At 37.1% G+C, this 56075-nt stretch carries 50 protein-coding genes, 1 tRNA gene and 1 pseudogene (1 of these 52 only partly in view); 26 read left to right on the forward strand and 26 right to left on the reverse strand.

The window, feature by feature from the left end; translation table 11 throughout:
* Nucleotides 1-602, forward strand: partial view of a M56 family metallopeptidase gene (locus B5440_RS07500; RefSeq protein WP_070052827.1) — the 3' end only. Its footprint begins 1525 nt before the window's first position; only the last 602 of its 2127 coding nucleotides appear in the window; the start codon falls outside the window, past its left edge; the stop codon is at nucleotides 600-602.
* Between the two features lie 189 nt (nucleotides 603-791).
* Nucleotides 792-944, forward strand: a complete 153-nt coding sequence (locus B5440_RS07505; protein WP_070052825.1) for an SsrA-binding protein — start codon at nucleotides 792-794, stop codon at nucleotides 942-944.
* A 107-nt stretch (nucleotides 945-1051) separates the two neighbouring features.
* Here B5440_RS07505 and B5440_RS07510 read toward each other — a convergent pair whose 3' ends face one another.
* The gene (locus tag B5440_RS07510; RefSeq protein ID WP_070052823.1) at nucleotides 1052-1702 is read right to left on the reverse strand and encodes a flavodoxin family protein; all 651 of its coding nucleotides are present in this window, start codon (nucleotides 1700-1702) and stop codon (nucleotides 1052-1054) included.
* Nucleotides 1703-1823: 121 nt separating this feature from the next.
* Between B5440_RS07510 and B5440_RS07515 the strand changes: the two genes are divergently transcribed.
* The 15 genes from B5440_RS07515 to B5440_RS07585 all read left to right on the forward strand — a co-directional run bounded on the left by B5440_RS07515 (nucleotide 1824) and on the right by B5440_RS07585 (nucleotide 17914).
* Nucleotides 1824-3101, forward strand: a complete 1278-nt coding sequence (locus tag B5440_RS07515) for a Kelch repeat-containing protein (RefSeq protein WP_070052821.1) — start codon at nucleotides 1824-1826, stop codon at nucleotides 3099-3101.
* Between the two features lie 204 nt (nucleotides 3102-3305).
* The gene (locus tag B5440_RS07520) at nucleotides 3306-4970 is read left to right on the forward strand and encodes a peptidase domain-containing ABC transporter (protein WP_070052819.1); all 1665 of its coding nucleotides are present in this window, start codon (nucleotides 3306-3308) and stop codon (nucleotides 4968-4970) included.
* A 2-nt stretch (nucleotides 4971-4972) separates the two neighbouring features.
* Complete coding sequence (locus tag B5440_RS07525) at nucleotides 4973-6337, forward strand: HlyD family secretion protein (RefSeq protein WP_070052817.1); 1365 nt, start codon at nucleotides 4973-4975, stop codon at nucleotides 6335-6337.
* Nucleotides 6338-6442: 105 nt separating this feature from the next.
* Nucleotides 6443-7819: a TolC family protein gene (locus B5440_RS07530; protein ID WP_070052815.1), complete on the forward strand. Its 1377-nt coding sequence runs from the start codon at nucleotides 6443-6445 to the stop codon at nucleotides 7817-7819.
* Between the two features lie 115 nt (nucleotides 7820-7934).
* A complete protein-coding gene (locus B5440_RS07535; RefSeq protein WP_070052813.1) occupies nucleotides 7935-8252 on the forward strand; it encodes a hypothetical protein in 318 nt (105 codons plus the stop codon).
* A 1-nt stretch (nucleotide 8253) separates the two neighbouring features.
* The gene (locus tag B5440_RS07540; protein WP_070052812.1) at nucleotides 8254-8748 is read left to right on the forward strand and encodes a DUF2231 domain-containing protein; all 495 of its coding nucleotides are present in this window, start codon (nucleotides 8254-8256) and stop codon (nucleotides 8746-8748) included.
* Nucleotides 8749-9318: 570 nt separating this feature from the next.
* The gene (locus tag B5440_RS07545; protein ID WP_070052811.1) at nucleotides 9319-10470 is read left to right on the forward strand and encodes an NAD(P)/FAD-dependent oxidoreductase; all 1152 of its coding nucleotides are present in this window, start codon (nucleotides 9319-9321) and stop codon (nucleotides 10468-10470) included.
* A gap of 19 nt (nucleotides 10471-10489) precedes the next feature.
* Nucleotides 10490-11800 carry a TolC family protein gene (locus B5440_RS07550; protein ID WP_070052914.1) on the forward strand — a complete coding sequence of 437 codons (1311 nt, stop codon included), beginning with the start codon at nucleotides 10490-10492 and terminating at the stop codon, nucleotides 11798-11800.
* An 11-nt stretch (nucleotides 11801-11811) separates the two neighbouring features.
* Entirely contained in the window at nucleotides 11812-12888 is a 1077-nt protein-coding gene (locus B5440_RS07555) for an efflux RND transporter periplasmic adaptor subunit (protein WP_070052810.1), read from the forward strand.
* Between the two features lie 110 nt (nucleotides 12889-12998).
* A complete protein-coding gene (locus tag B5440_RS07560; RefSeq protein ID WP_070052809.1) occupies nucleotides 12999-16196 on the forward strand; it encodes an efflux RND transporter permease subunit in 3198 nt (1065 codons plus the stop codon).
* A 179-nt stretch (nucleotides 16197-16375) separates the two neighbouring features.
* The gene (locus tag B5440_RS07565; protein WP_070052808.1) at nucleotides 16376-16681 is read left to right on the forward strand and encodes a hypothetical protein; all 306 of its coding nucleotides are present in this window, start codon (nucleotides 16376-16378) and stop codon (nucleotides 16679-16681) included.
* A gap of 18 nt (nucleotides 16682-16699) precedes the next feature.
* Nucleotides 16700-16909: a YgaP family membrane protein gene (locus tag B5440_RS07570; RefSeq protein ID WP_070052807.1), complete on the forward strand. Its 210-nt coding sequence runs from the start codon at nucleotides 16700-16702 to the stop codon at nucleotides 16907-16909.
* 173 nt (nucleotides 16910-17082) lie between these two features.
* On the forward strand, nucleotides 17083-17367 hold the full coding sequence (locus B5440_RS07575; protein ID WP_070052806.1) for a rhodanese-like domain-containing protein: 285 nt from the start codon (nucleotides 17083-17085) through the stop codon (nucleotides 17365-17367).
* Nucleotides 17368-17369: 2 nt separating this feature from the next.
* The gene (locus B5440_RS07580; RefSeq protein WP_070052804.1) at nucleotides 17370-17687 is read left to right on the forward strand and encodes a rhodanese-like domain-containing protein; all 318 of its coding nucleotides are present in this window, start codon (nucleotides 17370-17372) and stop codon (nucleotides 17685-17687) included.
* Between the two features lie 5 nt (nucleotides 17688-17692).
* Nucleotides 17693-17914 (forward strand): hypothetical protein, encoded by a 222-nt coding sequence (locus B5440_RS07585; protein ID WP_070052802.1) that lies wholly within the window; start codon nucleotides 17693-17695, stop codon nucleotides 17912-17914.
* A 104-nt stretch (nucleotides 17915-18018) separates the two neighbouring features.
* Here B5440_RS07585 and B5440_RS07590 read toward each other — a convergent pair whose 3' ends face one another.
* The 3 genes from B5440_RS07590 to B5440_RS15455 all read right to left on the reverse strand — a co-directional run bounded on the left by B5440_RS07590 (nucleotide 18019) and on the right by B5440_RS15455 (nucleotide 22125).
* The gene (locus tag B5440_RS07590) at nucleotides 18019-20688 is read right to left on the reverse strand and encodes a cation-translocating P-type ATPase (protein WP_070052800.1); all 2670 of its coding nucleotides are present in this window, start codon (nucleotides 20686-20688) and stop codon (nucleotides 18019-18021) included.
* 515 nt (nucleotides 20689-21203) lie between these two features.
* Nucleotides 21204-21662 carry a DUF302 domain-containing protein gene (locus tag B5440_RS15450; protein ID WP_141728102.1) on the reverse strand — a complete coding sequence of 153 codons (459 nt, stop codon included), beginning with the start codon at nucleotides 21660-21662 and terminating at the stop codon, nucleotides 21204-21206.
* Between the two features lie 142 nt (nucleotides 21663-21804).
* A complete protein-coding gene (locus B5440_RS15455) occupies nucleotides 21805-22125 on the reverse strand; it encodes a DUF302 domain-containing protein (RefSeq protein WP_232755973.1) in 321 nt (106 codons plus the stop codon).
* 906 nt (nucleotides 22126-23031) lie between these two features.
* On the opposite strand from B5440_RS15455, the gene B5440_RS07600 reads away from it, so the two are divergent.
* On the forward strand, nucleotides 23032-24609 hold the full coding sequence (locus B5440_RS07600) for a SulP family inorganic anion transporter (RefSeq protein WP_070052798.1): 1578 nt from the start codon (nucleotides 23032-23034) through the stop codon (nucleotides 24607-24609).
* Between the two features lie 101 nt (nucleotides 24610-24710).
* Here the strand turns inward: B5440_RS07600 and B5440_RS07605 are convergent, their stop codons facing one another.
* The 9 genes and pseudogenes from B5440_RS07605 to B5440_RS07645 all read right to left on the reverse strand — a co-directional run bounded on the left by B5440_RS07605 (nucleotide 24711) and on the right by B5440_RS07645 (nucleotide 34679).
* On the reverse strand, nucleotides 24711-26135 hold the full coding sequence (locus tag B5440_RS07605) for a nicotinate-nucleotide adenylyltransferase (RefSeq protein ID WP_070052796.1): 1425 nt from the start codon (nucleotides 26133-26135) through the stop codon (nucleotides 24711-24713).
* A 16-nt stretch (nucleotides 26136-26151) separates the two neighbouring features.
* Nucleotides 26152-27737: pseudogene (locus B5440_RS07610) on the reverse strand (peptide chain release factor 3).
* A 21-nt stretch (nucleotides 27738-27758) separates the two neighbouring features.
* Entirely contained in the window at nucleotides 27759-28373 is a 615-nt protein-coding gene (locus B5440_RS07615) for a class I SAM-dependent methyltransferase (RefSeq protein WP_070052794.1), read from the reverse strand.
* Nucleotides 28374-28376: 3 nt separating this feature from the next.
* Nucleotides 28377-30425 (reverse strand): HelD family protein, encoded by a 2049-nt coding sequence (locus B5440_RS07620; RefSeq protein WP_070052792.1) that lies wholly within the window; start codon nucleotides 30423-30425, stop codon nucleotides 28377-28379.
* Nucleotides 30426-30431: 6 nt separating this feature from the next.
* A complete protein-coding gene (locus tag B5440_RS07625) occupies nucleotides 30432-30749 on the reverse strand; it encodes a hypothetical protein (protein WP_070052790.1) in 318 nt (105 codons plus the stop codon).
* A 124-nt stretch (nucleotides 30750-30873) separates the two neighbouring features.
* Nucleotides 30874-32415 (reverse strand): SulP family inorganic anion transporter, encoded by a 1542-nt coding sequence (locus B5440_RS07630; protein ID WP_070052788.1) that lies wholly within the window; start codon nucleotides 32413-32415, stop codon nucleotides 30874-30876.
* Nucleotides 32416-32506: 91 nt separating this feature from the next.
* Nucleotides 32507-32794, reverse strand: a complete 288-nt coding sequence (locus B5440_RS07635) for a hypothetical protein (RefSeq protein ID WP_070052786.1) — start codon at nucleotides 32792-32794, stop codon at nucleotides 32507-32509.
* The gene (locus tag B5440_RS07640; protein ID WP_070052784.1) at nucleotides 32784-33905 is read right to left on the reverse strand and encodes a class I SAM-dependent methyltransferase; all 1122 of its coding nucleotides are present in this window, start codon (nucleotides 33903-33905) and stop codon (nucleotides 32784-32786) included. The genes B5440_RS07635 and B5440_RS07640 overlap by 11 nt, the downstream gene beginning before the upstream one ends.
* 692 nt (nucleotides 33906-34597) lie before the next feature.
* A tRNA-Leu gene (locus B5440_RS07645) sits at nucleotides 34598-34679 on the reverse strand.
* A 111-nt stretch (nucleotides 34680-34790) separates the two neighbouring features.
* On the opposite strand from B5440_RS07645, the gene B5440_RS07650 reads away from it, so the two are divergent.
* The 3 genes from B5440_RS07650 (at nucleotide 34791) to B5440_RS07660 (ending at nucleotide 38444) form a co-directional block, all read left to right on the forward strand.
* Entirely contained in the window at nucleotides 34791-36182 is a 1392-nt protein-coding gene (locus B5440_RS07650) for a dipeptidase (RefSeq protein WP_070052782.1), read from the forward strand.
* Nucleotides 36183-36474: 292 nt separating this feature from the next.
* Nucleotides 36475-37320 carry a universal stress protein gene (locus tag B5440_RS07655; protein WP_070052780.1) on the forward strand — a complete coding sequence of 282 codons (846 nt, stop codon included), beginning with the start codon at nucleotides 36475-36477 and terminating at the stop codon, nucleotides 37318-37320.
* Nucleotides 37321-37439: 119 nt separating this feature from the next.
* Nucleotides 37440-38444, forward strand: coding sequence for a potassium channel family protein (locus B5440_RS07660; protein ID WP_070052779.1), 1005 nt, complete (start codon nucleotides 37440-37442; stop codon nucleotides 38442-38444).
* A gap of 60 nt (nucleotides 38445-38504) precedes the next feature.
* On the opposite strand, the gene B5440_RS07665 is transcribed toward B5440_RS07660, so the two are convergent.
* The 5 genes from B5440_RS07665 to B5440_RS07685 form a co-directional block, all read right to left on the reverse strand.
* Nucleotides 38505-39020, reverse strand: coding sequence for a hypothetical protein (locus tag B5440_RS07665; protein WP_070052777.1), 516 nt, complete (start codon nucleotides 39018-39020; stop codon nucleotides 38505-38507).
* A gap of 39 nt (nucleotides 39021-39059) precedes the next feature.
* Entirely contained in the window at nucleotides 39060-40160 is a 1101-nt protein-coding gene (locus B5440_RS07670) for a DGQHR domain-containing protein (protein WP_070052775.1), read from the reverse strand.
* Nucleotides 40161-40165: 5 nt separating this feature from the next.
* Nucleotides 40166-40663, reverse strand: coding sequence for a hypothetical protein (locus B5440_RS07675; RefSeq protein WP_157823635.1), 498 nt, complete (start codon nucleotides 40661-40663; stop codon nucleotides 40166-40168).
* 1 nt (nucleotide 40664) lies between these two features.
* Nucleotides 40665-41492 (reverse strand): DNA adenine methylase, encoded by an 828-nt coding sequence (locus tag B5440_RS07680; protein WP_070052773.1) that lies wholly within the window; start codon nucleotides 41490-41492, stop codon nucleotides 40665-40667.
* 262 nt (nucleotides 41493-41754) lie between these two features.
* Nucleotides 41755-42279, reverse strand: a complete 525-nt coding sequence (locus tag B5440_RS07685; protein ID WP_070052772.1) for a hypothetical protein — start codon at nucleotides 42277-42279, stop codon at nucleotides 41755-41757.
* 671 nt (nucleotides 42280-42950) lie between these two features.
* Between B5440_RS07685 and B5440_RS07690 the strand changes: the two genes are divergently transcribed.
* The 4 genes from B5440_RS07690 to B5440_RS07705 all read left to right on the forward strand — a co-directional run bounded on the left by B5440_RS07690 (nucleotide 42951) and on the right by B5440_RS07705 (nucleotide 47739).
* On the forward strand, nucleotides 42951-44375 hold the full coding sequence (locus tag B5440_RS07690; RefSeq protein ID WP_070052771.1) for an exonuclease domain-containing protein: 1425 nt from the start codon (nucleotides 42951-42953) through the stop codon (nucleotides 44373-44375).
* A gap of 215 nt (nucleotides 44376-44590) precedes the next feature.
* Nucleotides 44591-45313, forward strand: coding sequence for an iron-sulfur cluster repair di-iron protein (gene ric / locus B5440_RS07695; protein WP_070052769.1), 723 nt, complete (start codon nucleotides 44591-44593; stop codon nucleotides 45311-45313).
* Between the two features lie 419 nt (nucleotides 45314-45732).
* Nucleotides 45733-46944 carry a hypothetical protein gene (locus B5440_RS07700; protein WP_070052768.1) on the forward strand — a complete coding sequence of 404 codons (1212 nt, stop codon included), beginning with the start codon at nucleotides 45733-45735 and terminating at the stop codon, nucleotides 46942-46944.
* A 198-nt stretch (nucleotides 46945-47142) separates the two neighbouring features.
* Nucleotides 47143-47739 carry a Crp/Fnr family transcriptional regulator gene (locus B5440_RS07705; RefSeq protein WP_070052766.1) on the forward strand — a complete coding sequence of 199 codons (597 nt, stop codon included), beginning with the start codon at nucleotides 47143-47145 and terminating at the stop codon, nucleotides 47737-47739.
* Between the two features lie 331 nt (nucleotides 47740-48070).
* Here B5440_RS07705 and B5440_RS07710 read toward each other — a convergent pair whose 3' ends face one another.
* From B5440_RS07710 to B5440_RS07745, 8 genes are all read right to left on the reverse strand, one after another.
* On the reverse strand, nucleotides 48071-48853 hold the full coding sequence (locus tag B5440_RS07710; RefSeq protein ID WP_070052764.1) for an ABC transporter permease: 783 nt from the start codon (nucleotides 48851-48853) through the stop codon (nucleotides 48071-48073).
* A complete protein-coding gene (locus B5440_RS07715; protein WP_070052762.1) occupies nucleotides 48846-49553 on the reverse strand; it encodes an ABC transporter ATP-binding protein in 708 nt (235 codons plus the stop codon). Before B5440_RS07715 ends, B5440_RS07710 begins: the two co-directional genes overlap by 8 nt.
* Nucleotides 49547-50698 (reverse strand): nitrous oxide reductase family maturation protein NosD, encoded by a 1152-nt coding sequence (locus tag B5440_RS07720; RefSeq protein ID WP_232755972.1) that lies wholly within the window; start codon nucleotides 50696-50698, stop codon nucleotides 49547-49549. Before B5440_RS07720 ends, B5440_RS07715 begins: the two co-directional genes overlap by 7 nt.
* Before the next feature lie 94 nt (nucleotides 50699-50792).
* Complete coding sequence (locus B5440_RS07725; protein ID WP_070052759.1) at nucleotides 50793-51233, reverse strand: nitrous oxide reductase accessory protein NosL; 441 nt, start codon at nucleotides 51231-51233, stop codon at nucleotides 50793-50795.
* 11 nt (nucleotides 51234-51244) lie between these two features.
* Entirely contained in the window at nucleotides 51245-51862 is a 618-nt protein-coding gene (locus B5440_RS07730; RefSeq protein ID WP_070052757.1) for a hypothetical protein, read from the reverse strand.
* A 90-nt stretch (nucleotides 51863-51952) separates the two neighbouring features.
* Complete coding sequence (gene nosZ, locus B5440_RS07735) at nucleotides 51953-53920, reverse strand: Sec-dependent nitrous-oxide reductase (protein ID WP_070052756.1); 1968 nt, start codon at nucleotides 53918-53920, stop codon at nucleotides 51953-51955.
* A 38-nt stretch (nucleotides 53921-53958) separates the two neighbouring features.
* A complete protein-coding gene (locus tag B5440_RS07740) occupies nucleotides 53959-54552 on the reverse strand; it encodes a fasciclin domain-containing protein (protein WP_070052913.1) in 594 nt (197 codons plus the stop codon).
* A gap of 88 nt (nucleotides 54553-54640) precedes the next feature.
* Entirely contained in the window at nucleotides 54641-55156 is a 516-nt protein-coding gene (locus B5440_RS07745) for a c-type cytochrome (RefSeq protein ID WP_070052754.1), read from the reverse strand.
* 230 nt (nucleotides 55157-55386) lie between these two features.
* Between B5440_RS07745 and B5440_RS07750 the strand changes: the two genes are divergently transcribed.
* A complete protein-coding gene (locus B5440_RS07750) occupies nucleotides 55387-55911 on the forward strand; it encodes a hypothetical protein (protein WP_070052752.1) in 525 nt (174 codons plus the stop codon).
* The last annotated feature ends 164 nt before the right edge of the window (nucleotides 55912-56075 follow it).

The following is a 56075-nucleotide window of genomic DNA, read 5'->3' on the forward strand; positions in this document are numbered from 1 at the left end:
CCCAGAAACGAAAAAATGCAAAAGCTAAAAGTGCTTCGCAAGACACTAAAGAAATTCCAGGCGACCCAATTTATATTTTAAACGGCGAAAAAAGCAAAAAGGAAATTATAGAACTTATAGATAACAAATTAATACAAGGCGTAACCGTGCTAAAAGGCGAGAGTGCTGTTTCCCTGTATGGCGAAGAAGCGAAGGACGGTGCGGTGATCATTACTACTAAAGTTTTGGATAAATCCAAAAAAGAAGAATCTAAAAAAGAAAAAGGGCATTCATTCGGAATTCAAAGATTTGAGAGGAAAACCGATTATGAAATAATTAAGCGAGAGGGCATTAGTTTTCGCACAGGAGAAGATATCAATGCTTTTCAGTGGAATAAAGAACCTGCCGAAAAAATTAATTTTTACATTAATGATGAAGAAAAAACTGGCCCAATAATAATTATTGATGGTAAAAAGAAAAACGGAGCCGCTTTAAAAGAACTTGAGCCTAAGAATATTGAAAAAATAAATGTGCTTAAAGGCGATGTTGCAATAGAGAAATATGGCAAAAAAGCCGATTACGGAGCTATAGAAGTTACTACTAAGAAAGAAGTCAAAGAATAATTTCGTTTTTTATTTTAATTTGAATTTAAAGGCAGGCTCATCACCTGCCTTTTTCTTTTAACTGATTTTCAATATCTTTGAAGTAAATGACTTCGAAGGAGGCTTTCACGTGTAAGATAGGAAATAATCTAATTTACGAATCAGGCCTCCAGGCAGTTAAATCTCGATTATCGAGTAAACCAACCAACTATGAAAAAGAAATTTTTTAAAGCGCTATCTAAGCTCAATAAAACAATCCTCCCCAATTATACCGAAAAAGAACTGGACCTAAGAAAAGCCAGTAAAATTCAAATGGCAATTATTGGTTGGAAATCCTGGGTAACCCGAAATTCTCTAGATTGATTCAATAGAATTTTAGTAAACTTCGGACAAAGTTCCCGAAATATAATTTGATATCCCAGTAAAACTCGGAGCATTTAATCTCGATTATCGACTAAAACAATTCGCTTCTACTTACTCATTTCTTTAGCTTTCTCACCAAGCTTTTTTACATTGGTTGGATATGGATTATCTTTTAAGGTTCTAGCCAAATGCACCAGGTTGTTCGCCATTAATAACAGCATATTATTGGTGAATTCGTGCTTATTGCCTTCAGCTTCAATATAACTTGGGCCGGGACCCGCTTCACCAACGTAATAAGAGAATCCGTTAACCGGAACACTAAACCCGTATTCAGAAAGGTCAAAAACCATACTCGAAATCGCCTTTTTAGCACCGTCTTCATTCCCGTTTACCATTACCCCTGCTACTTTGTTATAAGTTGGGAATTGCCCGTTTTCTTCATTTCCTTCTTCCATAATACCATCAAAACGCTCGGCTACCATTTTGGCTACTGCACCTCGATCGCCTCTCCAAATTGGTGTGGCAAGAATTACAATATCGGCTGCTTTAACCTTTTTTAAAATCTTAGGCCATTCATCTCCATTCCCTTCATCAGAGGTTACTCCAAATTTCACATCGTGGTCCACTACCCGAACAACTTCAGTAGAAACATCCAGATCCTGAAAAACTTTTTCGGCCTCCTCAATAAAGGCTTCGGTATTAGAAGTTTTAGGAGATTTTTTAAGCGTACAATTCAAAAATAAAGCTTTCAGTTTCATAATTTAGAATTTTTGGTTAGTCTGCTAACTTATTAAAAAGCCTAGCTTAAAGCAGTTAAGTCTTGGTTAAACATACCTTAGTGTTTTGTTAGAAGCCTTATATTTATAGCAAAGTATAATTATGATAAAAAAATACCTACTGCTTAGCCTTTTCTGTTTTTCTGCCATAAATCTTAATTCACAATCCTGGAAAAAACTTCCCGCCAATGGCGCATCCCAGGAAAGACACGAAAATGCTTTTGTACAGGCCGGGAAACGCTTTATTTTAATTGGGGGGCGCGGCAATAAACCTATAGATATTTATAATACCGAAAATCAAACCTGGAAAAAGGGCGCACAACCTCCATTGGAAATGCATCATACCCAGGCTGTAAGCATTGACGGACTAGTGTATGTTCTGGGAGCATTTACCGGTGGCTGGCCCGAAGAAGATCCTATTCCTAATATTTATATTTACGATCCTTTAGAAGATCTTTGGATAAAAGGCCCCGAAATTCCTGAAGATCGAAGACGAGGAGCAGCTGGTGTGGCCGTAAAAGATAAAAAGATCTATTTGGTAAACGGAATTACTAATGGGCATACTTCTGGTTGGGTAAACTGGTTCGATGAATATGATCTCTATAAAAACAAGTGGAACATCCTGCCAGACTCCCCAAATAAGAGAGATCATTTTCAGGCCGCAATTATTGGAAATATTCTTTTTGTTGCCGGCGGAAGAAAATCGGGAAGTGTGGAAGGCAACGGCTTTGCTGGAACCGTAAAACCAACCGATATTTATAATTTTGATACTGAAAAATGGACTTCTACCGCTAACATACCTACCCCAAGAGCTGGAACCGCAATTGGAATTATAGATGAGAAGCCGGTTATTATAGGAGGAGAAAGTGATGCACAGGAAGCAGCACATAATGAAGCTGAAGTTTTTAACTTTGCTGAAGAGAAATGGGATAGTTTACCGCCTCTAAATCAGGGAAGGCACGGTACACAGGCTATAAGTCTTAACAAACAAATTATTATTGGAGCCGGCAGCGGAAATCGTGGGGGCGGCCCTGAATTGAATACTTTTGAAATTTTTGCTCAAGACAATACACTAAATTTTAGTACCGAAGCAATTCTGGCTGGAGCTTTAAAAGCTTCCGAAACTAATCTGGATTTTTCTAAAAAGACCACCAGAAGCGTACGCATATCGCACAAAGGAGGAAACCAGGCTATTGTAATTACAGATATTAATGTGAGCGATAATTTTAAAATTCTGAATAAAAAAAGTTTACCATTTGTTTTAGCTCCACGCTCAGAATTTGAATTAAAAATAGAAGGAGACCAAAATCCAGGCAAACTTTCAATAAAAAGAACAGGCAAAAAAGAAGCTATTATTGTGAATTTAAATAATAAAGATTAGAGAATAAAAGAATACTGCATAGCTTTTGTGTAGCAAATAATTCCAGGTCTAGCTTGACTCATTCAATCTCTTTTTTTAAATTTTCTTCTTATATTTCAAGGCTTGGAACAATCGTTAAAATTTAACTAAATCTTGAACAAACATATTTTTGTAAATTATTTTTGCCCCGCATATTAAATTATTAAACGTCCTTAGTATAACTTGATGAAGAAACCCGAACCAGGCAAGACCGTAAAACGACTTTGGAACTTACTGGAATTAGATAATCGTGATGTAAAACATATACTTTTTTATGCACTTTTTGCCGGTTTAATTAACCTGGCCGTGCCTTTAGGCATACAGGCTATTGTTAACCTTATTCAGGGAGGTAGAGTAAGCACAAGCTGGATTATTCTTGTTATTCTAGTAACCCTTGCCGTAGGGATGGTTGGCGTTTTTGAACTGCTACAACTTAGACTGGCCGAGAATATTCAGCAAAAGATCTTTACACGCTCTAGCTTTGAATTCGCTTATCGGTTTCCAAAAATTAAGAGTGAAGCTCTGCAAAATATCTATCCGCCAGAATTAGCAAACCGTTTTTTTGACACCATTACCGTTCAAAAAGGTGTAAGTAAAATTCTACTTGATTTACCCTCTGCCGCAGTTCAAATTATTCTTGGGGTAATCCTGCTATCGCTTTACCATCCGTTTTTTATCCTGTATGGCTTATTACTTGTTTTACTACTCTACCTCGTTTTTAAATTTACGGCAGCAAAAGGTTTAAAAACTAGCTTAGATGAATCTAAAAATAAATATCAGGTAGCTTATTGGATACAGGAGATTGCACGGAATTTAAATAGTTTTAAAATTTCCGGTCGTAGTAAATTAGCAATTCGAAAGAATGATCGTTTAACTGCAGCCTATTTAAAGGAAAGAGAAGATCACTTTGGCGTACTTAAAATTCAATATATTAAATTAATTGTTTTTAAGGTGCTTGTAGCCGGGGGGCTATTAGCTATCGGGGGAATATTAGTTTTAAATCAACAAATGAATATTGGTCAGTTTGTTGCTGCCGAAATCATTATTTTATTGATAATTTCTTCCGTAGAAAAATTAATTCGTGGCCTGGAAGATGTCTACGATACTTTAACTTCACTGGAAAAACTTGGGCAGGTAGTTGACAAGCCTTTAGAAGCTTTTGAAAATCAGAATTCTGTTGATGCCTCAAACGGAATTAAGTTAGAATTAAAAGAAGTAGCCTTTGAGCCCGAAGGCCATACGGTTCTAAAAGGAATTAATTTTACATTAGCACCGGGAAAAAGCTTACTGATTTCGGGACCTGCCGGAAATGGCAGAACCAGTCTTCTAAAGCTTATTTCGGGTATTTTCACTCCTACCAAAGGAAAAATTTATATTAACGATACCGCAAGGCACACCTTAGTTTTAAATGAATACAGGCAGCATCTGGGCACTATGTTACCAGAAGAAATCCCATTTGAGGGCAGCCTTTGGGAAAATATCACTTTTGGAGATGAATCTATTTCAGATCAGAATATAGATTGGGCCCTGGAGCATTCTGGCTTAAAAGAATTCGTAAAAGATCAACCCGACGGGATATTTTCACAAATTCATCCAGAAGGCAGGTACCTGTCTACCTTAATAGCAAAAAGGATCATCTTAGCACGAGCTATTGTAAGAAAACCTTCAGTATTAATCTTAAAAGAACCGCTTGAAAAATTTGAACTTCAGGAAAAGAAAAGAATATTAAAATTTTTAACCGATCCTAAAAACAATTGGAGCTTAGTAGTGGCCAGCAATGATGAATTATGGAAAAATGCTAGTGATCAACGCCTGGAATTGCAGGATGGTAGAATCGTTAAATCCCTGTAGTTATGCTGAATATTTCTGAAGAAAAATTAAACGAGCGCATAGATATAACGGATTCCGTATCGGGTAAATTCGTGTTTTTTAGAACACATTACGCCATCTTTAATAAAGTACTTATTGGGCTTTTTGTTTTATTCTTAATCATTCTCTTTTTACCCTGGACACAAAATATTAGGGCTACCGGGAATGTAACCACCCTAAGCCCGGAACATAGACCACAAACCATTCAATCTCCAATTCCCGGCCGTATTGAACAATGGTATATCAACGAAGGGGATTTTGTAAATAAAGGAGATACAATTTTAAGGATTTCTGAAGTAAGCAGTGATTATTTTGATCCGCAGCTAATTAGCAGAACTTCAAGCCAGATCGATGCCAAAAACCAATCGGCGCTCACTTACGATGAAAAAATTAATGCTCTAAGACAGCAGTTGGAGGCCCAGGAAAACGAAAGAGAATTAAAGCTAAGCCAGGCAATCAATAAAATAGAACAGGCACGTCTAAAAGTAAGAAGCGACAGCATAAAGCTTGAAGCCGCGGAAACCCAGGTAGAGATTGCGAAGACACAATTTGAAAGACTGCAAACGTTGCAGGAAGAAGGTTTATATTCCCAAACCGATTTGGAGGCCAGGCGCTTAAAATTACAGGAAGCACAAGCAAAATTAATTGCCCAGCAAAATGATCTATTATCAAGCAGAAACGAGGTAATTAATGCTGAGATCGAGATCAATAGAATTGGCGCTGAATATGCTGATAAAATTTCGAAAACAAGACAGGAAATTTTTACTTCGCAAGGCAGTCAATTTAGCACACAGGCTGAAGTAGATAAACTGGAAATTGAACTTTCTAATTACGAACAACGCAGTCAATTATACTATATTCTTGCGCCACAGGATGGCTATGTAAATAAGGCATTACGTGCCGGTTTAGGCGAAACGTTTTCACAGGGAGAACAATTGGTAGGTATAATGCCTTCTAATTACCAAATGGCAGTAGAAACCTATGTTAGACCATTAGATCTACCTTTAATTCACGTGGGTGAAGAAGTACAGATACAATTTGACGGTTGGCCTGCTATAATATTTAGCGGTTGGCCTAATCTTTCCTACGGTACTTATGGCGCCAAGGTGGTAGCGGTAGAAAATTATATTTCTCCCAATGGTAAATACCGGGTATTATTAGCGCCCGATCCAGATGATAATCCCTGGCCAAAACAAATTGGTATTGGAAGTGGAGCTCAAACTATTGCGTTGCTGGAAAATGTTCCGATTTGGTATGAACTATGGCGAAATCTAAACGGTTTCCCACCTAATTATTATGCGCCAGAGAATGGCACACAAGAAAAACCGGCAAAAAGTAAAAGTAAATAACTTCGGAGCAAGCTCACGAAGCATTATTATTGGAAAATATGATTTGATTTCGGGGCAAGCCTCGGAGCATTAAATCTCGATATCGAGTAAAAAGTAAACCGAAAAATGCGCTTAGCACACTATTTCTTAATGCTATTTTTTGTTTGTTCTTCTGCATTGGCACAAACAGACAGTTTAAGTTATACCGAATTTCTTGATAAGGTAATAAGTGAACATCCCGTGGTACGGCAGGCAGCACTGGTAAGAAATATAGGTGATGCCGAAGTTCAGTCGGCCAGAGGTGCTTTTGATCCGCGCTTTGTGGTAGATTATAAAGAAAAGGAATATAAAGGCACAGAATACTACGATCTTCTGGATGCTCAATTGCAAGTACCTTTGTGGTATGGCTTAAAATTGAAAGGCGGATTTCAACAAAGCCAGGGTGCTTATGTGAATCCTCAAAACCAGGTGCCTGAAGCAGGTCTTTATCAGGCCGGGATAATTTTATCCCTTGGCGAAGGCTTATGGATAAATAAACGAATGGCCGGCTTGCGAAAGGCCCAGGCTTATAGAGAACAAAGCAAAGCCGAACGGCAACTTTTAGTAAACGATATTCTTCTGGAAGCTTCCTTCACTTATTTTGAATGGTTAAGAGCACACGAGAAACTGGATATTTTTGAAGATTTTCTAACAAATGCAAACGAGCGTTACCGTGGGATTAAAAGAGGTGCCGAAACAGGAGAAGTAGCAGGAATAGATACGGTTGAAGCCCGACTTAACATCCAGCAGCGTAAATTGCAAGCCAACCAGGCCGCAGTAGATCTTAGAAAAGCCAGGTTAAAACTCTCTACCTATTTGTGGAGCCAGGATCAACCCTTGCTTTTACAGGAAGACGTGGCCCCGGTAGAAACCGATATAATCTTGGGAAACCTGCTTTCTGAAATACCAGAAACAAATTTTGAAACTCATCCGCAATTGGTTTTTTACCGTCAGAAGATACAAGCGCTGCAGATAGAAAAACGCTATCGTTTCAATAAATTATTGCCGAAAATAGATCTGGAATATAATTTTTTATCAGAAGAAACTGATAATTTCGAAACCTTTAATTCAGGCGCCTATAAAGCAGGACTAAAATTTTCTATGCCTTTATTTCTAAGAAAAGAGCGCGGAGATCTTAAGGTTGCAGAATATGAACTACAGGATGCTAAACTGGAACTCAACCTAAAAGACAACCAGTTGCAGGCGCGTATTAATGCTATTCAACAACAGCTTCAGGCGTTTTTGGAACAAATTGAAATGACCCAACAAATGGTAACCGATTCTAATACGTTGCTAGATGCTGAAGTACGAAAGTTTAATTTTGGCGAAAGCTCAATCTTTCTTATAAACACTCGCGAAAGCAAATTTATTGAAGCCAGGCTTAAACAATTAGATCTTCAGATTAAATTTCTCAAAACCCAGGCTGAATACTTACAAGCCCTTGGTAGCAATGCAGTGCAATAATATGGAGCTACTTTTAAAAGGAAAATGATTTCTAAATTTCAGTATTTCTTTTAAGCATTTAAACCCATTAATTTGTAAGTTAGCTTAAATATAAATAACTCTTAAAATCAAAATTATGCTGACTAAAACTTTAAAATCAGTTACTTTTTTAGGCATTTTTCTTTTCATGGTTTCCTGCGGGGAAAGTACTGATACTGTAGAATCTGGAACTTACCAGGGAACAATAGAAGAAGTTGAAGCTTCTAAAGATGAGATTTACGTAAAAACAGACGACAACAAGACTTTAGAGCTTTATTTCAAAGAAAATACCGAGTTAACCAGAAATGGTAGCACTGTAGATTTTTCAGAATTGAAAGAAGGTCAAAAAGTAGAAGTTGAAGTAGAAAAAGTAGGAAAACGTTTAGATCCTATTTCTGTAAAAATTATGGAATAACATGGATCAGTTATCTGATTTTTGGCGGACAGAGGTTTTTCATCCTTTGTCCGTTCATTTTCCTATCGCCATTCTATTAGTTGCATTTTTGTTTAAGCTAATAGCACTGGGCTCGGCAAAAGACCTCTGGAAACAAGGAGGAACTTTTTTACTTTTGTTAGGCACGATAGGGGTTTGGATTGCAATTTACACCGGTGATCTTGCCGATGGAATTGTCTCAAGAAAAATTTGCGATCCCACCGTTCTTAAAGAACATCAAAACCTGGCCTATGTAACCGCCTGGCTTTTCACCGCCTCCCTCCTTCTGGATCTATTAAAATTCTCAAGAATTCAATTTCTTAGCCAAAAGAAGAGTTTATTATCTATTCTTTGTATTATCACTTTGTCAATAGGCTCCGGTTATCTTATGTATGTTGGGCACTTAGGCGCTACTCTGGTTTACCAGCAGGGAGCAGGTGTATATAATCCTTCGGAAGATTGCGCTGAATTTAATTAAATAAGTTTCAGCTTCAGAACAACTATTTTTTAGTTTTCAATTTCTCAATCCGAATTTAAACTTTTTTATTTCCTCATTTCGCCTCAGCTTTACTAAAGCCTGGGAACTATTTTTTGCATCCACTACTACAACTTTCTATGCTGAATTATTTTCCAGCAATTTGTTAGATAGATATTTGAACATATTCCTACTGAATATCTTTATTTCACAATATTTCCATTTCAAAATCTCCCTATTTAACCTGCTTAGGTGCTATCCTTTCCAGCTTACTAATATTTATTAGGAAGTTTCATTAAATCAAATTCAGGCAAGCCCAGGATATTCAAATCTGGGTTATCGAGTAAAAGCTGAATTCTTATAGCAAAACCTGATATTCATCATAGCATAGTATTAATTATTCCACTATAGCCTTCTATGCCTCAGGCCCTTGTGTAACAAATGTAGCTGTAAAGGGTCGACTTAGCTTCTAATTTTGTGCTGTAATTCAGAAATAAAATTGCCTTAGCTATTGGCAAAACCTCAACTGCTCAGGTGAAAAATTAATAAGAAAACAACCTTAAAAAATTATTTATGAAAACTGTTTTAGTTTTAGGAGCCGGCACAGGCGGAATCGTAACCGCCAGGGAATTAAGTAAACACAGTGGCAACGAAGAAGATATCAACCTGGTAAAGATCCAGGTTTTTGAGAAAGGAGAAACCAGTCTTTTTTCGCCTTCGTTACCCTGGGTAATGGTTGGCAACCGAAAACAAGAAGAGGTAACAAAAAATATTAATAAACTGCAAGCCTCCGGACTTGAAGTTATCCAGGGAGATATTGAAAATATAGATCCTAAAAATAAAAGCATTACTGTAAAAGGAAAGCAGTATATGGGAGACCATATGGTAATTTCCCTGGGCGTTGAACAAACAGATATTTATAACCTTGATCAATTCGGCCATAACTTCTTTACGCTAAAAGGCGCTGAGAATTTCCATGCAGAACTTAAGAATTTTGACGGAGGCGAGATTGCCATCCTGGTTTCTTCCCTTCCCTTTAAAAGTCCGGCGGCACCTTATGAAGCAGCTATGCTTATAGAAGATTTTGTAAGAAACAGCAACCTCAATAATAAAACTACAGTATCACTTTTTACTCCTGAAGCCGGCCCTATGGAATTTGCAAGTGCTGAAGCTTCTGAAGAATTAAAAGACTTGTTGAAAAAGAAAGGGATAAGGTATTATCCAAATCATCAGCTTACTAAGGTTTCTGCTAATACATTAGAATTCAATAACGGCAAAAGTTACTCCTATAATCTGCTGGCCTATACTCCAAAGCATCAATTGCCCGAGGTCATTAGGAACAGCGACTTAGCTGGAAATTCTGGTTGGGTTGAAGTAGATAACCAAAGTCTGGAAACCAAATTTCAAAATGTATACGCTATTGGAGATATCACTCACCTAAAAACTGAAACCGGCACCGTACTTCCAAAAATAGGAGTTTTTGCCAGGCAACAGGGAGAAGTGATAGCTCATAATATTAGTCGAAAAATGGACAATCGAGAACCGGATAAAATTTTTGAACCACATGGGAAATACTTTATCGAAGCAGGTGAAGGAAAAGCCAGTGAAAGCGGCGGAAAATTTTCAGGGGAAGAAAATAAAGAGGTAAAGATGAAAGATCCGGCCCAATGGAGCCATTTCTCTAAATGGTGGGATGAAAAATTCTGGTTCTTCAAAAACTTTTAATCCGAAATATAAAAGCGAAATGATGAAAATCAAATATATAATTATGCTGGTAAGTTTACTTCCGGGAATGTGGCTACAAGCCCAGGAAGTACGGCCAATTTCCAAAAGTGAAGCCATAGAATTGGTGAAACAAAATAACAGGGAGATCAAAATATCTCAACAGGAATTCCTGGAATCCCGGGGAGATTTTAGACAAACCAATTCCATCTTTTTACCCAATGTAGCAGTATCACATTCGGGAATGACTACCACCAATCCTTTAATGGCATTTGGATCTAAACTCAACCAGGGAATAGTTACGCAAAGCGATTTCAACCCGGAATTGTTAAACAATCCGGATAGGATCAACAATTTCGCCACTAAGATCGAAGTAGAACAACCGCTTATCAATGTGGATGGAATCTTTCAACGTAAAGCTGCGAAAACTAAGATGGCTGCAACGGCTTTAAAAACAGACCGCACCATAGATCATATGGTTCTTGAGGTTGAAAAAGCTTATATGGAGTTGCAATTGGCCCAAAAGGCTGTAGCTGTTCTGGAAAGTGCTCAAAAAGCAGCTCTCGCCAATAAAAAACTGGCGGATGATAATTACGAGCAGGGTTACCTGCAAAAATCTGATTTATTATCTGTGGAGATAAGGGTTTCTGAAGTTAATAATCAGCTGCAATACGCCAAAAGTAACGTCATAAACGCATCCGATTATCTTGCCTATTTACTGAACGAACCCGTTAATACCATTTTTGAACCTACAGATTCCCTGGAAGTTTCTCTTCCCGTACAGGAGAATGCTGAATCGGTTTTTTTAGAACGTGCAGATATTCGTGCTATGAAACTGGCAACAGATGCCCGTGAAGAAATGTTACAGGCAGATAAAATGTCTTTCCTGCCTAACCTAAATGCCTTTGGCAGTTATGAACTCTATGATGATGAGCTCTTTGCTGGCGATGCCAGTGGATATATTGCCGGAATACAATTAAAATGGGATCTCTTTGAAGGTTATAAACGCTTCGGAAAACTTCAAAAAAGCCAGGCAACTTACGAGAAAGCCAGGCTTGAATATGAATCTTATGTTTCAAGAAGCGAAATGGAAAGAAACAGGGCCAGCCGCGCAGTAAAAGATGCTGAAAATAAGCTTGAACTTACCCGTTTAGCTCTGGAACAGGCCGAAGAATCTTTGAGAATACGCGCTAATAGATTTGAGCAGGGACTTGAAAAAACGAGTGACTTATTAGCCGCAGAAGCTCAATTATCCCAAAAACAACTAGAATACGCACAAACAATTTATGAATACAATTATGCTCAGGCACAATTGGAATTTCTAATAAACTAAACTATCAACTTATGAATACTAAATTATATATAATAGGTCTCCTGGGTGCAACAAGCCTCTTTTTTAGTTGCGGAGATTCTCCGGAAAAAAATACTACCGAAAATACAGCGCCTGTAGAAGTAACCGTAAACACTCCTACAGAATCAGATCAATCTTTTATCACTTTCAGCGGAAAAGTAGAAGCGGTTGAAAATGCCACTTTAAGCACTAGAAATATGGGTTATGTTACCCAGATAAATGCCAAAGTTGGAGATAAAGTAAAAAAAGGCCAATTGCTGATTGCGATCAATAATGCCGACTTACAGGCGAAACGTGCCCAGGTAAATGCGGGCATCACTGAAGCCCAGGCGGCTTTTAACAATGCCCAGAAGGATTATGAACGTTACCAGGCCTTATTTTCTGAGAACAGTGCTACCCAAAAGGAAATGGATGACATTAACGCCAGGTATGAAATGGCCAAAGCCCGACTTGAAGCAGCCAGGCAACAAAAGAATGAGATCAATGCTCAATTTGCCTATTCAAATATCACAGCTCCCTTTAGTGGTGTAGTTACCGATAAAAATGTGGAAGTTGGTGATATGGCGAATCCGGGAATGCCATTGCTTAGACTGCAAGTGCCGGGCAATTTTGAAGTGCGGGCAAGTGTACCTGAATCTGAAATAGCTTCAGTAGAGCAAGGAAAAAAAGTAGATGTACTCATTAAATCTTCGGGAGAAACCCTGGAAGGAGTGGTTTCAGAAATAAGCACTTCAGCCAGTAATTCCGGAGGGCAGTATACTGTAAAAATAGCTTTAGATCAAAACGATGCCGAAATCTATTCAGGAATGTATGCCAGTGTTCAATTTCCTACCACCGCCGGGGATAAAAGAGAAATGATATTAGTACCTGAATCCGCAATAATAAACCACGGCGATCTGCAGGGCATTTATACGCCAAGCGAGCAGAACACCGCTATTCTAAGATGGGTAAGACTTGGCAAAAAGGTAGGTGATAAAGTCGAAGTATTATCAGGTCTTAGTGCCGGGGAATCTTATATCACTTCTGCCGAAGGAAAACTCTATAACGGGGCCAGCCTCAATATTCAGTAATAAGTCTCCGCGGGTAAAACCTCGAAGTATCAATGGGTAGCAGCATTTTAATTTCAAGACAAATCTTGAACATTTAAATCTCGATTATCGAGTAAAAAAATTACTACAAAATGAAAGAAGGATTAGCAGGCAAAATTGCCAAAGGCTTTATGGATTCAAAACTTACGGTGCTTCTTATGATCGTTTTTATGGTCATTGGAGTATACAGTTCGTTCCTGATTCCCCGGGAAGAAGAGCCACAAATAGATGTACCAATGGCCGACATTTTTGTTGGTTATCCTGGTGCAAGCCCAACAGAACTTGAATCGCGGGTAATAAAACCCCTGGAAAAAATGGTTTCCAATATTCCGGGAGTAGATTATATCTATTCTACTTCTATGAAAGAACAGGGCATGGTAACCGTTCAGTTCCTGGTGGGAGAAGATATTGAACGCTCCTATGTAAAGCTTTATAATGAACTTATGAAGCATATGGACCAGATGCCAAAGGGCACCACAATGCCTTTGGTGAAGACAAGGTCAATTGACGATGTTCCGGTGCTGGGGCTTACACTTTGGAGTGAAAATTATGACGATTACCAGCTTAGGCAGATAGCCAATGAACTAACTCACGAGATAGAAAAAGTACCCGATGTTTCGGTGACCAATGCCATTGGCGGCCGTAGCAAGCAGGTGCGCGTAGTTCTGGATAAAGAAAAGATGGCTGCCAGCGGTGTGGATTTCCTTGGTGTTTCTGAAAAAATACAGGCGAACAACCAACAACTTTCATCTGGTAGTTTTGACAGGAATGACACCGAATTTTTGGTAAGCACCGGGAGTTTTCTTGAATCTGCTGAAGATGTGGAGAATCTTATTATTGGAATCCAGCAGCAACAGCCTGTTTATTTGTATCAGATTGCAGAAGTAATTGAAGGCCCTGAATTACCTAAGGAATATGTTTCTTTCGGTTACGGTCAGGGCTCTAAAGCAGGAAATAATTTCTCTTCTGAATATCCTGCAGTGACTATTTCAGTAGCCAAGATCAAGGGAGCTGATGCGATGCAAATTGCGGATGTGATCATCGCTAAAGTAGACAAACTAAAAAGCAATCTAATTCCAGATGATGTACACGTGGAAATTACCAGGAATTACGGGGAAACAGCTTCTCATAAAGTAGGAGAATTGCTACTGCATTTAATTGGAGCTATAGTTGCGGTTACCCTGGTGGTGATGCTGGCTATGGGCTGGCGTGGCGGTTTGGTGGTTTTCTTATCGGTGCCGGTAACCTTTGCCCTCACCCTGCTTAGCTACTATCTTTTAGATTACACGCTTAACCGGATAACCCTTTTTGCTCTAGTATTTGTAACAGGGATCGTGGTAGATGATTCTATTATCATTGCTGAAAATATGCACCGGCATTTTAAGATGAAAAGGCTGCCCTTTAAGCAGGCGGCTTTATATGCCATAAATGAAGTTGGAAACCCAACCATTCTTGCAACCTTTACAGTAATTGCTTCGGTATTGCCCATGGCTTTTGTAAGCGGATTAATGGGACCATATATGAGTCCTATGCCCATTGGAGCTTCTATTGCAATGATTTTGTCCCTCTTTGTGGCACTTACCATTACTCCTTACCTGGGACTTATTTTCCTCAGGGAGAAAAGCAGTGGAAAAGAGAAAAAAGAAGAACCTGCAGAAAATATAGAGGATACACGTATTTATAAACTCTATAACAAATTAGAAAGACCGCTTATTACGAATAAGAGTACGCGATGGATCTTTTTAGGTACTACTATAGTATTGTTATTAGGCTCTGTTGCCTTGTTCTTTACAAAATCTGTGGCTGTAAAAATGCTGCCGTTTGACAATAAAAATGAATTTCAGGTGGTGATAGATATGCCAGAGGGTACAACTTTAGAACGTACCGCTACGGTTACCAGGGAAATTGGCCAGTACCTTTCACAAAGGCCGGAAGTGGTAAATTACCAGAGTTATGTTGGTACCTCGGCTCCAATCACCTTCAATGGTCTGGTAAGACATTATGATCTTAGGGGCGCAAGCAACACGGCCGATATACAGGTGAACCTAAAGGATAAAACCGAAAGGAGTGCCCAGAGTCACGATATAGCAAAATTGCTAAGACCTACCATTCAAAAGATCGCCAAGAAATTTGATGCCAATGTGAAGATCGTGGAAGTGCCACCGGGACCTCCGGTAATGTCCACCATCGTGGCCGAGGTTTACGGTCCTGATTATGAAAAGCAAATTCAAATTGCCGACGAAATTCAGGGTATCCTAAACCAAACCTCAGATGTAGTAGATGTAGATTGGATGGTAGAAGCAGATCAAAAGGAATTTTATTTCGAGATAGACAAGGAAAAAGCAATGCGATACGGAGTTGCTCCGCAACAAATTGTTCATACTATGAATGCTGCTTTAGGAGATAGGGCCGTGACGCACCTGTATGATGAAAATGCTACGCAAAGAGTAGCCATTGTTTTATCCTTAGCCGAACAGGAAAAATCAACTCCTTTGGATATTTCTCAAATCAAGATCGCTTCGCAAACAGGAGAAATGGTAAGTATAGCAGATCTTGTTCAGATAGATAAAAAAGTTAAAGAGAACAGCATTTTTAGAAAGAACCAGAAACGAGTAGTTTACGTACTGGCCGATATGGCTGGAGAGTTAGAAAGCCCGGTTTATGCAATTTTAGGAATGGAAGAAAAATTAAAAGAAATAGATCTTCCCCCAGGTTATGAGCTTAACGAGCTTTATATAGAACAACCACAAATGGAAGATGATTATACCGTTAAATGGGATGGCGAATGGCAAATTACTTTGGAGGTTTTCAGAGACCTAGGAATCGCCTTTCTTGGAGTGATATTTATTATCTACATCTTAATTGTAGGCTGGTTCCAGAATTATCGAGCACCAATCGTAATGATGGTAGCAATCCCGCTATCGCTTATCGGGATTGTGCTGGGGCACTGGATTATGGGAGCTTTCTTTACCGCAACCTCTTTTATTGGTATGATCGCCCTGGCAGGGATCATGGTGAGAAACTCGGTATTACTTATCGATTTTGTGAACCTGAGGCTGGAAGACGGAATTCCATTAAAACAGGCAGTGATAGAAGCAGGTGCAGTACGTACCACTCCTATTCTTTTAACCGCGGGAACGGTAGTAATAGGAGCTTTCGTTATCCTCTTTGATCCAATTTTCCAGGGACTGGCAATTTCATTAATGGGCGGAACCATTGTTTCAACAATACTTACTTTGCTTGTTGTGCCACTGGTTTATTATATGATAGAAAAGAAAAACCACGAGTAAACAACTTCGTAGCAAGCTTACGAAGCATTATTATTGGAAAATATAATTTGATTTCGAGGCATCCGATGCTTCGGAACGCAGCATTTAATCTCGATTATGGAGTAAAACTAAGTCTGAAGAAAGCTGAAAAGGGAACAAAAACCTCATCAGCTTTCTCTTGACAACTAAATATTCAGCAAATGAAATTATTAATTGTAACAAGTGTGTCGGAATTTCAGAAGGAAATTCTCAACATATTTAAAATGGCAAAGATCGAAGCCTTTAGCCGTAGTGAGATAGATGGTTATAAAAATCCCAACAAGGTAATCGCTACGCTAAGTTGGTTCCCGGGAGAGAAAGGCGGGAATGAATCTCTTATGTTTTTCTCTTTCGCTGAAAAGGAAAAAATAGACCGGTTGTTTGAACTTGTTTCAGAATTCAACGAAAAACTGGAAACCAATAATCCTATAAGAGCGGCCGTGGTAAACATCGAGAATTTTATCTAACCTAAAAACTATATCAAAATGAAAAATAGAATTGTACGTGGTGTGGCAGGAAGTTTTGTGCTTATAAGCCTTCTTTTGGCCGTATATGTAAATATTAACTGGTTGTGGTTTACCGCATTTGTGGGAGCTAATCTCCTTCAATCCTCACTTACCCACTGGTGTCTTATGGATAAGATTCTTGAAAAACTGGGAGTTTCAGATGAAGTAAAATCGGCGCAAAAATGCTAATTTCCGCAGAGATCAATCTGAACGAATTGGCGCTGAAGACGCCTCACCCCTGTTTTAAAACCATTGTACTTCAATAGATTATGTAACAAAAGTAACTGTGCGCAGCGGACTTTAGGTTTATTTTTGCGACTGGAAATCAGTCAGTTATTTATACTGAATTAAAAAATAATACAATGAATAGAGAAGAAATAATTAAAAATAACGAAGGTACAATCGTAGATGTACGTACACATAGCGAATTTATGGGAGGAAGTGTTTTCGGAGCAGTTAACATTCCCCTTAATGAGGTTCCACACCGAATAGACGAACTTAAAGAAATGAAAGCACCATTGATCTTATGCTGTGCTTCCGGTAACCGAAGCGGACAGGCAGAGAATTTTTTAAGTCGGCAGGGCATAAACTGTCTTAATGGAGGCTCGTGGCTTGAAGTTAATTATCTAACCTCAAAAACAGCATAAGTATGATCGCAAAACTTAAAGAGCTTTTAGGAATAAAACCAGCTCCCAATTATAGAGAACTTCTTCAAGAAGGTGGAATTATTGTAGATGTGAGAACTAAAGCAGAATTCTCGGGTGGTCACATTAAAGGATCTAAAAATATTCCTTTACAAACGCTACCGGCAAATCTTAGTAAACTAAAAGATAAAGATAAGCCAGTAATAACCTGTTGCGCCTCGGGTATGCGGAGCGCTTCGGCAAAAAGTGTATTAAAGTCTAATGGGTTTTCGAATGTTTACAACGGCGGAAGCTGGTCCAGGCTAAATAGCCAAATTTCGTAATAATTATGATAGAAAGAATTTTTACAGGTTGGACGTGGATACGGGCAGCCTACTTTTTAATTGGTAGCTGGGTTATTGTACAAAGTGCCCTGGAAGGCGAATGGATTGGCATTGCCCTCGGCGCCTGGCCGGCTGCTATGGGACTATTCGGACTTGCCTGTGCAGGGGGAAATTGTGCAAATGGAGCTTGTGAAGTAAAATCAGATCCAGCAGATACGAACCAGTGATCTTACTGTTTTAAAAACTGATTGCAATTAGGGAGTTACCGATCCATACTGGAAGAACTTCTCTTAAATACTTATTACCACTAATTCCTAATACTCTCCCTTTTTCATTTTCTAACACCGGGAATATTTTTATGAAATAATTTAAAAACCTCCATCACAACCACTATTATAGAAGCGGTAAAGAATAGTTTGAGCCATGTATCCCAGGCTACCGGCTCAAGAGAAAGTATTTCCTGCATAAAGGGAAGATGTAATGACAATATATGAAGGCCCTGAGCAGCAAGTATCCCCAGCATTAAAACATAATTATTACTGATTGGAATTTTAAAAATTGACCGGGTTTCAGACCGGCAGTTCATTGAGTGAAAATTTTGCAATAATACCATTAATAAAAGTACAGTATTTCGAGCTGTGCTTTCTTCCCATTTTAAATGATTGAGCAAATGATACCACAAACCAAAAGCCAGTAAACTAATAACTCCAGCCGAAATTAAAGTTTGGCTTATCATTAAGCGGTTAAAAATACTTTCGTCTGGTTTTCTTGGGGGCTGTTGCATAAACTTCTTTTCTCCGGTTTCAAAAGCAAGTGCAACATCCTGGATGCCATTAGTGACCAAATTGAGCCATAACAATTGTACCGGTAAAAAGATTAATGGGAGCTTAAAAGCTAGTGAAAGTGCAATAGCTATTAATTCGGCAGCTCCCGTAGAAATCAATAAGTAAATAATCTTTCTAAGATTGCCGTAGGTAAAACGTCCTTCCTCGATTCCGGCTACCAGAGAAGCGAAGTTGTTATCGCTTATAATTATGGAAGAGGTGTCTTTGGCAACATCGGTACCATAACCCATAGCCACACCAATATTTGCGGTTTTTAGGGCTGGGGCATCATTTACCCCGTCGCCGGTTACAGCAATAAAATGACCCGATTCCCTTAGGGCCTGCACAATAAGTTGCTTTTGTTGTGGTGAAACCCTGGAAAAAACCCTTTTGGTTTTGAGTATCTCCGTCAAAGCACCGGGATTTTCTTTTGTTAATCCAGCCAGGTCCATACCGGTAATTAACTCATCTTGATGACTCGCGATTCCAACTTCCTTCGCAATGGCCAGGGAGGTTGCAGGGTGATCACCTGTTACCATGGCTACATTAACTCCTGCCCGGTGGCATTCTTCTACTGCAGGCTTTGCTTCAGCCCGCAAGGGATCTATTAGCGCAATAAAACCAAAAAGTTGAAGGTCCGGAAGACTATTGATTGGGAGAATTTCAGAAACAGTATTTCCAGCCACCGCAATAATACGGTATCCATTTGCGGCATAACGTGTAGCCTCTTCCACCAGCGCTTCATACTTTTCTTCTGTAATATGCTCCCGAATTCTTTCAATAGCTCCCTTAACTGCAATTTTAATATTATTCGAGTCTTTTTCACGATAATATACTGCTGCATATTGCCGTTCTGACTCAAAAGGCACCTCGCTTAGTTTTTCTACAGATTCCAATATCTTATCAGGGCTTGTTTTAACTTTATATGCTAAAGCCAATAGAGCTACATCTATGGGATCGCCGGCATAGTTCCAGCTTCCATTGTCTAAATGGAGTTCCCCTTCGTTACAGATAACTACTGAGCGAATAAGATCGTCCAGGTCATTTGAAGCTGTATTGGAAATTTTAATATCCTGTTGATTAGTTATCTCACCCATCCCATTATAGCCTTCCCCGCTTAATTGAAAAACTTCAAGACCGGCAGTGACAATAAATTTTGCGGTTTGCTGGTCTACGGTAAGGGTGCCTGTTTTATCGGTGGCAATAAAGGTGCAACTTCCCAAACCTTCCACGGCGGTTAATTTCCGGATTATTACATTCCTTTTTGCCATTCTGGAAGCACCAATAGAGAGGGCTACCGTCATAGCTATGGGTAAACCTTCAGGGATGGCCGAAACCGCAACGGCTACTACAAAAAAGAACAATTCTTGTAAAGATATTCCCGCCCAATATCCAATCAGTCCTAAGACTAAACAGGCTCCGAGAACAATAAAGCTTATTTTCCTGGTAAAGGTTTCCATTCGCTGTACCAGTGGTGCCTTCCCGGTTTCCAGTTCTTTAAGGGAAGAAGCAATTTTTCCTAATTCTGTTTGTAAATCGGTAGACACCACTACGCCTGTAGCTCTACCAGTAGTAATTGTGGTTCCTGCAAAGAGCATATTTATTTTGTCCCCTACAGGAAATTCTTTTTGTTCCATTTCCCTGGCTTGTTTGGAAACAGCAACCGATTCTCCCGTGAGAATTGCTTCAATGGCCGACAGGTTATTTTCTTTAAGGATACGCAAATCGGCAGGGACCTTATTTCCCGATTCTAAAACTACTATATCTCCCGGAACCAGATCTTCCCCATCAAGGTTTTGCATACTTCCATTACGAATTACCCGAGCTTGAAGCTTTATCATTTGTTCTAAAGCCGTGGCTTTGGATTCAGCCTTCCATTCTTGAAAAGCCCCTATGACAGCATTTACCACAAGTACCAAAAAGATAAAGCCAGCATCGGTATATTCCTTTAGAAGAAGAGCAACCAGGGCTGCCGCAAGGAGAATATATATCAATGGACTTAAAAACTGGTTGAGAATTATATGAAACAGCGTAATCCTCCTTCTGGAAGGAAGCAGATTTTTTCCGTATTTCAAGACTCTTTCGGAAACCTCAGAAGAGGTGAGGCCAGAAAATGAAGTTTCAAAACTTTTCAAAACCTTTTCTACACTAAGACTATGGTAGAACTTCTTTTCCATATAATAGATTATATATCTAAAGATACGTCTTATGGAAAGCTTAGATTTTAAATAGTTTATTCTGGACAAATTTTAGGGTTATCACTTATAAACACTATGTTCCTTTAAAAATTTAAGACAGGTTGTCGCTGAAAAATTTGAGAAAGCAATTTTAGAAAACCGTTTTTTGGAAACTCTTACCTCTGTGTTACCAAAACAAAAAAGCCGACTCTTTCAAGTCGGCTTATCCCTTTGTGCGGGCGAGAGGACTCGACCTCCAGGCACTGCTGCACTAGACCTAAATTTCACTTATCTAATTCGATAGAAAATCACGACATTTTATAATGAACTGGATTTATATTTAAAGAAGCTCTTCCTATACGCTATTAAGAAACAAAAAATGCTCTTCAAAGAATACAAATCACCTCTGAGCAATTTCAAGAGCCCATCAAAGAGGAAAGTTATTTGAACAGAGTCTTTTAGAAGGGAATAATTAGAGGATTTTATGCAGTCCAGTGTTTTTTAATCTACAATAATCATTCAACTCCACCTGCATTATTAGCTAAATTTTGCAAAGTATTGGAAATTTGTTCAATTTGCTCTTCATTGCCTTCTAATTGGTGTTTGTCTTTTAAAAATACAGGATCGTTATAAGCAATATGTACCGTTCCATCCTCATCTTCCCATACCAACATTTTCTGCGGTAGATCTACACCAATACTTCTTTTGGATTGCATTAAAGGAGTACCAAGATTGGGGTTTCCAAACATAATTATGCGGGTAGGACGTAGTTCCATTCCGGCGTTTTCAGCATTTTGCTGGTGGTCCAGTTCGGCAACAACACTTATATTCTGGTTGGCTTCTATGCTTGATTTTAAATTATTATAGGTGGTTTCAAAATCGTTGTTGCTTTGCACATTTTTAATTCCTTCGTGTAAATCAACATTTTGATCATTGGTTTGTTCTCCCTCGGCATCAACCGCTGTTCCAACCAAGTGGCTTAGCGCTCCGGAAATTTGTGAAAGGCTTTCTACCCTACTCCATAACGAGAGGCCAGGTATTCGGTACTGTTATACAGGGCAAAAACTTCTTCTTCCTCTTCATAAAACAACACCTTCTGCGGAAGGTCTAGACCCACTAATTGATTTTTTGCATTAGCGGCGTTCCCAGGTTAGGATTTCCAAAGAAAATAATTTGAGTTGGCTCCAGATTCATATCTACTGAAGCGGCATTTTGGGAATGATCTAACTCCTGCACAATGCTAATATTTTCATTCTCGTCAAGTGCCGTTTTTAAATTAGAATAAGCATTATTAATACTCAATTCACTTTGAAAATAAACTATCCCCGATGCCTTAGGAGTATTTATAGTTTCTTTAGGAAGATTCGTATTCTTATCATCATCCTGGCAAGAAGTCAACAAAAAGAAGAGTGCGAAAAGAAAATTCAGCTTTATCATAGTAATTTCATTTTACCCATAAATTTAGAGATCGGACCACAACATTATTTCATAATTAACAGAACTTAACTTGAAATTTTAATTATCTATTTAAAAAAAATAACAGGAGAACCAGTAATATCTTTTTGATAAAATTCATATTAGTATTATATTTATCCTAATTTAAAGCTTTATTTTTATGAAAAACACAAAATCAATACCTAAAATTTATTGGGTTTATATATTTTTCGCGATTACGGTTATTCTTGCTTTATTAGTATCATAGCTTAAAAACAATCTTATAAGGCTTCTTTTTTGAATTTTAAGGAGTCTTTCCAAAACCTGAAAGTCCTTATTCCTTTGAATTTATCCCTTATTAAGAATAAGGTTTCAGGTTTTCTGAAATAAATCATTTTCCAGAATCTGCCTGGCAGTTTTTTCTGGTATCATTTTTCCCATCCTCCCCTCCTTCTCGTTTCATTTCATGGATTTTTCGGAAATGAATATTCAAATTTCATTTTTATAGTCTTGAATATCCAAAACTCAAGATTTTGATAGAGTTCTTTTATTTCTTACGACAATATTAACAATCTCACTTTTCTCCACATATACATCAAGGCCAGTTAAAATATCATTTATGATTTTTAGCTAAGCACATAATTCCCATTAAAATCCATAGACCATAAACCAAACAGAATTAAAAATTTCTTTTCAAAAAAATGAATATTCTCAGCATATTAAAGCAAGGAGATAAATTAATGAAAACAGTTTATTGTTTAAATTGAAAATACTTAAAATTTAATAATTAAGTTTTGTTTTCAATCTCAACAAGATTTTCACCTAATATTCAATTTCAAAAGTCTTTAGTAATTTATTAACACAAACTTTTAAAATAGACTATATTCGCGGCTTAAAAATTTTAGGCTTATGAAAGAGAATTTAGAGTTTATGAAAAAGCATTTTGTTAGCGATATTTCTGCCGGTCTGGTAGTTTTCCTAATTGCTTTACCCTTATGTCTTGGTATCTCACTTGCTTCTGGAGCACCTTTGTTCTCAGGTATTATTGCAGGTATTGTAGGAGGTATTGTTGTAGGGTTTTTTAGTAACTCCAGTATCAATGTTAGTGGTCCTGCTGCCAGTGTGGCCCTTGTTATATTTACCGCCATTCAAACTTTGGGTAGTTTCGAAGCGGTTTTGGTTGCCGTAATTTTATCTGGTGTATTCCAGATTATTCTTGGTTTTTTAAAGGCAGGTACGGTAGCATATTTCTTTCCAAATGCTATGATTAAAGGTATTTTGGCATCTATCGGGTTAGTACTTATTTTAAAACAAATTCCCCACGCGTTTGGTGTAGACCACGTTTTTGAAGGAATAGAAACTTTTAAAAATAATGATGGCACCAACACATTTTCTGGAATAATGAAGGTCTTTAATGAAATTAGTTATGGTGCAACCACAATTACTATAGTTTCATTAATCATTTTAATAGGATGGGATAACCCCCTTTTCAAGAAATTTAAGTTCTTTAAGTTTTTTCCTGCTGCACTAGCCGCAGTTATTGTGAGTATTCTTCTGAACGAATTTTTTAAAGCATCTCTTCCGAGTTTTGCACTGGATTCTTCTCATTTGGTTAAACTTCCGGTAGCGGATTCGTTTGGTGATTTTTTTGGTTTTTTCCAGTTGCCTGATTTTACTGCGATAAATAATCCTGAAGTTATAAGTATTGCACTTGCTATTACTTTTATTGCCAGTTTAGAGTCGCTATTAAGTACAGAGGCCGGTGATAAATTAGATCCTTATAAAAGGAGAACTTCTACTAACCGTGAATTAAAAGCACAGGGTATTGGTAACATTGTAGCAGGTTTTATAGGTGGTTTACCAATTACAGCGGTAATTGTAAGAACAACTGCCAACGTTAGCTCTGGTGGTAGAACAAAAACTGCAACTATTACTCACGGTATAATAATGCTTGTTTGTGTGGCTTCTATCCCTATGCTACTTAATTTAATCCCATTAGCTGCTTTATCGGCAGTACTATTTGTAGTAGGTTATAAGTTAACCAGTATCCCAATTTACAAATCGGTATACAAGCAAGGAAAAAAGCAATTTCTTCCTTTTATTATTACCATTTTAGTGGTAATGTTTACCGATCTAATTACCGGTATCCTGGTGGGGGGAGCTATTGCGGTATTCTTTATTCTACGTGATAACTATAAAAATGCATACGTAACTCAGGAAAAAGTTGAAGAAAAAGATGGAACCAGAACTTTAAAACTGGCACAGGAAACTACTTTCTTAAATAAAGCTGATATTATGCTTTATTTAGATCACCTTCCTAAAAAATCTCACTTGATAATAGATGGAACAGATGCAAAATTTGTACATCACGATATTTATGAGATCATTGATGAATTTAAAGAAACGGCTAAATACAAAGATATTAAGCTTGAGGTTGTTAATCTAGATAGGAATCTTACTGAAAAATTCTGGAGAAAACAAAGCTAGTAATTAAGAATGTCGGGGAATTATACCCTCAATGAGGGATTAAAAATAATTGTAATTGAAAAGGCCAGCAAAAATGCTGGCCTTTTCATTTTTTTCTGAAATTAGATCGACTGGAATAAATTTTCTTCATGAATTTGTCTGGCAGTCTTTTCCGGCAGCATGCGCTCCCATCCTTCTTCTCCTTCCCTGATCATTTGGTGCACCTTTCTGGAATGAATATCTAGAATTTCAACTTCATAATTCTCTATATCTACCACGCGCTTATTATCTTTAAAATATTGATAGAGTTCTTTCATACCTTCCGGAATATCAATCTTCTCACCATTCAAAATTTCATCATTTTCCTTCAAAGGATAGAGGTAAATTTTTAAATTTTTAAAGAATAATTTTCCAAAAGCTTCCAAAATCCCACCACTTAAATTTGTATAATATTCAGGGTTAAAAATATCGGTTAAGGTATTTACCCCCATAGTTAGCCCCATTTGTCTCTTGGTATGCTGGGAGAAATATTCTACTACTTTGTAATATTCTTGGAAGTTAGAGATCATTACCGTATGCCCAAGCGAGCAAAGTAAATCGGCTCTGTCTAAAAAGTCTTTTTCATTGATATCACCCTCAGCTTTAAGATTATTCAAAGTAATTTCAAAAATAACCACGGCATCTTCTTCTTCTACCTTTTTTTCCTGGAGAAACAAGTTTAAGGATTCTTCATACATATTCATATTAACCCTGGTTACCGGCCTGAAACTACCTCTTAATGTGAGGATGTTTTTTTTGTAAAGTACACTTGCGGGCAATACGTTATTTCCATCGGCTCCAAACATTACTGCTTCGGTAATTCCGTTTCTGAGCAGTTCAAGGCTAATCAAACGATTATCTACCTTTTCAAAGGAAGGTCCGTGAAAATTTATGGCATCTATTTCTATTTTATCGTGGTCTATATGATCATAAAGACTCTTTAATAATTTTTTCGGATTATCATAATAATAAAAAGAACCGTAAATTAAATTAACGCCTAAAAGACCCAGTGTAATTTGCTGATGAGCTGCATTATTTTCATGAAACTGAACGTGAATTAAAATCTGGTTATAATCAGTTTTGGGCTGGGTCTGAAATTTTATACCTAACCAACCGTGACCTTTATATTTCTTTGCAAAATCTATTGTCGCTACAGTATTGGCATAACTAAAGAATAGTTTTTTTGGATGTTTTTCCCTGGATATCCTTTCCTCTATTAATTGAGTTTCAAAATTGAGCATATCTTTTAAGCGGGCCTCGGTAACATACCTCCCTTGTGGTTCCAGGCCATAGATTGCATCACTAAAATCCTTATCGTAAGCGCTAATGGTTTTAGCAATTGTGCCCGATGCGCCACCAGCCCTAAAAAAATTCCTTACCGTTTCCTGACCGGCCCCAATTTCAGCGAAAGTGCCATAGATATTCTTATTTAAATTTATCCTTAGGGCTTTATTTTTAATAGACCTGCTGGACTCAAATTTCTTTTCTCCTTCAATTATATTTTTCATATACTATTTTTGTTTTTTAAAATTCTGAAATCTCCTGGAATTTGATATCCGGATAGGTTTTTATTGCCATTTCTAAAGTGAATGCAGAATCAGCAAAGAACACCAATTGATTTTCTTTATCCCTGGCCAAATATTTTCTTTTTAGCCTTTTAAACTCTTTAAAGTTTTCTGAATTCTCATTTCCTGGGTCTATCCAACAAGACTTGTAGACCTTTAGGTCTTCGTAAGTACACTTCGCCCCATACTCGTGTTCCAAGCGATATTGAATCACTTCAAACTGTAAGGCTCCCACCGTACCAATAACTTTACGTCCATTAATTTCAAGCACGAATAACTGAGCAACACCTTCATCGGTTAATTGCTTTATACCCTTTTCCAATTGTTTAGTTTTCATAGGATCAGCATTATTGATGTATTTAAAATGCTGCGGGGAAAAACTCGGGATTCCTTTAAATAAAATTTCTTCTCCTTCTGTAAGAGTATCCCCAATTTTTAAATTTCCGGTATCGTGGACGCCTACAATATCGCCGGGATAGGAAAGGTCTACAATTTCCTTTTTCTCTGCAAAGAATGCATTGGGACTAGAAAATTTCATTTACTTCGATTTTCTTACGTGTAAGTAAGGCGAGTTTCTTTTAAAGATTCCGGAAACTACTTTTATAAATGCCAAACGGTCTCTATGCTTTGGATCCATATTAGCGTGAATTTTAAACACAAATCCTGAAAAATTCTCTTCATGCCCTTTAATCTCGCGAGTCGAGGAAGACTTAGCTTCTGGAGGAGGGGCTATCTTCACAAAGCAATCCAGTAATTCCCTTACTCCGAAATTATGCAAGGCCGATCCAAAAAAACCGGATGCAATTTTCCTGACCTGTATGATTCATAGTTAAAGTCCGGGTATACCCCTTGCACTAAATCGAGGTCTTCTTTAAAGGTATCAGCTGTTTTTGTTCCGATAATTTTTTTTAATACCGAGGAGTTTAAATCGTGTATTTCGATAGTTTCCTCGATATCCTTTTTTGGATCGCCGGTAAAAAGATTAATATTTTGCTCCCATATATTATATATGCCTTTAAAATCATAACCAATACCAATTGGAAAACTTAATGGAGTTACTTTCAAGCCCAGTTTAATTTCAATTTCGTCCAATAGCTCAACCGCATCCTTTCCTTCCCTGTCTAGTTTATTTATAAAGACTATAATGGGAATATTGCGCATCTGGCATACCTCTACTAACTTTTCAGTTTGTTGTTCGACGCCTTTGGCAACGTCTATAACCACAATGACACTATCTACCGCAGTAAGCGTCCTATAGGTATCTTCCGCAAAATCCTTATGTCCCGGTGTATCTAAAATATTAATTTTGATATCCTTGTATTCAAATCCTAAAACAGAAGTGGCTACAGAAATCCCTCGTTGTCTTTCGGTTTCCATAAAATCACTGGTAGCCCCCTTCTTTACTTTATTGGATTTAACCGCACCCGCTTCCTGAATAGCCCCTCCAAATAACAATAATTTCTCAGTCAGGGTAGTTTTTCCAGCATCGGGATGGGATATAATTCCAAAGGTTCTTCTTCTCTTAATTTCATCTTCTAACTTCATTCGGGTCTAAAATTTATTTTATTACTCCAGAACAATCAGCCTACCATCAATAATTAATTTTTTGAAATCCATACTATCTTTTATAAACTGGAAAGTTTCTTTTTGATAAATAAAGACGTGGGTAGGATCCATTCTATAGCGCCAATTCTTAAAATCAAGGTCACCATTATAGAGTAGCGTCATAAGGATTAAAGCCCCTTCAGGCTTTAATAATGATTTTAATTTCAAAAATTCAGCTCTGGGATTGTAAAAATGTTCCACTACTTCGCAAGCAAAAATATAGTCGTACTTTTCTTCCAGAAGGTCTGGAAAATTAGCAAAATAAGGATCATACTTTTTAACGATATAATTATGCTGTTCCAACATACTGGAAATTACGGGGCCAGTTCCTGAGCCAAAATCAAGGCCTTTATCTAAGGGACTAAAATTCTTGAGGATATAATGGGTAATGGGGGACGTAAATTTTTGATAACGCTCATCGGTAACATCATTATTATGTTCCAGGTATCTTGATTTTTCATAAATGCTATCAGGCCACAATTCCTTTCTCTTCACTAGCGCCTTACAGGTACCACATTCGTAATATTCCGGATCCTTTTCTTTACTTAATAAGTTTTGGCATAACGGACAAATCATTGCTTAACTATTTAAAAATTGTGATGGGTTCTTTACACTTGTTATTTCAAGACGGTGCATTGCCCTGGTACAGGCCACATAGAGCATTTGACGATCCGGTGCGGTTTTGTAATTTTGCTGGGTACAATTAGGCACAATTACCATATCAAATTCAAGGCCTTTTGCTAAATGAGCAGTGGTAATCACCACCCCGCTTCCAAATGCCACACTTTTTCCATCGAGCAAGCTTACCTGGAACTTTTCTTTTAGCTCCTCGTAAAGTTTGTTAACTTCCTTTTGTGTCTTACAAATAATCCCCAGGGAATTATGATCGCCATTTTTAAAGTTTTCAATAAGCTCTTTTATGTAGCTCAATTCCTTTTCTTTGGTTTTAAAGCTATGTACCCCGGGTTCGCTTCCGTGACGCTTTAGGGCTTCAACCTCAATCCTGTCACTTATTCTTTTAGAAAATTGAGTAATCTCATAAGTAGACCTATAACTTTTAAGCATGGTCATTGCCGTAGAATCCGGAAATATAGACTGTATGGTTTTAAGATCTGAAGAACTAAATGGATTCACAGATTGGTTAATATCTCCCAGTATCGTTTTTTTACAACTGAATAATTTAGAAAGCACTTTATACTGAACCGGGGAATAATCCTGCATTTCATCAATAACCAAATGTTTTACTTCCGTAAAGGAAGGAAGTCCTTCTAATTTCATTTTTAAATATAACAAGGGATAAACATCACTATATTCATAAGTTGCTCCTTTGCGCATTTTCAGCAAATCTTTACGGTCCATCCATTCGTAGAATCCTTTGTAAAGCATCCTAAGATTAGTTGAAGGGAACATTTTTCTAATAGTGGTATGAAGCTCTGTGCGCTCCTTACCTTTCACCTCGTATTTATAATACATAAAGGTGTGATTTACAATTTCGCGAACCACTTCATTAAATCTTTTAAGAATAGGCAGGCGATGGTATTGTTTAAATTTCTCATCAATAAACCAGGCCGGAACCGGATTTTTATTGATAAAAATATCCTGAGGTTGAAAAGCCTTATTTTCCAGATGAACCAGGTATTCATCCATCTTTTTAAGGATATCCTGCGAGGACTTGAACTCGATACGTTCAATTAATTTTTCATTGGTGCGCTCTAACAACTCCGAGACCTGCTCAAAAAAGCTTTGAAATTTAATTTGATAATCAAAAAGATGATCTGCGATTTCTTCAAGGCTGATCTCTTCTACGGTTTCTTCACCTAACTCAGGAAGAACATTAGAAATGTAGCTTGCAAACACCTTATTGGGGGAAATGATTAAAATATCTTCAGAGGAAATATCATCTTTAAATTTATATAAAAGAAAAGCAATTCGGTGTAGTGCGATAGAAGTTTTACCCGATCCGGCAACTCCCTGAATAATTAAGTTTTGGGCCTCTTCATTACGGATAATAGCATTTTGTTCTCGCTGAATGGTAGCAACAATATTTTTCATTTTACTGGAAGAAGCCTGTTTTAATTCCTTTTGAAGCACCTCGTCCTGTATGGCAATATCATTATCCAGCATATATTCCATTTCCCCGTTTCTTATCCTGAATTGTCTTTTTAAAGACATCAGGCCATCCACTACCTTTTCCTGGGTTACGTAGGATGAAGGACCAGGTTCATAATCGTAGAACATACTGGAAATGGGCGCACGCCAGTCATAGACCAAATTTTTATTGGTATCCTCATCTTTGAAATTATGCACCCCTACATAAATTTCATCTTTTGCGGCTTTGTTATCTTCTTTAAAATCCAATCGCCCGAAATAGGTGACATTTTTTAAACGTAGCAAACGTTTCTTTTTATCCAGGGATGCCCGCCCCAGCATTGCCATATTGGAAACCGACTCTCTAACGGCATTTTTTTCCAGATGGTCCATATCGCGTTTATGCTCCTGCATATGTTCATTGGCATCCTTAATATCTCGCCCCTGTTTGCTCAATCTTTTTGTAATGTTAGTAATGGCGAGGTCTATTTTAGCCAGGGTGTGTTTTAATCGCTTTTTTTCTAAATTTTCCTGTTCCATCTATTTTTAAATTTTAGCGCAATCCATGCATAAAGAAGCATTGGAAATATTCACCTTGCTCATCAGAATTTCCTTACCACATTTTTTACAGGTCCCCATCTTGGCCCTATTTAATTTCTCCAGAAGTTTGAATAGTTTTTCTATTCTTTTTTCTGTTTTTTTAATTGCCAGACGGTTCACATTAGATTCTTGTTTATTTGCAATGCTTATATTCATATCCTTTTCTCGTGGCAGAGCTTCTGGAAAAGAATGATAAAGTTTAAGGACCTTTTCTTCTTTGGCTATTTCTTCAAATACTCTTTCAATTAATTCTTCTTTTTTCATAATCTATTATCATCAAAACCGTGGTATATCCCCCCGGAAAACTCAGGATGTATATAGATAATTTGCCATAAGTTTAGCCGTCTTCCTTTAAAGTAAGACGGCTAAATTTTAAGTTTTTCAGGTTTTAAATTTTATCGGTTGCTACTTTATAATTCGGATCCTCAATGATATTTACTTCAATAATTGCATCCGCATTACTTAATAGCCTCCTGCAATCTCCGCTTAAGTGTTTTAAATGTAATTTTTTACCTTGTTTTTTATAGCGCTCTGTTAATTTGTTCAGAGCTTCTATTCCCGACATATCTACAACCCTACTTTCAGAAAAATCAACTACTACGTCTTCAGGGTCATTTAGAACATCAAATTTGTCACTAAAAGCCTGCACAGATCCAAAAAATAAGGGTCCATATATTTCATAATGCTTTACACCTTCTTCATCAACTCTTTTGCGCGCTCTAATTCTTTTTGCATTGTCCCAGGCAAATACCAATGCAGCTATAATAACACCTACTATTACAGCTAATGCAAGGTTATGAAGTACGATAGTCACCACGGTAACCAAAACCATTACCAAAATATCTGACTTAGGCATTTTGTTTAGGGTTTTTAAACTGGCCCACTCAAAGGTCCCAATTGCTACCATGATCATTAAGCCTGTCAGAGCAGCCATAGGTACTTTTTCAATTAAACCTGCTCCAAACATTACGAATATTAAAAGCATAACTGCAGCTGTGATCCCTGATAATCTAGCTCTGGCTCCGGAAGAGACATTAATAAGACTTTGCCCAAGCATGGCACAACCACCCATACCACTAAAAAAACCTGAAAGGATATTAGCGCTGCCCTGCGCCACACATTCTTTATTTCCCCTACCGCGAGTTTCGGTAATTTCATCAACAATGTTTAGGGTTAAAAGACTTTCAATTAATCCTACCCCGGCCATAATTGCAGCATAGGGCAAAATGAGTAAAAAAGTATCAAGATTCAAGGGCACCATAGGTATATGAAACGGAGGAAAACCACCTTGAATAGAGGCAATATCACCAACAGTTTTTGTTTCAATTCCAAAAGCAAGCACAATCCCAAAGGTTACTAAAACGGCTACAAGAGTTGCGGGAATAGCTTTGGTTAGTTTTGGAAGTCCCCAAATAATAAGCATAGTAATCAATACTAATCCAAGCATTAAAAATAATTGCGAACCTTGCATCCATACTAAATCACCAGTAGCATTTTCTACTTTAAACTGGTTTAATTGAGACATAAAAATAATAACGGCAAGACCATTTACAAATCCAAAAATTACAGGATGTGGCACCAAACGCATTAGTTTACCTAGACGCAATAAACCCGCAACAACCTGGATAATACCAGCCAATACTACAGTTGCAAAAACATATTCTGGGCCGTGACTAATAGCTAATGAAACAATCACTACAGCTACAGCTCCGGTAGCTCCTGATATCATACCTGGTCTACCTCCCAGGATTGCAGTAACAAGCCCCATAACAAAAGCAGCATATAAACCTGTCAAAGGTGACAGACCAGCGATTAAAGAGAACGCCACTGCTTCAGGTATCAAAGCCAGGGCTACTGTTAAACCAGCTAGTATTTCTGTTTTATAGTCAACTTTTTGACTGAAATCGAATAAATTTAAATATTTTTTCATCTGTTATAATTGATGGTTTTTGAGTTATTTATCTTTAATGGGATAGGTTGTAAAGAACAACTAATACATTTACGGCTTGTAGGAGATGATATTAGTCTCCTGATATCACGTTATTGCAATTTTCACATCTGATTTTTTTGTTTTGCATTACTAGATCAAGAAGCCTTACAAGCTCTTGAAGATGCTTACCTAAGTTAAACTTCATAAATTCTATATTTTTTTTCCTTTCAATTTCTTTGGAAGTAATCCAGCCCCAATTTTCAGTTTTATGTAACAGTGGATCTTTCCTTGATTCATAGGAAGCCAGCATTCGATCACAATTTTCGATCTCTTTAAATATCGCTTCGACTATAAAACCTTTCTTTTGCTTATTTTCCATAGGTATGATTTTGATAGAGTCTTACCGATTCATAGGTAAAGGGGTATGACAGCTTTGTAAGTACTATTTCAAAAACTTCAATACGTTTTGTTCGTAAAGAAGCGGCCAGGCAGGATAAGTAATATTCCCACAATAAAAGACCGTCTTGTGGAAATTCAGCTTTTAATTCATCGCTCTCATTTTGAAGGTTTAAAAGCCAGTTTACCACGGTAATATCGTATTGTAATCCAAAACTTTGAAGATCTTCTAATTTTAAAACAGTGGGAATCAAATTACTCTTTTGTACAAATGATGGTAAAATTGAGGAAGGAAAAATGTGATCATTCAGCCAGGGATCATTGCCGTTATTATCACCGGTTATAATATTTAATAAACTGATTCCTTCTTCATATAAAAGTTGATCTATTTTAAACTGAACTCTGTCAAAATCAGCATTAACAGTATTATCAAAGAGGTCCCAACCAACTATTTTATTAAATTTCTCAAATACCGAGAAAAAATCCTTCTTCTCAACGCGCACATTTAGTGATTTACAAGTTTGATTAATATATTTAGATTGCCGGTTCGACGGATTTAGCGCGACTACTTCAACATTATATTTAGAAGCTGCATAGAAAGCAAAACCTCCCCAACCAGGAGTTATATCCAAAATTTTATCTCCGGAAGCAATTTTTAATTTCTTGCAAATGAGATCGAATTTTTGCTTTTGTGATTCATTAGAAGAGTAAACCTCCTGCCAATACCCCGAAGAAGTATTTAGGTTATTTCCCAGGATCGAGGTGAGCAGGTTTTCTTTGGTGATTGAATTATAATTTCTATGCTCAAAGTCTTCAGGAAACTTATTTTTTAGAACCTTCAATTTCATATTGAAATTTTCAGAAAAATAAGATTGGGTTTCCTTATTAAAAAAGAGCCTGTGAAATAGGCCGGTAAGATCCCGGCAATACCAGTACTCTTTAAAAAATCCCTCGGCGAGTCCCAAAGAACCTTTATTAAGGAATAGAGAATAGAATTTATCATTCCTAACTTGTAAGTCAAAAGTATTTCCACCATTAATGGTGATGTCTGCTTTTTCTAATAAATCGTTTACGATTTTTTTAGAATTTGTCATGCTGTTAGATCTAAATGTGTTTCAAAGAGTAGTTTTTAAGTTATAGTGTGAAATCAGGAATAATGTGGGAATAACTATGGTGGAGTAACAAAAACCAATGGCTGATTACATAGTAGATTTTCCGGTCGGAAAGTCGTTTCTAAAAAAGTAATTATATATATGTTGAAAATAATTTCCATAACTAGGAAAAAATAAAAAATGATAGTAATATGAATAAATTATATTATCCGAAAGTATAGGCTTAATGCCTCGGATATTTAGGGGGGAGTAACTTTAATAAATTTAAAAGTCTTTGTTTTATTCATAACGGTGGCAAAAATAGAGTAAAAGAAAGGTATAACCAAACCTACCTGATTTTAAGTCTCAAAAATTGAAGATTATACAATTTTAAGTTAAAATAATAAGTATTTGGAAAGGTAAAATTACTTCAAGAAAAAGGTTCTAATTGATCAGCGGTTGCATTTAATGCAAAGATAAAGGTGGCAATTATAATAGAGAAAAGTGTAGAATTATTTTCCGTCAAATCAAATTCTATTTTTATTTAAAGATAACAATTTGATTTATAATTATACTTAAATCCAAACAATGCTAATTAATGTTAATTTTTATGAATTTATGACTCTGCTAAAATGTTGTACCTATGTTGTACCAAAACAAAAAAGCCGACTCTTTCAAGTCGGCTTATCCCTTTGTGCGGGCGGAGAGACTCGAACTCTCACACCGTAAGGCACTAGATCCTAAGTCTAGCGTGTCTACCAATTCCACCACGCCCGCATTTCAATATGTGTTGCTTTAACTAAGCGGATGCAAATATACATAAATGTTTCAATTCACAAATAGTCTGGAAATATTTTTTTTACCTTTATCTCAGTTAAAATTTCTAGTATGACGGATATTAAAAAATATGTTGAGGAAAATAAAGACAGATTCCTTAGCGAACTCATTGATTTACTGAAAATTCCATCCATAAGCGCCGATTCAAACTACAAGGATTCCATGATAAAAACTGCAGAAGTGGTGAAAAAAAATTTATTGGAAGCCGGGTGTGATTCCGCCGAAATTTGTGAAACTCCGGGTCATCCTGTTGTTTATGGAGAAAAAATAATAGATAAAAACCTGCCTACGGTTTTGGTGTATGGTCATTACGATGTGCAACCACCAGATCCTTTAGACCTTTGGAACTCCCCTCCCTTTGAACCAGTAATCAAGGAGACCGAAATTCATCCCGAAGGTGCTATTTATGCTCGTGGCGCCTGTGACGATAAAGGCCAGATGTTTATGCACGTAAAAGCGCTGGAATATATGACCAAAAACAATGAGCTTCCCTGCAACGTGAAATTTATGATTGAAGGCGAAGAAGAAGTGGGTAGCGAGCATTTAGGCTGGTTTATAGAAAACAACAAAGAGAAACTTGCCAACGATGTGATCCTTATTTCCGATACCGGGATGATCGCCAAAGACACACCTTCTATCACCACGGGACTTCGCGGACTTTCCTATGTGGAAGTTGAGGTTACCGGGCCAAATAGAGACCTGCATTCAGGTTTATATGGTGGCGCTGTAGCAAATCCTATTAATATTCTTAGCAAAATGATTGCATCTTTAACCGATGAAAATAATCATATAACTATTCCCGGTTTTTATGATAAGGTTGAGGAATTAAGCAAAGAAGAACGCGCTAAAATGGCGGAAGCTCCTTACGATGAAGAAGCTTACAAGAAAAAAATTGATATTGATGATGTTTACGGGGAAGCAGGTTATTCTACTTTAGAGAGAGCTTCTATTCGCCCAACTTTAGATGTAAACGGAATGTGGGGTGGTTATATTGGGGAAGGCGCAAAAACAGTGCTTCCTTCAAAGGCTTACGCAAAGATATCTATGCGATTGGTACCCAACCAGGATTGGAAAGAAATAACCCAACTCTTTAAAAAACATTTTGAAAGTATTGCGCCAGAGGCGGTTACTGTTGAAGTAAAACCTCATCACGGCGGCCAGGGCTATGTAACTCCAATAGATAATATTGGCTACCAGGCAGCGAGTAAAGCTTATGAAGCTTCTTTTGGAAAAACCCCAATTCCGCAGCGCAGTGGCGGAAGTATTCCTATTGTTTCCCTTTTTGAGAAAGAACTAAAAAGCAAGATCATTTTAATGGGCTTTGGCTTTGATACTGATGCCATCCACTCCCCTAACGAACATTTTGGCGTGTGGAATTATTTAAAAGGCATAGAAACTATCCCATGGTTCTATAAATATTTTACCGAGATGAGCCAGGAGTAAATTGTTTGGTAGATAAAGATTATTGAAGTGAGGTGGTTTGAAAAACATACGTCATTCTGAACTTGATTCAGAATCTAGGTTGTTAGTAATTAAACATGTTAGATCTCCGAATAAATTTCGGAGCAGGCTCTGAAATAAATTCAGGATGACGTCTATTTTCAGGATAGCTTGAAGAAACTGAACTTTTCAAACCACCTCATTTTCTTTAAAACTGCTTTCAGAAAAAAATCAAAATATCCGGGAATTAGATTTAGTATATTTACAGGGATTGCTTACTAATGCTTTCTAAACTATGGAGAAAAAAATACTCATACCTTCCAACTTTACCAAACACGCCTGGAATACCCTCGTTTATGCTTTAAATCTTTATAAAAGTGTGCCCTGTACCTTTTATATATTGAATGCTTATAAAATACCTACGAGAATTTCTCTGAACCGAAATCAAAATGCCGAACTGGAAGCCGCAAAGGCCGAATCTGAAAAAGGCTTGCAGAAGATTATGCAGGGATTAAATTTTAGAAAGGAAAACGAGAAGCATACTTTTGAAACTATTTCCCGCAACAAGGATCTTGCTGATGCTATCCAGGAAACCGTAGACACCCATAAAATAGACCTGATCTTGATGGTTTCCCGTGGGGAAAATGTTTCGATTAACGCAGCTTTTGAAAATGAAATTTCAGAGGTAATTCAAAAGGTAGAAGATTGTCCTTTTTTGGTGCTACCCGAGCAAATGCAAGACCTTCCGGAAACAAACCGGGAAATTGTTTTCCCTACAAATTATAAATTTCCGTTTAAAAATAAAGAGGTGGCTGCACTTATAGATATGGCCAATAATTTAAATGCAAGCATCAGGATCCTGTATATTGATAGCGATGGGAGAACGCTTAGCAAAGAGCAGGAACAAAATAAGGAAATGCTAAAAACCTACTTTGCCGAACTGGATTTCAGCTTCCATAAACTCACTCAAACTACCGTTACTACCGGTATTCATTTATTTATTGAAAGCAGGGAAAGTAATTTCCTGGCACTTTATAAACGCAAACAGGGCTTTTTCAGCAAACTTTTCTCGCAAAGATTCAAAGAGGAAATTGATTTTAATCCGAAGGTACCGGTACTAATTTTAAAGGAATTGGAGTAAAAAATCAGTAATAAACATATACCTCTTTGCATCATTTCACAAAGAATTAAGTCTCCTTAAACACTGGTTTTCAGCAATACTTATTAATTTGAAAGCCAAACCACAACCAATCAATAGAGATGAGTTACCTACTAGTTCCGTTAGGGTTATTTATTCTTATAATTGCTCTTGTAGACATTTTTAAAACTATTCTTTACATTAATGGTGGCGGAAGGTTGTCTTCCTTCACCGCAAGAAAAATATGGTGGGTGTATTTTAAAATGGCCCGCGGTAAGGGAAAAGCACCTATTCTAAATTTTGCCGGTGGTACCATTTTAATAGGCCTCGTGGCAATGTGGATCTTTCTAATTTGGGTAGGTTATAGCTTAATTTTCCTTTCAGACCCCAACTCGGTTTTAGAAAGCAGTACCGGTGAAAATGCCGATATTATTGGGAATATTTATTACGTAGGCTATACGCTCACCTCTTTAGGAAACGGAGATCTTAGGGCCGGTAGCGACTTTTGGCGTATTATCTCTAACATTATGGGGATGAACAGTATGATCTTTATAAGTTTGGGAATATCCTATTTACTGCCCGTGCTTCAGGCTGTTGTAGATAAAAGAACCCTTGCTGTTTATATTTATCAACTGGGAAGATCTCCTAAAGAAATTATCAATAAAGGTTTTAACGGAGAAGATTTTTCGCCGCTCTATTCCCGCTTACAGAATTTGGAAACTATGCTTTTAAAACACGGGGAGCATCACCTTGCCTATCCTATTCTGCACTATTTTCATACCCATAAAAGATCGCATAATATAAGGTTGAACCTCGCTATATTAGATGAAGCTTTAAATATCCAGGAAGCTTATCATTTAGATAAATCGGCTAATGCATTTACCTGGCGCGTCTTGCGCGGGGCGATGGATAATCTGGCGGTAAGGCTTCATGAAGGCTATACCTCCCCGGCTGACGACCCGCCGGACTTTGATTATTTTAATGATCTGCCCGATGAATTAAAGAATAATTTTGAAGAAGACCCCGGGATACCCCAGGATGATGACTTTAACAAACGCCGTGGCAAATTGCTGGGTTATATTAAAAAAGATGGCTGGGAGTGGGAAGACGTGGTGGAAGAGAAATAAATGGGGTTATTAAAAAATCGTATCGAAAACTCACTTCCTGCCTCTCGATCTCACGTAGCCCTACTTTAAATCAGGTTGTACGGCAGCTGGCTTCTCGTTTCTTCCTGCATTTACTCTTTTAAAAGAAGCCATTAACAGCACATAAAAGACAATAGAAAGGATAATATCGAAGAAAAACTCCCCCGAATCTTCCCCAAAGAAATCATTGATACTATACCAGAGATCCAGCGGAATTACAAACATGATTATTTTAAAAACCAGTCTTATCAATACAGCGAATAGAACCACCCAAAGTCCATTCACAAAGGATAGCGAAAGATAGCGTTTTAGGAAATCGCGGTTATCTCCTTTTTCATTTACCTGAAATACTAAATAAGTTCCTACAATGGTGATCAATAACTCCAGGATAATATAGGAGATCTCCCAGCCATAATGCGAAAAATCATTTGTTTCGGGAAAAGTGGAGGCCAATGTGAGCATTACCAGGAAAACCAGTAAATACTGGTAAGAAATTGATTCGGTGATCTTATTCTGAATTAATAATCGTTCCAGTTTTTTAAGGTTAAGCCAGATCATAGTTTAAGGTTAAGTTTTTCTGCTATGGATAATTAACTTTTAAAGATCTAAATACTCCCTTAATTCTCTGTAAAGTTTAGACTGCCCAGAAGAACCTGGAATATAATTTGTTCGATTCAACTCTTCTTCCTCAATTTCTACTTTTTCGAATTCATTAATGAACTCTTCCTTGGTTACAACTTCACCAATTTTACCGAACTTTGGATAAAGCAGTCTTAAAATTCTCATCAATGCTAAAAACCCAGTAGATTTGTTTAAAATCATTTCAGGTTGCACTTCATTCCAGGCATTAGGCCATTTTTTGCTAACAGCGTGGAAGTAATTCCATAATATTTGAGCGATTAACGCGTCATCTTCCTTGACGAAAATATTCCTAAATGGTTTTCTTACTAATTCTGAACCTTCAAATTTATCTAGTTTTTTACCTCGCTTATATAGATCTCTATCGATCATTGGATCCTTTGAATAAAAATCTATCAGAGCAGAAGAAAATGTAGCTTGGGTTATAGATTCTTTTTCTTTATCGTTGGCTGTACCTAAAATCTTAATTTTACCTTCAAATGGACTACCTTCTTTAGTATCTAAGGCCCTAATTATATTGTGAGCAGTCTTTTGAGGACTTCTATATTTTGCAAAAGCAAATAAATCTGCAACAAGAGATTTATTAACTTTTGTCTGGGTTTTATTGATAGTTGCAAATACCAGCGCTTGATCTTCTAATTCCATTCCTACAAAAATTGTGATAATTGTTTGAAACTCTTTATCTTTTTGATCAAATGCTTCTAATCCAGCTATACGATGTTGACCATCTAAAACCTTTGCTACATTCTCTTTATTTTTAATTTTTAAAGAACCATCTTCAATTTCTATATTTTCGGGCTGTACGTGTAAAATTATACTATTAGGAAAAGTTGCGTCAATAGTATTTACGTATTTAGAAATTTCATTAACTCTTTTATGTGATAAATTTCTCTGAATTCCAGTATATATTTCAACATCTCTATCTTCAGAATCAGATTCTAATCGGCGAATATCTGTGTAAGTAATTCTAATTAAATCATCTTTCTCGATAACGCAATTATATAGCGTTCCAATTGGTTGTTTAACCTCTATGTATGGTAAATTGATAAACTCTTTCATTAATCTTATTTTAAAGTTGAGGCTATACTTTGAATATTTCGCTTTTGGGCTTCGTGAACATCCAATTTAGTTCCGTTCATTATTATACTTTTATAAAAGAGTAAAAGGGTTAAAACAAATATTATTAAGGAAGAATATTTTATAAATTGATAATTTGTAACGCTTCCTACTAAAAATAAGGCGTAAAATAGAGATGCAAGACCTCCAACAATTACAGAAGCATATCCTAATAATGCAAATTTATCTAAATTTTGAACCTTAAAAGTCCAGAAAACATAGGTTGCAGATGATATTAATGAAACTGAATATATATAAAATTGGCCATCTTTAATGAATGTATCTCCTCCTCTCCAGATTATATCTGGTAAAGCAAAAATTAACCAACCGAGAAGGAGAGGGAAAATATTTCCAAATAAAATCCAAATGAACTGAAGTAAACTTTCCTTATATGAATCTTCAAGTTCTTGCCATTTCTGCTGTTGTTTTTTAAACCAGCTTTTCATATTAAAAATTTCTAATAACCAATTCATTTATTTTTGTTGTTTTACCTTTAGATCGTATAGAACGATATGTGGAAAGTTCTATAATATTAAAATCTTCATATGTTTTCCTGATTAATGGTAAATCAGGATATGAAAGAATTGTTCTCACATTTTGATTTGCTAAATTTTCAAATAAAAGAAAAACTTTTTCTTGTTCGTTTAAATGAAACCTTTTTTTAGTGTAGTGCTGAAAAAACGCTGTTTCACTAATTGGTGGATAAGGGGGGTCTAAATAAACTAAATCTTCTTCCTCAACCATACCATTTATTCTTTCAAAAGTATGAGATTGGATCTCGGTAGTTTCTAATTTTTTTGAAATGTTTAGTAAATCATTTACGGTAGGTAAGGATGGATTTGATTTACCAAAAGGAACATTATATTCACCTTTCCGATTAACCCGAAAAACACCGTTGAAACTAGATTTATTTAGTAAGATAAAATTAGAAGCCTGTTTATAAGTATACGAATATTTATTTTTATTAAAATCTTCTCTGATCTTATAATATTCAGCTTCACTTATTTTCCCATTCTTTAATTGGATACCTTTAAAAATCCTCCCCGGATTTTTTTTAATCTTTTCATAAGTATTAATCAGATGTTTATTTACATCAGAAATATATGATTTATCAAAATTCTTATTTAAGAATAATGTTCCACCACCTATAAATGGCTCGAAATATTTGTTAACTGTATCTTCCTTTGGAAAGTACGGGGAAATCTGTTTTAATTGTTTTTGTTTTCCACCTGCCCATCTTAAAAATGGTTTAATTTTATTTTCGGTTTGAGTCATTTGGTTAGTTCACGAAGCGAGATTTATTTAAAGGCTAATTAACTAATTTAAAAGCATAAATAAAATTTTTTTGGAATTAGGATAGTTTTAAGCTCAGTAACTTCTTACGCAACTACAGATAAAAATATGGTTTTAGCCAGTAGACGGAGTATGGGCAAGGATTTGTTGGATTATTATTTTTTTGGTCAAGTTAATTATTTTCTTACTAAAGTTTCCGTCTATTTGCGATTAACCGTTATTGTGCGACTTGGTTGTTCCTTGATTATTGGGGAGGATCGATATTAAAAGAATGACTAATTTTCCTTCCCAATCTATTAAGTTTCTCGGCATCAATCAAAAACTCCTCAAAATCTCGACGTGTAATGTTATCTAATAGTCTCAATTGATTCCAGTGATTATTTAATTCTTCACCTCCGTCGAGAAAATTTTGTCTTTTTTCGTTATCGTCAGGAATTAATTGTAATGCACTAATTACTGCAGTCGCTACACCCAAACCAATACCAATTTGTTCCTTAGTATCTTTTGGTTTAAAAGCGGCAACTGTGGCACCACCTACAATACCTATTGAAAGGTTAGTCCAATTCAGCCATCCTTTGTTGTGACGGACATCATTAAATTCCTCTTGTACTTCTTCCATTTCTCCATCCAATTTATCAACAATATGATTACCCCAAATATGATAATCTACATTTTGAGCTGATTTTTTATTTAAAATTGTTTGTTGCGAAGAACAGGATAAAAATAAAAAGGATAATAAAATAATTACTGGTAGATAATTGGTTTTCATAATATTAAAGGTTAGTTGGTTTTAAAAGATAAAAAATTGCTTTAAAATTATTGCGCTCAACTCGTTATTATACCATCCCCCTATTTCTAAGACAGGAATTCTATCCGAATAAGCGTTTAAAGTTTTTCATAAAACTCACACGCAAAAACTTCCTGAATAAACTTACTTATTCCAAAAAATTCAGAAATATGAGATTTTGATACAACAAACAGCCTGTAGGGATGGCTGTTTTGGTAGATTATTTCATAATAATTTACCGCTGTTAAATTTTTAACAATATAAGAAGAAGATTAAAATTTTGTAGGAATTTGCTGAGATTTTTTTTCAACTGCGATAGAGTCTTTAGCAGAACTTAGATCCCCGATAAAAAATCGGGGCAGGCTCCGAAATGATCCCGAAGCTTCGTGACAGGATGACGATTTGAAAAAAAATCAAACTGGTAAGTCGCTTCGAGTTCATTTCATGTTAGAAGCTGAAACAAGTTCAGCTTGACGGGAATATATTATTCAGATAGTCTCGACGATATAACTAATATACCCCGAAGTTAATTCTAGATAAAATCTGAAACATTCCGAAGCTTCGGGACAGCTTGAGGGAAGCTAAATAGGAATAAATCCAATATTTAGTATTTTTTCCTTTTATAGCTTAAGAAATAACTTTAATTTGGCCGTATGAAAGATGTCAAATTTGCGATAACCGATATTGAAACCACGGGCGGTGGCATTAAAGGCAATAAAATTACCGAAATTTGCGTGCTGGTGGTTCAAAATGGAGAAGTGATAGACGAATACACTTCCCTGGTAAATCCCGGGACCGAGATTCCCCTTTACATTGAAACCCTTACCAATATTAATGACGAGATGCTTGTTGATGCGCCTAAATTCGATGAGATAGCTCCAGAAATTCAAAAGATCACAAAAGATTGTGTGTTTGTAGCGCACAATGTAAATTTCGATTACAACATCATTAAAGCCGAGTTTGGGAGTTTAGATATGAGCTTTCAGCGAAAACGCCTGTGTACCGTTAGGCTGGCTAAAAAGCTTATTCCGGGGCTGTTTTCTTATAGTCTTGGCAATATTTGTACTTCCCTCAATATTCCGCATTACGACAGGCACCGGGCAAAGGGCGATTGTGAAGCTACGGTGACGCTTTTTCAACGTTGTTTAGCCCTGGATCCAGAATACGAGACATTCGAAAAAATGCTAAATCAGAAAACCGCGGCCTCGTACCTGCCACCAAATTTTAAAAATTCAGATTTCGAAAAATTACCTACTTCCACCGGAGTATATTTCTTTAAAGATAAAGATGGTATCCCAATTTATATTGGCAAGGCAAAAAATATTAAGAGTAGGGTAAAATCTCATTTCCAGGAAAGATCTAATCGCAAATATAAAATGATGCAGGCCACGTATAGTATAGACTACGAGCTTACCGGGAGCGAAGTGCTTGCCCTGCTGCGGGAATCGGCCTTAATTTTAAAATATTTCCCCGAATTCAATAAAGCCCAGAAGAAAGTAAGCCGCCCATATACGCTTACCTCCTATCACAACCAAAAAGGGATCGAGCAGTTTGTAATTCATAAAAATAAGGTTTCGCCGGTAAGCTGGATGAAGTTCTATACCCGCGAAGAAGCCGTAAAATTCCTGGAGTTTCTTTGCCAGGAATTTGAGTTATGTCCCAGGTATTGCGGCTTGCAAACCGGCGTAGATCATTGCAGCCATTATAAGATTAAAGACTGCAGCGGGATGTGTAAAGGAGAAATAGAGCAGCACGAATATAACCACCGGGTTTCTAAAGCGGTAGATTATATTCAGCAATATGAAAATTCATGCTTGCTGGTGGAAAAAGGAAGAACCAAAGCCGAAAAATCTTTTATTTACCTGAAAAAAGGCCGGTATGCCGGTTACGGCTATATAGAAAATTCAGATGATTTTAATGTAGATCAATTTGAGGATTACCTGATTCCGCAGCAAAATTCAAGCTATGCCGATAGGATTGTAAATAAGTATTTAAGTGCTAAAAAAAACCTAAACAAATTAGCGCTTAACCCGGTGGAAGAATTGGAAGAAAGAGAAACAGAAGAGTGGTTTGGGTGAATAGCGTTTTAAATATTTGATTTTTCATTTTTCCATTGATGAAAACCCTTTGACTGCTCTCAGGGTAACCAGGCCAAAAAAGTCCAGGCTTACAAAACTCTTCAAATATTCAAGTTACATCTACGGATTTTCCCATTATGACCTGACTCATAAATTAGCAGAAGGACAAGGCAGATATTTGTAATGAAAAATTGTTCAACTTAAAAGCTATTATTATGAATACAGGAACTGTGAAAACCGTAGCCGATTACGTTACCGAAAATATTAAAAACGCGCATTTATTTAAAAAACGTGGCATCGATTTTTGTTGTGGCGGAGGAATTAGCTTAGCTGAAGCTGCGGCGAAAGCTAATGTGAGCTTAGAAATACTGGAAAAAGAATTACAGGAAACAGATTCGGCTATTAGCCCCGGTTATGACTATAGAAACTGGAAACTGGATTTCTTAACTGACCATATTATAAACGTGCATCACCAGTATGTGCAGGAAAATATCCCGTTGCTTATTCAATATGCAGCAAAAGTGGCTAAAGTACACGGAGGCCAGAGAAAAGAACTATTTGAGATTCAACAATTATTTACCGAGGTAGCCCAGGAATTAAGCGCCCACCTAAAGAAAGAAGAACTTATTCTATTTCCATTTATCAAAAAAATGGTAAGAGCGCAGGAAGAAGGCACGGCATTGCCAGAACCGGAATTTGAAAAAATTGACTACCCTATTGAAATGATGGAGACTGAACACGATCAAGCCGGCGCTATTTTTAAACAAATTTCTGATCTAAGCGATAACTATACCTGCCCAGACTGGGCTTGCAATACTTATAAGGCCTTTTATGCAAAACTGGAAGAGTTTGAAAACGATCTACACCATCACGTACACTTAGAAAACAATATTCTATTTCCAAAAGCAATTGAACTTGAGCGCAGTTTAAACAATTAGAGAGATTTCATTTTAGGACCCCCAAAGCCTAAGAGGAATTTAGTTTTATTTAGAGGTTTGTTTTTAATTGTGTTGAAGAGGAGGCTGTTTGAAAAGATCTATTTTCGTCAAGCTGAACTTGTTTCAGCTTCTAACATGAATTAATTTAATACATCTTAGATCCTGAAATAAATTCAGGATGACGTAGAACCCCCTTTTTAGACAGCCTCTATCATTTTATACCATATAAGTAACATTTTATCTTGAAGTATTACCGGTGACGCTATATAAAACAGTAAAGATCGTCATTGCGATCCCGATAATTATCGGGCAATCTTTAGCTCAGTTATAAGAATTCAGAGATTACTTCACATCGTTCGTGATAACGTTCAATATCTAAGATTAAGCTAACTTCTTTTCTTTTTAGTATCTTCCCCCCTATGCTGCGTTTAGATTTAAAAGCTCATCAAAACATTGCCATCGCCTACTTTTTACTGGCAGCGCTGCTGGGAATCTTACTCCGGCTTTTTTATGTAACTCCCATTGCGGCGAATTATAAATATATTATTCATGCGCATTCCCATACCGCTTTGTTGGGCTGGGTATATCTTGCATTAACCGGAATTATTTATCGCTTACTTTTTCCAAATACAAAGTTTCCTAAAAAATACCTTTACATTTTCCTGGCCACCAACATTAGCTTGCTGGGCATGTTATTTAGTTTTCCTTTCCAGGGCTATGCGGTGGTTTCTATAATTTTTTCCACCCTTTTTTTGTTTTGCTCCTACCTTTATACCGGCTTTATTCTACGCAATACACCGGTCGAGCATAGGCACACCCAATATTTTAAACTAATAAAAGCTGCCTTATGGTATATGGTTTTTTCCAGCATTGGACCCTGGGCTTTGGGTGCGATTATGAGCACACTGGGCAAGGCTTCTATCTGGTATAAACTTTCTATCTATTTCTATCTTCATTTTCAATATAATGCCTGGTTTTTATTAGCCATTTTAGGTATTGTATTTTATCTTTTTCAGAAATTAAGGTTGACATTCCAGCCTCGCGAGTTCAAGCGGTTTTTCTACCTGTTAAACTCTGGCGTGATCTTAAGTTTTTTTCTTTCTACCTACTGGACCAATCCGCCCATAGTTTTCTATTTGCTGGGAGGACTTGGCGTTATTTTATTGCTATTTGCTTTCTATCAACTTTTCGCATTTATCCTTCGGAATAAAAATCAATTGAAAGCCGGCTTGAGTCCATTCAATTATCAAATTCTAAAGATCGTAGGCATATTATTGGTTGGGAAGATCTTTATACAAAGCCTTACTGCGATTCCATATTTTGCCGACCTGGCCTTTGAAAACCTGGATTTCGTTATTGGCTATTTACACTGGGTTTTTCTTGGTTTTGTTTCCCTGGCGCTATTCGGTTTTTTAAATTGGTTGAAATTGATCAAGCTTCCCAAAAAAGCATTTTACCTGTACCTCAGCGGATTTCTAATTTCTGAAGCACTTATTTTTTACAAAGGCCTTGTGCTTTGGCTGGGACTTCCGTTTTTTAGCAGGTATTTCCTGATCCTGGTTTTGGTAAGTGCGCTAATTCCTATTGCTGTAGGATGGATTTTAGGCCTAAATTTGAGGAAAAATGATTAAATTCCTAATCATTCATTCTCAAAAGATATGACCGTCCTCATTTATAAACCCGGGAAATTTCATCAGGTTTGTTTTACTCGATAATCGAGATTAAAATGCTGCGTCCCGAAGCATCGGGATGCCTCGAAATTAAATTATATTTTCCAATAATAATGCTTCATGTGCTTGCTCCGAAGTTGTTTACTTTAAAAGAATAGGATGATTGAAGAACATATTTTGTTGGATTTTGGAGCTTCTAAAGAAATCTACCATAAAGGAGATCAGCTTTTTGGAGAAGGAGAAATTGCGCTTAATTTCTTTCAAATTATTTCCGGGGAGATCAAGATGAATAACTATAATGCCGATGGCAAAGAATTTATACAGGGTTTATTTGTAGACGGACAGAGTTTTGGCGAACCCCCTTTGCTGGCAGATGTAAAATATCCCGCAAATGCCGAGGCTATAAAAACTTCAGAAGTATTAAAACTACCAAAACTCAACTTTTTAGAATTGCTCACCCAACATCCTGAAACGCATCTAAAACTCACCAGAACCCTGGCCAAAAGACTTTTTTATAAAGCGATTATGGTTTCTGAAATTTCCAGTCAGGATCCCGAACATCGAATTATCAGGATCCTGGATTACCTAAAACGATACGTGCATCAAATTGAAGGGGAATTTAAATTTAAAGTAAACCTTACCCGCCAGCAAATAGCCGATCTAACCGGGCTACGGGTAGAAACGGTAATCAGGGCTATGAAAGGCCTTGAAAAGAAGGGTGAAATAAGAATAAAAAGCGGAAAAGTTTATCGTTAAGCCCTTATTAGCTTCTTCATAATTTTTAAATATTATAATACAATTTATTCTTATTTGCATTGCCCAAAAACGAAACAAAAAAGTCTAGGCTTACGAAACTTTATCTAAATTTTATCGTTCAATCCCTAAATTTCAGGAATTCTCCCGATAAAAATCGGGATCAAACAGCCTAAAATTTCACGGAATTTCACTTCAAATTTCACGATAAACTTTCGGTAGGCCGAAAAAACAACACTGCTGAAAATGAACCGAATCAATTTAAAGCTTTAGACACTCAATTTTAATAGGGCCTCACAGAACTACCCTATTTACAAAGCTATTGGATTCAGATTTAAAAATCTTTTTTAGCTGAAATATATTTTATTCTCCAAACAGGAAGTATCACCCATAAGCTCAGCACTGCAATTGAGGTGAATGCTCCCAGGCCGGTTCCAAAAAACTGTTTGAATACTGCACCGGTATAACCCAACAGAGCAGAAATATCTAATTTCAGCAGAATGAGAATCCTGGAAAGATCTATAGGATTCAGCATACTTGCCACCAGGGAGAACTTATCCAGCGGATAATCCTGAAAGTAAACAAGGGAAAGTAAGAAGAGTCCGTCGTAAACCACGGCCAGGAATAACCAAAGCAAGATTGCCAGGCCAAAACCTTTTATTTTATTCTCGTGAGATAAAGCGATATTAAAAGCCAAAGCGGTGAAAATAAAAGTGAGAAATACCCCCGAAACCAAAAGAGAAGCGAAATCCCAAATTGCCCCCGACTGAAATAAGCCGTAAATAATAAAGGGTAAACCCAATCCTAGAATAAGGCTGGCCGATAAAGAAATAGCAACCCCAAGGTATTGCCCGAAAAAAATAGAACTTCTTCTTACCGGTTGCGCCAGGAGTAGCTCTGTGAATTCCCGCGAATTATAAAAGTACATCACTCCAAAAATGGTCCCAATAAGCGGCACCAGTATAATGATCACGTTCATTAAAGTAATTACCGCATTGGAAAGGTCGTTGTTTAAAAACAACAAGACTACTCCCAAAAGTAAGTAAAAAAAGAAGTAGACGTAACTCCAGAGGCTACGCGAAAGGTCGTAAAAACTATATTTTAATATTTTAAGCATGGTTCTCGGTTAAAATGTTGGCAATAGCATGTTCAAAATCCTTTTCGCCTGTAGAAGTTTTAAGCTCCTCTACCGTTCCGTTGAAATAGATTTGACCTTCCAGCAGAAATACGATCCTGTCTGATATTTCTTCAACAAAATTCATAATATGCGAAGTGATAAGAATGGTCTTCCCTTTCTCCTTTTCCCGCTGAATAAGCTTCCGCAGGCGAATAAGCGAAACAGGATCCAGGCCCGAAGTTGGCTCATCAAGAATAATTAGCGGACTATCGAACATAAAACATAAAACCAGGTTAACCTTCTGTTTACTTCCTCCTGAAAGATTACTAAGCTTTTTTTGCAGAAATGGCTCCAGTTTAAAAAGATCTATCAGCTCCTGATCGCGCGCTTCTTTATCACGAAGATCCTTGATCATATCAATAAGCTCCTGCACCTTTAAATTGCCGGGAAAATTGGCTATTTGCGGCAGGTAATCTATATTTTTTCGGTAATTCCAGTGTTTTTTCACCCTTTCCCCGTTAACTTCAATTTCTCCATTTTGAGGCACTACCATCCCAAGGATACTTTTTATAAGCGTGGTCTTTCCGGAACCGTTTGGCCCCAATACCGCTATAATTCCGCTTTCAGGAGTTTTAAGGTTAAGTCCGTTTAGAACAACCAGCGGACCAAATTTTTTATGGAGATTTGTAATGTTTACCATTGGATTTTTTTCATTTGGGGTTGAGCATCAATAAGATCGGCCGGCGTAAAAATTGGAGAAACTTTCTCTGAAAAATCAAGCAGATCTATAAATGTACTTCTCAATAGTACGATCGCTTCCGGGGTTTTATTTACGAGATAGGAAAAAAGCGTCACCGGCCTAAAAGGTACATCCCCAATTCCATCTCTATTTAAATCATAACCGGAATAGCCGCTCCAGTAATTATTGCTGAACTTATTGTTATTGAGTCTCCCGGTATAGGCTACATCAAAGGAATTGTATAAAAAATTATTGCGTTTAAAATTGTTATCATACACCGCACCTCGTATTCTTATCGCGTAACCATTATTCCTAAAATCGTTTTCTATATAATCTATGCGATTCGTATTATCGGCGCTTATAGCGATAGTATTATCCTCAAAAATATTATTCCTTAATTCTGAATCATTTATTTCTTTTAGAAGAAGTCCGTAGGAAGCGCTCCCCCAGTTTTTCCTGAACTGGTTTTCCTGCATATCAATAAATTTGGAATACATCACGGCTACTCCGGCACCATTGTTTTCAAAAATATTGCCCTTATAGAGATCGTGGTCTGAAAACATAAAATGCAGACCATAACGTAGGTTATCTTTACATAGGTTATTGATGATCTCAGAATTATTTACAAACTCCAGGTAAATCCCATCCCTAAGGCCAATTACTTCGTTATTCTTTACAGTTATTTCTTCAGACTTCCAGATATGTACACCGTTACCGGAAGTAGACTGGCTTTTAGCATTACTGGTAATAATATTTCCTGAAACGGTTCCTTCTGAAGATCTTTCCAAAAGAATACCAAAGAATACCTGATCCAGCCTGTTGTTCTTTACCTCAAAATTTTTAGAATTGGAAACCAGGATTCCCGTAAAGTCGTTGGTATGACTTCTCCCTACATTAATGATCTTTAAGCCTTCAATAGAAAAATTTTCTGCTCTTATACTTATGGCAGTGCCTTGCATTTCGGCATCTATCACCGGAAACCCCTCGCCTATTATAGTAAGGGATTTATCGATAATGCTTATGTCGTGTTCTTTATAAGTCTCACTTTTAATCCTGAGAATATCACCATCTTCGGCCATATCTACCGCGGCCTGAATAGTCTTCACCTCACAGGTTTTACAGACTTCTATCTCCTGAGCCTGAGAAACTACGGATGTTAGAGTGAGAAATAAGAAAAGAAAAAACGACCTTAACATAATATCAATAGCTTGTTGTTAATGAATCATTTTCGAGAAAAATAGTCTTTAATTCCTGCCAGTTGAAGATGTCTCCAGATTCCGTATTTACCACAGCACTTTTTTTCTTAAAAGCGGCAAGGTTGCCACCCATTGGAGATTTTATACTATCGTTTATCACGAAATTTGCTTCGTTCACACTTATCATAGTTCCCGGCTGTTCAAAATTGGCAACCAGGTTTACGGGCATATTGTAATTATGCTGAAGCTGGTGGTTCACCATGCATTCTATAGCATCATATTTATACTGCTTTCCTTTTCCACTTACAGCCTGCGCAGCATAAGCCTTACTCACAATAGTCATCTCGCAAAAATCGCAGTTATCCTTACCGTAGTCTATTGGTTGGGGTTCATTACTACAAGCAACAAATAGTACGAGTACAATTAGGTAAATTATCTTTTTCATAGCTTTAATTTTTATTTAGCCATCGTTCCTTTTGCTTTCTTTCCAACCCACCAGGCAACTAAAGTTAGTAGCATTCCTATAAACATTAAATACGCTCCTGCCCTGGGATAAGAATGTGCGGTGAAATTCAAAATCTTCTGAGATCCCAGCAAGGGCGGTTTGTAGCTCAAAGGATTACCTTCAGAATCGGTTAACTTCATAATGGCTTTGGGATCAAGGTCAGTTCCGTAATCTGAAAGCCAGTTATTGAAATCCATCATTCCCAGGATGCCTAAAACAGTCATTAAAATAAGCCAGCCTAAGAACCAGTTTGGGCCAATTACTTTAAAAAAGCCCAGTATACCCAGGAGCGCACCAAGGGCAGCCATTCCTCCAATTACAAGGGGAAAAGTATTAAATTCCCACATTTCTGCCGGGGTAGGGATCTTCTTCATCCCAATATAGTGGTTGATACCATCTATATTCTGAATATCAAATTCTTCTTCGCCCTGAATTCCACTAATATAAATATTCATCCCCAGGGGATCGGGATATTGTGGAGCTTCCAGCTGGATGTTCCAGAGTGGATAGATAAACAGACCGAGCAGTAAAGCTGAACCTATTACCATTAAAATTCCTGAGTTTTTCATTGTTAAGGGGATTTTTAAAAGAAAGCGGGTAAATTTACCATCCACCCGCCTTTCTCAATCTAAAAAACAACCAGTTTTCAACTAAATAAACTAATTAATCTCTTCATCATCCAAAGTCCATTTTAAAGGCACATTTGAATTCTGGCCGGATACTCTTACGTATCCCTGCATTTCCTGGTGAAGCGCTGAACAGAAGTCGGTACAGTAAAATGGCCAAACTCCTTCTTTTTTGGGCTCCCAGGTAATGGTTTTTGTTTGCCCGGGCATAATTAAGAGCTCAGAAGTATTTGCACCAATCATAGCGAAGCCGTGTGGTACATCAAAATCCTGCTCAAGGTTAGTAACGTGAAAGAATACCTTATCTCCTACTTTTATACCTTCAAGGTTATCTGGTGAGAAGTGACTTCTTACGGTAGTCATATACACGTGAACTTCATTGCCATCACGCTCCATTTTTGTTTCAGATTCACTGGTAGCAGCATATTCGTGTTCGTTCTCATCCAACCTGTAGATTTTCTGAGATTTTGATTTAATCTTTTCGGCTGGAATACCTGCAGCGTAGTGAGGTTCTCCGTGAGTTGGAAAGTCTAAAAGAAGTTCCATTTTTTCTCCCGAAATATCATATAACTGTGCAGAGTGCTCTAATTCGGGTCCTGTTGGCAGGTAACGATCTTTGGTAATTTTGTTCATAGAGATCATATACTTTCCGTAAGGTTCTCTTGAATTTCCTCCGGGAATCATAAGGTGACCAACAGAATAGTAACTAGGCTGTCTATCTAGCACTTCCCAGGTTCCTAATTTCCATTTTACAACTTCAGAAGAGATAAAGAAAGTAGTATAAGCATTTCCCTTTCCATCAAATTCGGTATGCAGTGGGCCTAATCCTCCTTCTTTCACAGTTCCTGCAAGCGTAGAATCGAAGTTTAAAATTGGAATACCATAAGCATCACCGTCAAAATCTTTATTCTCAATAGCCTTAAGCATTTTTGAGAAAGAGTGAACGGTTAGATCTGTTGAAAGTTTTCCGTTACCTACAATGTACTCTCCAGATGGATCTACATCACAACCGTGAGGAGATTTTGGAGTTGGCATAAAGTATACCGCTCCTTCTACTTCTCTTGGATCTACGGTAAGCACTTTATTTTTCATAGTAGTGGTTGCAGCCTGGGTACTGTGGTCAAAAACATTGTGCGCATATTCAGCATCTATTTCTTCACCACCTCCATTTTTCACATATTCCTGGATCTTTTTCCAGTTTACAGCTGCAATAAAATCCTTATCATTTTGAGAAGCATTAACTTCCTGCATGGTGTGAGCTTCTTCGGTATTATAAGTAGTAAAGAAGAACCAACCGTGAGAATCTCCACGCCCGGGGTGTGAAAGATCGTAGTTGAATCCCGGCATTTTAAGCTGGAAATCAATGTTCATTCTACCATCTTCGCCAACAGCGATAAAGGTAAGAGGACCTTTAAAGTTCCCTTTCATTTGATCTATAGCCATATCCTCTTGTGGATAAGGAACAGAGAAACGTGTACCTGCAACTACATATTCGGTGTTTTCGGTAATGAAAGAAGAAGAGTGGTTCCCTGCACTATGAGGGATCTCAATGATCTCTTCGGTTTCAAAAGTTTCAAGACTAATACGCGCTATCCTTGGCGTGTTATTCTCGTTGATAAATATCCAACGCCCATCAAGTTCTCCTTCTGTTTGAGAAATATCGGGATGGTGAGAATCTCCCCAGGGCACAAATCCGAAAGAAGTATTTAACATTGGTACTGTTTCCTCTGAATATCCATACCCATTAGTTGGAAATTGCGAAAAAACAGGGATCTCTTTAAGCATTCTTCCTGAAGGTAAACCGTAAACCGTTAGGTTACCACTATATCCACCTGAAAGGAATGCATAATATTCATCATGTTCTCCCGGCGCTACGTAAACACGTTCGGCCGCGTTAGAAGTGATGGCTCCTGATTTCTCACCAGAAGATCCATCATTGCCACATGATTGGATAAATAGTCCCAGTACACCCAGAACTGCGATTTTAAAAATATTTTTCATTAGATTGGATTTTAATTTATTAATTGAAATTAGATTGATTATTCTTTTGGTAAAATGACGTCTTCAACTATATGCACCCATCCGTTACTTACTTTAACGGTACCTACAATTTTAGCTCCTCCAACAATAATGTCTTCTCCTTCCTTACTAACCGCTACATTTTCTCCTGAAGCCATATAAAGGCTACGCCCTTTTTCGATATTCTTCTCAAGCATATCTATGGGATAATTGCTGGGTGCCACATGATTTTTTAGGATATAAGCCAGTTTAGATTTGTTTTCTGGTTTTAAAAGATCTTCAACGGTGCCCTCGGGCAGTTTCTCGAAAGCTGCATTTGTTGGCGCAAAAACCGTAAGCGGTCCAACATTAACAAGTGCATTTTCAACACCTGCTGCTTGTACTGCCGCTACCAAAGTGGTATGATCTTTAGAATCCATGGCTAAGCGCAAAGCGTTTGGATTTTCGCTATCGCCTTCTATAAAAGCCTGACCCTTATTTGAGCCCACATTATCTTCAGCTTCAGTAGTCGTGGCAGGAGTTTCACCTTCATCAGTTTTATTATCCTTACAGCCAATAAGCACAGTAGCACTTAAAAGCAGGATACACGTTAATAAAAAAGGGAGTTTTTTCATCATTGGTTGGTTTAGTTAGGTTTTGTTTGTTTTCAGGCTAATTCGTTACAAACTTAGAGCGGAAAACTACAGTAAAATATGAGGGCTATCAGTTTTGCTCATCATATTGCCTGAAATATTCTACAATAGCTCTGGCCTCATCTTCTTTAAGACCCTGATTAGCCATAACAGCCATATTGGATTCTATCAATAACTTTTTAGCGATAGGATCTTTTTTGATCATTTCTTCGGGATTAAGAATCATATTCATCATCCACTCCGGGGAGCGTCTTTCGGTAACATCAGCCAGCGATGGCCCTACAAATTTCTTATCCATTTTGTGACAGGCAGAACACATTTTTTTGAAGATATCTGCTCCATTAGCAGCCATTTCAGCATTGATATCAGCGGGTAACTCCATAGATTTTACCGGGCCAATTCCTTTATTGGCTAAAGGATCTCCAGAATCCTGTGAGGTATTATCAGTTTCAACTTTTTCTTTTTTTGGTTGCGAACCATAATCATCTAAGCGAAGATCTTTTTCTTTGTCTTTTTCTGAATTTCCGCAGGCTGCGAATGAAAACACCAGGGCTATAGCCAATCCTATTTTTACAAATAATTTCATAATGCTTGTTTTTAATTTCTGAAGTAAAATTACCAGACATGTGAATCTTATTTTATGACCCCAATCATAATAGAACTAAAACTAATTATAACCCCCATTTTTTATAATGCGGTTATCCTGAAAACCATTAAAAGAGAGGTTTTTTAGATGAAAAATACCTTCCATAAAGATTCAGAGATAAAAAAACCTGCTATCTTTATAAGAGTTAAAGCATTATTCAAGTAGAAAATATGCGAATAGCCTTATCTATAGTGATCATAATACACGGAATTATCCATCTTTTTGGATTTCTAAAAACATTCGGTTTTTCAGAATTTAATGCTATTTCCCAGCCAATTTCCAAAACCTTCGGCATCCTATGGTTAATCGCCTTTCTCTTATTTGCGGTTACTTTAAGCCTGTATTTAAGTTATTATCGTTACTGGTGGATAATTGCAATTCTTGCAGTTATACTCTCCCAGTTTTTAATCATTAGCTATTGGAGCGATAGCAAATTCGGAACGATCTTAAACCTGTTAATACTTGCTGCCGCACTTATAGGATTTTCAACAGTTAGCTTTCAAAAAAAGGTAACTACTGAAGTAAGCGATTTGTTTACTAAATCTGAAAAATCAGGGAAAATTATACTTACAGAACAAATGCTTAAAGGCCTTCTGCAAAAAACGGTCATAGTATACCACCTTGGCCGGATTAAACTGAACCACCTTGGCCGGGGCAAAGTGAACCACTGTAGCCGGATGAAAGTGAGCCACTAAAAAATCGATTCTATTTGTATGGAACCAAATGTCTTTTTTTTGTAAAAAAAGACGATGGCCAACAAACAAATAGATATGCGAAAAGTAAAACAGATTTTTAGGTTGTACAGCCAGGGCGTCAGTAAACGCCAGATAAGTTCGAGGCTGGGTTTATCACGTAACAC

Origin of the sequence: Salegentibacter salarius, from assembly GCF_900168265.1 — a bacterium.
Lineage (GTDB): Bacteria > Bacteroidota > Bacteroidia > Flavobacteriales > Flavobacteriaceae > Salegentibacter > Salegentibacter salarius.

Bases quoted from the DNA above. Each gene is read 5' to 3' on its own strand.
- B5440_RS07625 (WP_070052790.1), bottom strand. From the start codon at position 30,749: ATGAAAAAAGAAGAATTAATTGAAAGAGTATTTGAAGAAATAGCCAAA.
- B5440_RS07635 (WP_070052786.1), bottom strand. From the start codon at position 32,794: ATGGAAAATAAGCAAAAGAAAGGTTTTATAGTCGAAGCGATATTTAAA.
- B5440_RS07725 (WP_070052759.1), bottom strand. From the start codon at position 51,233: ATGAAAAAGATAATTTACCTAATTGTACTCGTACTATTTGTTGCTTGT.
- B5440_RS07640 (WP_070052784.1), bottom strand. From the start codon at position 33,905: ATGACAAATTCTAAAAAAATCGTAAACGATTTATTAGAAAAAGCAGAC.
- B5440_RS07560 (WP_070052809.1), top strand. From the start codon at position 12,999: ATGAAAGAAGGATTAGCAGGCAAAATTGCCAAAGGCTTTATGGATTCA.
- B5440_RS07555 (WP_070052810.1), top strand. From the start codon at position 11,812: ATGAATACTAAATTATATATAATAGGTCTCCTGGGTGCAACAAGCCTC.
- B5440_RS07665 (WP_070052777.1), bottom strand. From the start codon at position 39,020: ATGATCTGGCTTAACCTTAAAAAACTGGAACGATTATTAATTCAGAAT.
- B5440_RS07715 (WP_070052762.1), bottom strand. From the start codon at position 49,553: ATGGTAAACATTACAAATCTCCATAAAAAATTTGGTCCGCTGGTTGTT.
- B5440_RS07580 (WP_070052804.1), top strand. From the start codon at position 17,370: ATGATCGCAAAACTTAAAGAGCTTTTAGGAATAAAACCAGCTCCCAAT.
- B5440_RS07745 (WP_070052754.1), bottom strand. From the start codon at position 55,156: ATGAAATTATTTGTAAAAATAGGATTGGCTATAGCCCTGGTGTTTTCA.
- B5440_RS07620 (WP_070052792.1), bottom strand. From the start codon at position 30,425: ATGGAACAGGAAAATTTAGAAAAAAAGCGATTAAAACACACCCTGGCT.
- B5440_RS07525 (WP_070052817.1), top strand. From the start codon at position 4,973: ATGCTGAATATTTCTGAAGAAAAATTAAACGAGCGCATAGATATAACG.
- B5440_RS07670 (WP_070052775.1), bottom strand. From the start codon at position 40,160: ATGAAAGAGTTTATCAATTTACCATACATAGAGGTTAAACAACCAATT.
- B5440_RS07675 (WP_157823635.1), bottom strand. From the start codon at position 40,663: ATGAAAAGCTGGTTTAAAAAACAACAGCAGAAATGGCAAGAACTTGAA.
- B5440_RS07690 (WP_070052771.1), top strand. From the start codon at position 42,951: ATGAAAGATGTCAAATTTGCGATAACCGATATTGAAACCACGGGCGGT.
- B5440_RS07505 (WP_070052825.1), top strand. From the start codon at position 792: ATGAAAAAGAAATTTTTTAAAGCGCTATCTAAGCTCAATAAAACAATC.
- ric (WP_070052769.1), top strand. From the start codon at position 44,591: ATGAATACAGGAACTGTGAAAACCGTAGCCGATTACGTTACCGAAAAT.
- B5440_RS07700 (WP_070052768.1), top strand. From the start codon at position 45,733: ATGCTGCGTTTAGATTTAAAAGCTCATCAAAACATTGCCATCGCCTAC.
- B5440_RS07585 (WP_070052802.1), top strand. From the start codon at position 17,693: ATGATAGAAAGAATTTTTACAGGTTGGACGTGGATACGGGCAGCCTAC.
- B5440_RS07545 (WP_070052811.1), top strand. From the start codon at position 9,319: ATGAAAACTGTTTTAGTTTTAGGAGCCGGCACAGGCGGAATCGTAACC.
- B5440_RS07550 (WP_070052914.1), top strand. From the start codon at position 10,490: ATGATGAAAATCAAATATATAATTATGCTGGTAAGTTTACTTCCGGGA.
- B5440_RS07510 (WP_070052823.1), bottom strand. From the start codon at position 1,702: ATGAAACTGAAAGCTTTATTTTTGAATTGTACGCTTAAAAAATCTCCT.
- B5440_RS07655 (WP_070052780.1), top strand. From the start codon at position 36,475: ATGGAGAAAAAAATACTCATACCTTCCAACTTTACCAAACACGCCTGG.
- B5440_RS07540 (WP_070052812.1), top strand. From the start codon at position 8,254: ATGGATCAGTTATCTGATTTTTGGCGGACAGAGGTTTTTCATCCTTTG.
- B5440_RS07565 (WP_070052808.1), top strand. From the start codon at position 16,376: ATGAAATTATTAATTGTAACAAGTGTGTCGGAATTTCAGAAGGAAATT.
- B5440_RS07615 (WP_070052794.1), bottom strand. From the start codon at position 28,373: ATGATTTGTCCGTTATGCCAAAACTTATTAAGTAAAGAAAAGGATCCG.
- B5440_RS15455 (WP_232755973.1), bottom strand. From the start codon at position 22,125: ATGATAAAGCTGAATTTTCTTTTCGCACTCTTCTTTTTGTTGACTTCT.
- B5440_RS07730 (WP_070052757.1), bottom strand. From the start codon at position 51,862: ATGAAAAACTCAGGAATTTTAATGGTAATAGGTTCAGCTTTACTGCTC.
- B5440_RS07685 (WP_070052772.1), bottom strand. From the start codon at position 42,279: ATGAAAACCAATTATCTACCAGTAATTATTTTATTATCCTTTTTATTT.
- B5440_RS07710 (WP_070052764.1), bottom strand. From the start codon at position 48,853: ATGCTTAAAATATTAAAATATAGTTTTTACGACCTTTCGCGTAGCCTC.
- B5440_RS07515 (WP_070052821.1), top strand. From the start codon at position 1,824: ATGATAAAAAAATACCTACTGCTTAGCCTTTTCTGTTTTTCTGCCATA.
- nosZ (WP_070052756.1), bottom strand. From the start codon at position 53,920: ATGAAAAATATTTTTAAAATCGCAGTTCTGGGTGTACTGGGACTATTT.
- B5440_RS07680 (WP_070052773.1), bottom strand. From the start codon at position 41,492: ATGACTCAAACCGAAAATAAAATTAAACCATTTTTAAGATGGGCAGGT.
- B5440_RS07750 (WP_070052752.1), top strand. From the start codon at position 55,387: ATGCGAATAGCCTTATCTATAGTGATCATAATACACGGAATTATCCAT.
- B5440_RS07590 (WP_070052800.1), bottom strand. From the start codon at position 20,688: ATGGAAAAGAAGTTCTACCATAGTCTTAGTGTAGAAAAGGTTTTGAAA.
- B5440_RS07740 (WP_070052913.1), bottom strand. From the start codon at position 54,552: ATGAAAAAACTCCCTTTTTTATTAACGTGTATCCTGCTTTTAAGTGCT.
- B5440_RS07520 (WP_070052819.1), top strand. From the start codon at position 3,306: ATGAAGAAACCCGAACCAGGCAAGACCGTAAAACGACTTTGGAACTTA.
- B5440_RS07660 (WP_070052779.1), top strand. From the start codon at position 37,440: ATGAGTTACCTACTAGTTCCGTTAGGGTTATTTATTCTTATAATTGCT.
- B5440_RS07630 (WP_070052788.1), bottom strand. From the start codon at position 32,415: ATGAAAAAATATTTAAATTTATTCGATTTCAGTCAAAAAGTTGACTAT.
- B5440_RS07605 (WP_070052796.1), bottom strand. From the start codon at position 26,135: ATGAAAAATATAATTGAAGGAGAAAAGAAATTTGAGTCCAGCAGGTCT.
- B5440_RS07530 (WP_070052815.1), top strand. From the start codon at position 6,443: ATGCGCTTAGCACACTATTTCTTAATGCTATTTTTTGTTTGTTCTTCT.
- B5440_RS07705 (WP_070052766.1), top strand. From the start codon at position 47,143: ATGATTGAAGAACATATTTTGTTGGATTTTGGAGCTTCTAAAGAAATC.
- B5440_RS07600 (WP_070052798.1), top strand. From the start codon at position 23,032: ATGAAAGAGAATTTAGAGTTTATGAAAAAGCATTTTGTTAGCGATATT.
- B5440_RS07650 (WP_070052782.1), top strand. From the start codon at position 34,791: ATGACGGATATTAAAAAATATGTTGAGGAAAATAAAGACAGATTCCTT.
- B5440_RS07535 (WP_070052813.1), top strand. From the start codon at position 7,935: ATGCTGACTAAAACTTTAAAATCAGTTACTTTTTTAGGCATTTTTCTT.
- B5440_RS07570 (WP_070052807.1), top strand. From the start codon at position 16,700: ATGAAAAATAGAATTGTACGTGGTGTGGCAGGAAGTTTTGTGCTTATA.
- B5440_RS07575 (WP_070052806.1), top strand. From the start codon at position 17,083: ATGAATAGAGAAGAAATAATTAAAAATAACGAAGGTACAATCGTAGAT.